Origin of the sequence: Acetobacter sicerae (genome assembly GCF_011516765.1) — a bacterium.
In the GTDB taxonomy this organism is placed as follows: Bacteria; Pseudomonadota; Alphaproteobacteria; order Acetobacterales; family Acetobacteraceae; genus Acetobacter; species Acetobacter sicerae.
Window position 1 is genome coordinate 1 of sequence record NZ_JAAABN010000014.1, and the last position, 57,671, is coordinate 57,671.

The 57,671-nt window shown below is 57.3% G+C and carries 53 protein-coding genes and 4 pseudogenes (1 of these 57 running past the window's edge); 17 read left to right on the plus strand and 40 right to left on the minus strand.

The annotated features are described in order from the left end of the window. Positions 1-558: 558 nt before the first annotated feature. The 3 genes and pseudogenes from GVI59_RS13790 to GVI59_RS13800 form a co-directional block, all read right to left on the minus strand. A complete protein-coding gene (locus GVI59_RS13790; protein ID WP_173574789.1) occupies positions 559-1,062 on the minus strand; it encodes a YciE/YciF ferroxidase family protein in 504 nt (167 codons plus the stop codon). Positions 1,063-1,187: 125 nt separating this feature from the next. Then, positions 1,188-1,361 carry a hypothetical protein gene (locus GVI59_RS13795; RefSeq protein WP_173574790.1) on the minus strand — a complete coding sequence of 58 codons (174 nt, stop codon included), beginning with the start codon at positions 1,359-1,361 and terminating at the stop codon, positions 1,188-1,190. Between the two features lie 393 nt (positions 1,362-1,754). Continuing rightward, positions 1,755-2,498, minus strand: a pseudogene (locus tag GVI59_RS13800) (IS5 family transposase). Between the two features lie 115 nt (positions 2,499-2,613). On the opposite strand from GVI59_RS13800, the pseudogene GVI59_RS13805 reads away from it, so the two are divergent. After that, positions 2,614-3,036, plus strand: a pseudogene (locus tag GVI59_RS13805) (IS5/IS1182 family transposase); the annotation flags it as partial. Between the two features lie 32 nt (positions 3,037-3,068). On the opposite strand, the gene GVI59_RS13810 reads toward GVI59_RS13805, so the two are convergent. The 14 genes from GVI59_RS13810 to GVI59_RS13875 all read right to left on the minus strand — a co-directional run bounded on the left by GVI59_RS13810 (position 3,069) and on the right by GVI59_RS13875 (position 18,533). Beyond that, on the minus strand, positions 3,069-4,658 hold the full coding sequence (locus GVI59_RS13810) for an acyl CoA:acetate/3-ketoacid CoA transferase (protein WP_173574792.1): 1,590 nt from the start codon (positions 4,656-4,658) through the stop codon (positions 3,069-3,071). A 286-nt stretch (positions 4,659-4,944) separates the two neighbouring features. After that, positions 4,945-5,640, minus strand: a complete 696-nt coding sequence (locus tag GVI59_RS13815; RefSeq protein WP_198912159.1) for a TetR/AcrR family transcriptional regulator — start codon at positions 5,638-5,640, stop codon at positions 4,945-4,947. A gap of 183 nt (positions 5,641-5,823) precedes the next feature. Beyond that, positions 5,824-6,858 (minus strand): zinc-dependent alcohol dehydrogenase, encoded by a 1,035-nt coding sequence (locus tag GVI59_RS13820; protein ID WP_173574793.1) that lies wholly within the window; start codon positions 6,856-6,858, stop codon positions 5,824-5,826. A gap of 18 nt (positions 6,859-6,876) precedes the next feature. After that, positions 6,877-7,893 (minus strand): ABC transporter permease, encoded by a 1,017-nt coding sequence (locus GVI59_RS13825; RefSeq protein ID WP_173574794.1) that lies wholly within the window; start codon positions 7,891-7,893, stop codon positions 6,877-6,879. Further along, positions 7,830-9,335 (minus strand): sugar ABC transporter ATP-binding protein, encoded by a 1,506-nt coding sequence (locus GVI59_RS13830; protein ID WP_173574795.1) that lies wholly within the window; start codon positions 9,333-9,335, stop codon positions 7,830-7,832. Before GVI59_RS13830 ends, GVI59_RS13825 begins: the two co-directional genes overlap by 64 nt. Before the next feature lie 6 nt (positions 9,336-9,341). Beyond that, complete coding sequence (locus tag GVI59_RS13835; RefSeq protein WP_173574796.1) at positions 9,342-10,307, minus strand: ABC transporter permease; 966 nt, start codon at positions 10,305-10,307, stop codon at positions 9,342-9,344. A gap of 86 nt (positions 10,308-10,393) precedes the next feature. Next, positions 10,394-11,503: a sugar ABC transporter substrate-binding protein gene (locus GVI59_RS13840; RefSeq protein ID WP_173574797.1), complete on the minus strand. Its 1,110-nt coding sequence runs from the start codon at positions 11,501-11,503 to the stop codon at positions 10,394-10,396. Between the two features lie 170 nt (positions 11,504-11,673). Continuing rightward, a complete protein-coding gene (locus GVI59_RS13845) occupies positions 11,674-12,726 on the minus strand; it encodes an aldo/keto reductase (protein ID WP_173574798.1) in 1,053 nt (350 codons plus the stop codon). A gap of 178 nt (positions 12,727-12,904) precedes the next feature. After that, positions 12,905-13,834 carry an electron transfer flavoprotein subunit alpha/FixB family protein gene (locus GVI59_RS13850; RefSeq protein WP_173574799.1) on the minus strand — a complete coding sequence of 310 codons (930 nt, stop codon included), beginning with the start codon at positions 13,832-13,834 and terminating at the stop codon, positions 12,905-12,907. Further along, positions 13,834-14,595, minus strand: coding sequence for an electron transfer flavoprotein subunit beta/FixA family protein (locus tag GVI59_RS13855; RefSeq protein WP_173574800.1), 762 nt, complete (start codon positions 14,593-14,595; stop codon positions 13,834-13,836). The genes GVI59_RS13850 and GVI59_RS13855 overlap by 1 nt, the downstream gene beginning before the upstream one ends. Before the next feature lie 15 nt (positions 14,596-14,610). Next, the gene (locus GVI59_RS13860) at positions 14,611-15,468 is read right to left on the minus strand and encodes a sugar phosphate isomerase/epimerase family protein (RefSeq protein WP_173574801.1); all 858 of its coding nucleotides are present in this window, start codon (positions 15,466-15,468) and stop codon (positions 14,611-14,613) included. A 1-nt stretch (position 15,469) separates the two neighbouring features. Then, complete coding sequence (locus tag GVI59_RS13865) at positions 15,470-16,618, minus strand: dihydrodipicolinate synthase family protein (protein WP_173574802.1); 1,149 nt, start codon at positions 16,616-16,618, stop codon at positions 15,470-15,472. A gap of 8 nt (positions 16,619-16,626) precedes the next feature. Further along, entirely contained in the window at positions 16,627-17,394 is a 768-nt protein-coding gene (locus GVI59_RS13870) for a 3-ketoacyl-ACP reductase (RefSeq protein ID WP_173574803.1), read from the minus strand. After that, complete coding sequence (locus GVI59_RS13875; protein ID WP_173574804.1) at positions 17,391-18,533, minus strand: acyl-CoA dehydrogenase family protein; 1,143 nt, start codon at positions 18,531-18,533, stop codon at positions 17,391-17,393. The genes GVI59_RS13870 and GVI59_RS13875 overlap by 4 nt, the downstream gene beginning before the upstream one ends. A 666-nt stretch (positions 18,534-19,199) precedes the next feature. On the opposite strand from GVI59_RS13875, the gene GVI59_RS13880 reads away from it, so the two are divergent. From GVI59_RS13880 to GVI59_RS13890, 3 genes are all read left to right on the plus strand, one after another. After that, a complete protein-coding gene (locus GVI59_RS13880; protein WP_173574805.1) occupies positions 19,200-20,699 on the plus strand; it encodes an aldehyde dehydrogenase family protein in 1,500 nt (499 codons plus the stop codon). Continuing rightward, positions 20,696-22,291, plus strand: coding sequence for a GMC family oxidoreductase (locus tag GVI59_RS13885; RefSeq protein WP_173574806.1), 1,596 nt, complete (start codon positions 20,696-20,698; stop codon positions 22,289-22,291). Before GVI59_RS13880 ends, GVI59_RS13885 begins: the two co-directional genes overlap by 4 nt. Before the next feature lie 269 nt (positions 22,292-22,560). Then, positions 22,561-24,327 (plus strand): carbohydrate porin, encoded by a 1,767-nt coding sequence (locus tag GVI59_RS13890; RefSeq protein WP_242013117.1) that lies wholly within the window; start codon positions 22,561-22,563, stop codon positions 24,325-24,327. Positions 24,328-24,478: 151 nt separating this feature from the next. On the opposite strand, the gene GVI59_RS13895 is transcribed toward GVI59_RS13890, so the two are convergent. Further along, a protein-coding gene (locus GVI59_RS13895; protein ID WP_173574807.1) for an IS5 family transposase occupies positions 24,479-25,236 on the minus strand; the annotation gives its coding sequence in 2 pieces (ribosomal slippage) (positions 24,479-24,915 and positions 24,915-25,236; 759 coding nt in all). Positions 25,237-25,291: 55 nt separating this feature from the next. Here GVI59_RS13895 and GVI59_RS19310 point away from each other — a divergent pair. Continuing rightward, a pseudogene (locus GVI59_RS19310) lies at positions 25,292-25,414 on the plus strand (hypothetical protein); the annotation flags it as partial. A 36-nt stretch (positions 25,415-25,450) separates the two neighbouring features. On the opposite strand, the pseudogene GVI59_RS13905 reads toward GVI59_RS19310, so the two are convergent. The 4 genes and pseudogenes from GVI59_RS13905 to GVI59_RS13920 all read right to left on the minus strand — a co-directional run. Next, positions 25,451-25,749 (minus strand): annotated as a pseudogene (locus tag GVI59_RS13905) (DUF3363 domain-containing protein); the annotation flags it as partial. 43 nt (positions 25,750-25,792) lie between these two features. Beyond that, positions 25,793-26,656: an SDR family oxidoreductase gene (locus GVI59_RS13910; RefSeq protein ID WP_173574808.1), complete on the minus strand. Its 864-nt coding sequence runs from the start codon at positions 26,654-26,656 to the stop codon at positions 25,793-25,795. A gap of 32 nt (positions 26,657-26,688) precedes the next feature. Beyond that, entirely contained in the window at positions 26,689-27,372 is a 684-nt protein-coding gene (locus tag GVI59_RS13915) for an O-methyltransferase (RefSeq protein ID WP_173574809.1), read from the minus strand. Positions 27,373-27,566: 194 nt separating this feature from the next. Further along, on the minus strand, positions 27,567-28,241 hold the full coding sequence (locus GVI59_RS13920) for a TetR family transcriptional regulator (RefSeq protein WP_173574810.1): 675 nt from the start codon (positions 28,239-28,241) through the stop codon (positions 27,567-27,569). Between the two features lie 692 nt (positions 28,242-28,933). Here GVI59_RS13920 and GVI59_RS13925 point away from each other — a divergent pair. Then, the gene (locus GVI59_RS13925; RefSeq protein WP_173574811.1) at positions 28,934-29,308 is read left to right on the plus strand and encodes a VOC family protein; all 375 of its coding nucleotides are present in this window, start codon (positions 28,934-28,936) and stop codon (positions 29,306-29,308) included. Between the two features lie 64 nt (positions 29,309-29,372). On the opposite strand, the gene GVI59_RS13930 is transcribed toward GVI59_RS13925, so the two are convergent. From GVI59_RS13930 to GVI59_RS13950, 5 genes are all read right to left on the minus strand, one after another. Then, positions 29,373-31,175 (minus strand): tannase/feruloyl esterase family alpha/beta hydrolase, encoded by a 1,803-nt coding sequence (locus GVI59_RS13930; RefSeq protein WP_242013118.1) that lies wholly within the window; start codon positions 31,173-31,175, stop codon positions 29,373-29,375. 127 nt (positions 31,176-31,302) lie between these two features. Then, entirely contained in the window at positions 31,303-31,731 is a 429-nt protein-coding gene (locus GVI59_RS13935) for a PNPOx family protein (RefSeq protein ID WP_173574812.1), read from the minus strand. Continuing rightward, positions 31,728-32,447: a DUF554 domain-containing protein gene (locus GVI59_RS13940; protein WP_173574813.1), complete on the minus strand. Its 720-nt coding sequence runs from the start codon at positions 32,445-32,447 to the stop codon at positions 31,728-31,730. Before GVI59_RS13940 ends, GVI59_RS13935 begins: the two co-directional genes overlap by 4 nt. Before the next feature lie 10 nt (positions 32,448-32,457). Then, on the minus strand, positions 32,458-33,048 hold the full coding sequence (locus GVI59_RS13945) for a UbiX family flavin prenyltransferase (protein ID WP_173574814.1): 591 nt from the start codon (positions 33,046-33,048) through the stop codon (positions 32,458-32,460). Between the two features lie 99 nt (positions 33,049-33,147). Continuing rightward, a complete protein-coding gene (locus GVI59_RS13950; RefSeq protein WP_173574815.1) occupies positions 33,148-34,656 on the minus strand; it encodes a UbiD family decarboxylase in 1,509 nt (502 codons plus the stop codon). A gap of 92 nt (positions 34,657-34,748) precedes the next feature. Between GVI59_RS13950 and GVI59_RS13955 the strand changes: the two genes are divergently transcribed. After that, the gene (locus GVI59_RS13955; protein ID WP_173574816.1) at positions 34,749-35,642 is read left to right on the plus strand and encodes a LysR substrate-binding domain-containing protein; all 894 of its coding nucleotides are present in this window, start codon (positions 34,749-34,751) and stop codon (positions 35,640-35,642) included. A 97-nt stretch (positions 35,643-35,739) separates the two neighbouring features. Here GVI59_RS13955 and GVI59_RS13960 read toward each other — a convergent pair whose 3' ends face one another. Then, entirely contained in the window at positions 35,740-36,525 is a 786-nt protein-coding gene (locus GVI59_RS13960) for a siderophore-interacting protein (RefSeq protein WP_173574817.1), read from the minus strand. A gap of 195 nt (positions 36,526-36,720) precedes the next feature. Continuing rightward, positions 36,721-39,129, minus strand: coding sequence for a recombinase (locus tag GVI59_RS13965; RefSeq protein ID WP_173574818.1), 2,409 nt, complete (start codon positions 39,127-39,129; stop codon positions 36,721-36,723). A gap of 661 nt (positions 39,130-39,790) precedes the next feature. Between GVI59_RS13965 and GVI59_RS13970 the strand changes: the two genes are divergently transcribed. Together GVI59_RS13970 and GVI59_RS13975 are read left to right on the plus strand one after the other, a co-directional pair. Then, positions 39,791-40,156 (plus strand): antitoxin Xre/MbcA/ParS toxin-binding domain-containing protein, encoded by a 366-nt coding sequence (locus tag GVI59_RS13970; protein WP_029329702.1) that lies wholly within the window; start codon positions 39,791-39,793, stop codon positions 40,154-40,156. Beyond that, the gene (locus tag GVI59_RS13975) at positions 40,153-40,671 is read left to right on the plus strand and encodes an RES family NAD+ phosphorylase (protein WP_010516056.1); all 519 of its coding nucleotides are present in this window, start codon (positions 40,153-40,155) and stop codon (positions 40,669-40,671) included. The genes GVI59_RS13970 and GVI59_RS13975 overlap by 4 nt, the downstream gene beginning before the upstream one ends. Before the next feature lie 134 nt (positions 40,672-40,805). Here GVI59_RS13975 and GVI59_RS13980 read toward each other — a convergent pair whose 3' ends face one another. Next, the gene (locus GVI59_RS13980) at positions 40,806-41,699 is read right to left on the minus strand and encodes a LysR family transcriptional regulator (protein ID WP_053323614.1); all 894 of its coding nucleotides are present in this window, start codon (positions 41,697-41,699) and stop codon (positions 40,806-40,808) included. A 102-nt stretch (positions 41,700-41,801) separates the two neighbouring features. Between GVI59_RS13980 and GVI59_RS13985 the strand changes: the two genes are divergently transcribed. Then, complete coding sequence (locus GVI59_RS13985; protein ID WP_129551468.1) at positions 41,802-42,617, plus strand: SDR family NAD(P)-dependent oxidoreductase; 816 nt, start codon at positions 41,802-41,804, stop codon at positions 42,615-42,617. A 374-nt stretch (positions 42,618-42,991) separates the two neighbouring features. Here GVI59_RS13985 and GVI59_RS13990 read toward each other — a convergent pair whose 3' ends face one another. Beyond that, the gene (locus GVI59_RS13990; RefSeq protein WP_173574819.1) at positions 42,992-43,888 is read right to left on the minus strand and encodes an AraC family transcriptional regulator; all 897 of its coding nucleotides are present in this window, start codon (positions 43,886-43,888) and stop codon (positions 42,992-42,994) included. A gap of 217 nt (positions 43,889-44,105) precedes the next feature. Here GVI59_RS13990 and GVI59_RS13995 point away from each other — a divergent pair, with 217 nt between their 5' ends. Continuing rightward, entirely contained in the window at positions 44,106-45,026 is a 921-nt protein-coding gene (locus tag GVI59_RS13995; protein ID WP_053323611.1) for an SDR family oxidoreductase, read from the plus strand. A gap of 308 nt (positions 45,027-45,334) precedes the next feature. On the opposite strand, the gene GVI59_RS14000 is transcribed toward GVI59_RS13995, so the two are convergent. Then, positions 45,335-46,303, minus strand: coding sequence for a GlxA family transcriptional regulator (locus tag GVI59_RS14000; RefSeq protein ID WP_242010533.1), 969 nt, complete (start codon positions 46,301-46,303; stop codon positions 45,335-45,337). 165 nt (positions 46,304-46,468) lie between these two features. Between GVI59_RS14000 and GVI59_RS14005 the strand changes: the two genes are divergently transcribed. From GVI59_RS14005 to GVI59_RS14030, 6 genes are all read left to right on the plus strand, one after another. Next, positions 46,469-47,128 (plus strand): HD domain-containing protein, encoded by a 660-nt coding sequence (locus tag GVI59_RS14005; RefSeq protein WP_053323610.1) that lies wholly within the window; start codon positions 46,469-46,471, stop codon positions 47,126-47,128. 203 nt (positions 47,129-47,331) lie between these two features. Beyond that, a complete protein-coding gene (locus tag GVI59_RS14010; RefSeq protein ID WP_198912161.1) occupies positions 47,332-47,868 on the plus strand; it encodes a TetR/AcrR family transcriptional regulator in 537 nt (178 codons plus the stop codon). A gap of 95 nt (positions 47,869-47,963) precedes the next feature. Beyond that, positions 47,964-48,704: an SDR family NAD(P)-dependent oxidoreductase gene (locus GVI59_RS14015; protein ID WP_053323608.1), complete on the plus strand. Its 741-nt coding sequence runs from the start codon at positions 47,964-47,966 to the stop codon at positions 48,702-48,704. A 41-nt stretch (positions 48,705-48,745) separates the two neighbouring features. Then, complete coding sequence (locus GVI59_RS14020) at positions 48,746-49,147, plus strand: nuclear transport factor 2 family protein (RefSeq protein ID WP_053323607.1); 402 nt, start codon at positions 48,746-48,748, stop codon at positions 49,145-49,147. Between the two features lie 45 nt (positions 49,148-49,192). Next, positions 49,193-50,158 (plus strand): quinone oxidoreductase family protein, encoded by a 966-nt coding sequence (locus GVI59_RS14025; RefSeq protein WP_053323606.1) that lies wholly within the window; start codon positions 49,193-49,195, stop codon positions 50,156-50,158. Between the two features lie 125 nt (positions 50,159-50,283). Then, positions 50,284-51,207 (plus strand): LysR family transcriptional regulator, encoded by a 924-nt coding sequence (locus GVI59_RS14030; RefSeq protein WP_053323605.1) that lies wholly within the window; start codon positions 50,284-50,286, stop codon positions 51,205-51,207. Here the strand turns inward: GVI59_RS14030 and GVI59_RS14035 are convergent. The 8 genes in view from GVI59_RS14035 to trbE are tightly spaced (at most 4 nt apart) and all read right to left on the minus strand, a layout consistent with a single transcriptional unit that may run on beyond the window. Next, entirely contained in the window at positions 51,113-51,379 is a 267-nt protein-coding gene (locus GVI59_RS14035; RefSeq protein WP_082267023.1) for a DUF2274 domain-containing protein, read from the minus strand. The two genes, GVI59_RS14030 and GVI59_RS14035, sit on opposite strands and share 95 nt — an antisense overlap. Continuing rightward, positions 51,376-52,536: a TrbI/VirB10 family protein gene (locus GVI59_RS14040; RefSeq protein ID WP_129551470.1), complete on the minus strand. Its 1,161-nt coding sequence runs from the start codon at positions 52,534-52,536 to the stop codon at positions 51,376-51,378. The genes GVI59_RS14035 and GVI59_RS14040 overlap by 4 nt, the downstream gene beginning before the upstream one ends. Further along, positions 52,533-53,519: a P-type conjugative transfer protein TrbG gene (gene trbG / locus GVI59_RS14045; RefSeq protein WP_053323603.1), complete on the minus strand. Its 987-nt coding sequence runs from the start codon at positions 53,517-53,519 to the stop codon at positions 52,533-52,535. The genes GVI59_RS14040 and trbG overlap by 4 nt, the downstream gene beginning before the upstream one ends. After that, positions 53,519-54,199 (minus strand): conjugal transfer protein TrbF, encoded by a 681-nt coding sequence (gene trbF / locus GVI59_RS14050; protein WP_129551471.1) that lies wholly within the window; start codon positions 54,197-54,199, stop codon positions 53,519-53,521. The genes trbG and trbF overlap by 1 nt, the downstream gene beginning before the upstream one ends. 2 nt (positions 54,200-54,201) lie before the next feature. After that, positions 54,202-55,455, minus strand: a complete 1,254-nt coding sequence (gene trbL / locus GVI59_RS14055) for a P-type conjugative transfer protein TrbL (protein ID WP_129551472.1) — start codon at positions 55,453-55,455, stop codon at positions 54,202-54,204. 4 nt (positions 55,456-55,459) lie between these two features. Next, positions 55,460-55,732, minus strand: coding sequence for a putative entry exclusion protein TrbK-alt (gene trbK-alt / locus GVI59_RS14060; RefSeq protein WP_129551473.1), 273 nt, complete (start codon positions 55,730-55,732; stop codon positions 55,460-55,462). After that, on the minus strand, positions 55,732-56,478 hold the full coding sequence (gene trbJ, locus GVI59_RS14065) for a P-type conjugative transfer protein TrbJ (protein WP_146892230.1): 747 nt from the start codon (positions 56,476-56,478) through the stop codon (positions 55,732-55,734). Before trbJ ends, trbK-alt begins: the two co-directional genes overlap by 1 nt. After that, positions 56,475-57,671, minus strand: the final stretch of a protein-coding gene (trbE, locus tag GVI59_RS14070; RefSeq protein WP_173574820.1) for a conjugal transfer protein TrbE. 1,230 nt of this gene lie beyond the right edge of the window; only the last 1,197 of its 2,427 coding nucleotides appear in the window; its start codon lies off the right edge, out of view; the stop codon is at positions 56,475-56,477. The genes trbJ and trbE overlap by 4 nt, the downstream gene beginning before the upstream one ends.

Sequence of the window (57,671 nt, forward strand, 5' to 3'; positions counted from 1 at the left end):
GGGCATCGTGGAAATCGGTCCGAATGATACCCTTGGTGCGCCCCGCAACCTCGACGTCATAAAGCCAGCCCGCTTCGCCAGAAATTACCCGGTTTTTGCGGGTCTCCAGCTTGTTTGAGTCCCCATTCCTGGAGACGTTTCCATAGGAATTCGCTGACGTTCATCTCGGTCTCCTCATGGAGGCATCTAGGAAACGACGTGAAATTGATTGGATTATAAGTATTTTCGACGAAAACTTATCGAACTGCCCAACAAGAAGAGCATCTTTGTGTCTTCTTTCTTCGCATAAGAAAATCACTGCCGAGGACCGAAAGACGTTCGCCTATTTCCATTGACTGTGTAATCGTCAGTCGTCGATGACCACGTCGATACTACAGCCCAGAAACCTGTCTCATTTTAAGCTATATTCCGTAAAACCATGCTCGATATATTTTCAATCAAAAACAACTCAATTTTTACTTAATTCCGTATGCACACGAAGAGTTACAGAGTCTCTTCTCTGCACTCTCCGTGACAAAGGGGGCGAATGACTCCACCCACCAGAAAATATTTCCAACATCAGACAGCATGCTGGTTTACGTTCTGTTCGGCGATACGTGTCAGCTTCTGGTCAGCAGATTTCTCTTCCTCAAGCGTCTGCTTCAGGATAGCGGCGCAGTCGGGACGACCAAGCTGTATGGCATAAGCGATGAGGCTGCCATAACGGGTTATTTCATAATGCTCTACTGCCTGAGCTGCTGAAAGCATGGCAGCATCACAAACCTCAGGGTCATCACAATCGCTGATAACGTCTTTTGCCTCAGCAAGGATTCCATCCATCGCTTGGCATGTCACGCCTTTAACGGGCTGATCGTGCATATGGAACACCCGCTCCAATCTGCGGACCTGCTCTTCCGTTTCCGTCAGATGACGCTGAAATGCCGCCTTCAGTTCCGGATCAGAAGCGTTTTCCACCATTGTGGGCAGGTTTTTTACGATCTGATTTTCAGCGTAATAGATATCCTGCAGGGTATGTACGAACAGATCGTCCAGAGTCCTTATCGGTTTTGAAAAAAAGCCCATGGATTTTCTCCATTAAAAAAACTCCCTTCACCTGACTGGCATAGGGCAGTTCGTAGGTTGATAAGAGCATTCAACTTCCGGGAACACCGGAGATATCACCGATATTTCCCATCACTGATACAGAGTCAGCTCTTCTTGTGGCTCTGCTCACCTGCTTTGACATGCTGTTCATGCGTGCCGCCCCGCGTACCGGAGCCATGCTCACCTTTCTCTTTCTCGCCGTGAGATGCACCTGCGTTCTTGTGGCTCTGTTCGCCAGCCTTAACGTGCTGTTCGTGGCTACCACCTTTATTTGCCATTTTCCTATTCCTCTTTTGTGATACAGGGACGGTCGCACATTCGGCCACCCCTATGTCAAACCTCCCGGTTTGAATGGGGTTCCAAAGATTCAAGGGAAATTACAAATTTTTGAGAAAGACAATACAGAAGACAATACAGGAAAATTTATTGATATTTCTCAATCAATAAATTTTAATCACAATACTGATTACGCTATTGGACATGCAGATTTACGACATAGGAATGCAGGCGAGCATACCTCATGTCTCATTGGAAACCATCGCGAGGACACAGGGAACGAGCCAACCCGGTCTTTACTTACGCAATAAAAAACGAAAATATTACTCTAGAATCTATAAATATATTCCAAGAATTATTCATAAAAATAAATAAATATTCCCCACGACGTGTCGTCAGTTACCTCCGATGACAGCGGAGACGAGCTGCACTGCTGCGATGAAGGTTGATTTCAGCTTGCCGTAGCGTGTCGCTATGCCTCTGAACTGCTTCAGTGTAGCGAAGAACCGTTCAATGATGTTTCGTTTTTTATAAATTGAAAAACGGGTTTTTCGTGGAAAGATACGGTTTTTCTTTGACGGAATAACCAGTGCGATGCCCCGCTCTTCAAGCTTTTCGATGAGGGGACCGGCGTCATAAGCCTTGTGGGCGATGAAGACCTCGGGATCGATTTCATCGAGCAATGGCTCTACTTCTGTGATGTCGGCCTTTTGTCCGGGCGTCAGGAAAGAGCCACAGCCTTTCCCGCGGCATCGACAGTGGCGTGGATTTTCGTGGTCAGTCCGCCAAGGGACCGTCCGATGGCCTGATCCCTCCTCCTTTTTTTACGGACGCCCGCACTATGCTGGTAAGCGCGGATAATCGTGCTGTCGATCATCATGTATTCGTTGTCATGGTCAGCAGCCAGATGCCGGAAAATCCGTTCAGTCACACAGCTTTCACACCAGCGACGCAGCGTTCTTCCAGTCCCCGAACCGGACAGGCAGATCACGCCAGGGAATGTCTGCACGATGACGATACAGCACGGCTTCGATAAACAGACGGTTATCAGCAGCCTTTCCACCGCCATGACCTTCGCGACCCGGGAGAAGGTCTTTTATCAGCTCCCACTGACCGTCGCTCAGACCATTCCGTCGCATTTACACTCTTCCTGTCCCAGAAACGGGAAGAAAACATCACAGATCAAAAGGGAGTAAAAGCGGCATAATCCTCCCGCTTAACTGGCGATACGACCTAGAAGGCCATTCCCCGCATCCTGAGAGCTGGAAAGACAAACCGGTAAAGTATCCCAATAAAAGCCGTCACGCCCGCTGCACGCTCAAACTTACAAAGGCAGAGCCGCACAATGACAGGACGCCCTCATCAATGGATCTCGCCATCCTGTTCTTTGACTACAAATCCCATCTCTACATTGATCGGAAGTTCGAGTTGATCCGAAGATGGCAGACTACCGCTGTCGCGGCCAGTGATGAGCCCAGACTGCGAGATCGAAGCAATACGACGTCCGTTGTCTGGGCCCACACAGCGTATCGGTCAAAAACCAACGCAGCCTTCATGGAAAAGCAGGGCCTTATTTCAAAGGGCCAGCGCAAGAAACCTCATCGCCAGCCCATTCCCCAGCATGTCCAGAGATCCAACGCAGGAAAGTCCATTATCCGTTCACGTGCTGAGCATGTCCGTTGCTGATTTATGGCCGAAACGGGCTGTTTTCAGGCTGCGACACGGGCATTTTCGGACGGGACTTTCCCATCGGGGTGGAAAAGAGCGGCATCCATGATACGGAGCGAGGGAGAGACGAGCAGGGCTGTGTGGGCCTGATCGAGCACCTGCGTTTGCAGATCAATGCCGGGCGCAATTTCGGTGACCATGAGTCCGTCCGGGGTAAGGCGCATGACACAGCGTTCGGTGACATACAGCACTTCCTGTCCCTGTTCGACCGCGCGGGACCCCGAAAAAGAGACCTGCTCGAGCTGATCGACGATTTTCGCGATTTTTCCTTCCTTTTCGACGACCAGCCTACCGTCAGTGATGTTCAGTTTCGCGCCTGCATTGAAATAGCCGGAGAAAACGATCCGACGTGCGCGGGAGGTAATATCGACGAAACCACCTGCACCGGCCGTGACATGAGGTCTGGCGGACAATCTGGAGACGTTGACCGACCCGTTTCTGTCGATCTGGAGAAAGGAAAGCAGCGAAATATCGAAACCACCAGCTTGAAAATAGGTAAACTGGTGCGGAGACGCGACGAAAGCTTCGGCATTGGCCGAACAGCCGAACTTGAAGTCCAGAAGAGGGATGCCGCCGACCGCGCCCTGTTCGATAACCCATGTGACTTCGCCGTGGCGTCCTTCCTCCAGAAGTATCCGGGGCACGTTGGCGGAAATGCCGAAACCGATATTGACAGCCCAACCGGGTTTCAGTTCCTGCGCGACACGGCGTGCGATAACTTTTCCCGCATCGAAGGACGGCATAGTGAAGCTGTCGAGCGGCCGGAAGACCTCGCCGGAGATGGCCGGGTCGTAAGGTGTGGCAGTGGTCTGCAACTGATTGGGCGCTTCAACGATATAATCCACCAGAATACCAGGGACGCGTACATCGTGAGGGCGTAGCGTACCAGCCTGCGCGATACTCCTGACCTGCGCGATGACGATGCCACCGCTGTTATGCGCGGCGAGCGCCAGCTCCATGGCGCCGAGATATGCACCTTCGTTTTCGAAAGTCAGATTGCCACGTTCGTCAGCTGTGCTGGCGCGGATGATGGCGACATCCGGACGGATGGAGGGGAAATACAGCCATTCCTCGCCCTGAAACTCTATTTTTCTGACCAGCGGTTTTTCGCGGGCGGCGTCGTTCATTGCGCAGCCTTCCTGTGCGGGATCGACAAAGGTATCCAGCCCAACTTTTGTAATCACACCGGGACGCATTGCGGCCCCTTCACGCAGAATGTCGAATATGATGCCGCTGGGCACATTGTAGGCAGCGATCTCGTTGCGACCCAGCATCTGACGAATGAGCGGCGGTTCGGCTGAAGACGGTCCGGAGGGATAGGAACCGCCGATGATGCGGGAAATGAGGCCAGGTTGCGCAAGATGGTCTACGCCTCGGGTTCCAAACATGTCGCCAGCGGCAATGGGATGGATTGTGGTGATGTTGCGTGGCGCACCTTCGTTGCTGAACCGTTCGCCGATGGCTGCCAGAACGGCATCCGGGCAACAGAGGCCGCTGGAAGAATTCACGGCGACGATAGCGTCATCTCTGATCATCGCTGCGACGTCCGCGGCGCTTTTTGTTTTTGTCATACCGGAACCTCTTACTGCATATAACTATCTAGTTATTTATATACATGAAGCCATCTGAACTCAAGCATAATCCCATACTGCGGTGATCTGCCCACGCGCATGTGAAGCTCTCGGAAACAGGAAAACCGCTTATACGACAGTATTCTTCTATCTAACCGGTTTATGGGAAGAGAGCGGATTCAGGATAGCAATGAGCATGTCACCGCTCCGCGAACTGCGTTACAACTTTGTGCCGTGTTTCGTGTTCTGAGCAGATAGAGCAAATGTGCGTTTCTGTTCAGCACACTTATTTGCAGACCAGTCTCGTAATGGTTTGCAGATTAAACTTTATCCGTTTTTTCAGCATGTCCGGCGCCATGAAATCACAGTCGAAGATGATGGAGCCCGTGAACCGGTTTGTAATATAATAATAGCCGATAGCAGCGATGGTGATGTTGAGCTGCATGGCATCAACTCCTGAACGGAACACGCCAGCTTTTTCTCCGCGCGCCAGAAGGGATTCGACCATATTCAGACGGTTCCGGCTGATGACCGGCAGCACTTCGGAACTCTGCAGATGCACGCCGCGCTGCAGGTTTTCGTTATTGACCAGCGTCAGAAAATCCGGGTTATCCAGATAGTATTGCCACGTGAATCGAACGAGGGTTTCGAGTGCGGTTTTCGGGTCCAGATGATCCAGTTTCAGGGACTGTTCCGCCATGCAGATATCGGCATAGGCATCTTCCAGAACCCTTTCGAACAGTGCTTCCTTGTTGCCGAAATAATGATAGATCATGCGTTTGTTGGCTTCGGCTCTGGCGGCGATGATATCGACACGAGCGCCGGCGAAGCCGTTCATTGCAAACTCTTTTTTAGCTGCATCGAGAATACGTTTCTGGGTCGCCTCCGCGTCTCTTGCATGCGGCATTGACGTTACTCTGGTAGACGAGACCTTCCTTGCCCGCACCCCGGCCTGACTGGCGACATTCGACACTTTTGTCATGGTATCTCCTTAAACTGGCAGAGTGTACGGCAGGTCATGTCCCTGTACCCCTTCCCAGCTTAAGTAACAAGACATTTACCGAACGTGGAAATATTCGCAGACCAGTATTTTTCCGTGATCGACAGTCATGAAAACAAACCTTTACAACAATGTCATTTCCGCGCCGGATCGGATCCGTTCTTGTTACGACGCCGGGGCGATCTGAACTTTCAGAATATCAGGTCTGTCTTTCAGCGTATCGAACGCCGCCTGTATCTGATCAAGTGGAACGACGCTTTGAGTGAAAGGTTCAGTCCTGAAGCGGTTATGCGTCAGAAGCGTAAGGGCATCGTGCATATCTTCACCCATGCCGGCAACTGAACCTTTTATCGAATTTTCCTTCAGGATCATGTCCAGAATCCGGAGCGGAACAGTGTCATCAGAGCCTGTGATGCCGAAAGCTGCAATGTGACCACCGGGGCGGATAAGATCGAAGGCGCGCGCGTAAAGCGCGGGCGAGCCGATGCTTTCGATAACGATGTCAGCTCCCCTGTTATCAGTATGCGCTTTGACGATTTCCGTCATATCCTCCGGATTGGTGATGACGACATCTGCTCCGGCTTCCGCTGCGAGTTTCGCACGTTCCGGAGACAGTTCTACTGCAATGATCGGGGCCGCTCCGACAAGACGCATCATCTGGATGTGGAGATTTCCGACCGGACCTGCACCAAGCACGACAACAGACTGCCCAAAGCCAGCCTGCGCCTTGCGGGCAGCGCGAACGACACAGGCTACAGGTTCAGTCAGAGCCAGTATTTCCGGCGAGGTTGTCTCCGGTGCCGGGATAATCTGGCGGGCGGGCACGGAAACATACTGCGCAAAACCACCATCACGATGGATGCCTATCTGGCGCATTTCCTTGCAGTTCAGGATTTCGTTCCGGCGGCAGAAATAGCAGTGACCGCAACCGATATTGATATCGGCGACAACGCGCGGCCCGGTTTGCAGGCCGGTAACATGATCACCGAGACGGGCTATGGTTCCGGTAAATTCATGACCCGGAATGAAAGGCAGCCTGTCGGCAACGTAATGTCCATGGAATATATGGACATCGGTGCCGCAAATGCCACAGCGGTCGACCCGGACGAGCACATCATCCGGACCGATGACGGGGATCGGCACTTCCCTGATCTCGAAACGGCCGGGGGCAACAAGAACAGCTGCCTGCATGGTTTCCATTGGTCTTCTCCGCGTTGCTTATTTGACGACTTTCATTTTTGAACGGTCTATTGTTGTCGCTATGGCGACGATCAGGACCAGACCGAAGAAAATCTGCTGTCCTGTTGCAGGAATACTGAAATAAAGCATGCTAGCCCGCACGACGGCGACAATCATGGTTCCGATCAGCGTGTTAAGGACGCCGCCGACGCCGCCCGTCAGAGGCGTTCCGCCGACCAGAACCGCAACGATCGCGGGCAGCAGGAAACCTTCTGCTAAAGTGGGCGAACCACCGGAAAGACGGATAGAGAACATAAGGCCAGCAATGGCCGCGAACATGCCGGAAAGAGCGAAAGCCAGTATCTTGTAACGATCAGCGCGGATACCGGATGCAACGACGACCGGCTCGCCTGCGCCAATGGCCTTTAATGTGCGTCCGGGCAGCATGCGTATCTGAAGGAACCAGGCGATGGCGACGATTACCAGAGCGAGGACCAGAATGTGCGGGATACCTGCGGTCTGGCCGGTCACCCAGCCAAAAGCGTGCCGTCGCTGTTCCGTATCCATATGTAGCGCCTGCTGGCCTGACGCATATTGTCCGACGGAAAGCGCGATGCCGCCGACAGCCAGCGTTGAGATAAAAGACGGAACCTTCAAACGCGTTGTGACCACACCTGAGACCGCTCCAAAGAGCAAACCGGCAGCGATGACCAGCAGTGCGGAGCCCACACCCAGCGCAGGCAGCGAGATGGTCGCCAGTACGGTCGCCATGTTGGCGATGGACTGCGAAGACAGGTCGATGCCACCGATATAGATCACGAATGTCATGCCTGTGGCCATGATCAGCAGCGGAACGACATCGGCTACCAGTGTGACCAGGTTTTGCGGGCTGAGGAAGTTGATATCCCGTAGGCCGACGAGCAGCAGCACACTGACGAGTGTGATCCACGGAAGGTGACGCCGTAACTTTTCGGTCAGGGTCAGATCACCGCTTACACCATGTGCTGGATGAGGTTGTAGAGTGACGGTTTTGCACCCGGCTGACAGTTGAACCATTTTTTGATGTCCCCGTCTTTAATGACAGCGATGGTGTGACTGAGGCCGATTGCCTCTTCCAGTGTGTCCGCGATGAGAATGATGCCGACACCGTCTGCCGACATGTCCCGGATCATGGCGTAAACATCTTCTTTCGCGCCGATATCGAGGCCGCGTGTCGGGTGATCGAGCAGAATGATGTCCGATCCGCCGCTACGCCATTTCGCCAGAACGACTTTCTGCTGGTTGCCGCCAGAAAGATTGCCACAGTCGGCATATTCAGACGGCACTTTGATGGACAGTTTCCCGATCCATTCGCGCGCCAGTTTCCGTTCGGCCGAAATGTTGAGCACGCTGCCCTTTGTATAGTTTTTCATCTGCGAGAGCGTCATGTTCTCGAACACGTTCATCCCGCTGGCGATGCCTTCGATTTTTCGTTCCCGTGGGATGTAGCCGATGCCATGTGCGACACTATGCGACGGGCTGAAGCTGCGGACCGGCTTGCCACGAATGCGAAGTGTGCCTCTATCGGGCCTGAGCATGCCGAATATGGTGCGAAGGATGGGTTCCCGTCCCGATCCCTCCACGCCGACAAGGGCGAGAACTTCTCCGGCATGAAGTCTCAGAGAAACATCGTTACCGCGTCCCGCGACTCCAACATGGTCCAGTTCGAGAAGAACCTTGTTCTCATCATAAGGAATCTGGCGGTCTTCCCGATAGTATTCATTACTGATGTCGCGGCCCACCATTTCTTTCTGAATGGTGGCGATGCTGGCATCTTTCGCAGTCATGACATCCACGACAGCACCGTCTTTCAGAACGTAGATCCTATCTGAAAGAGCAAGGATTTCATCCAGACGATGAGAGACAAAAATGAAAGATGCCCGTCTACGCAAGGCACGAACGACGCTGAACAGAAGTTCGATTTCGTCGCGTGAGAGAACGGAGGTCGGCTCATCCAGCAGTATGACGAGCTTACCTTCCACACGTTCCTCCAGAGCAAGAACCTTGGCCAGTTCGACAAGCTGACGCTGGGCAAAGGTCAGACGCGATGTGATGGTGGCTGGATCGATATCCAGACCGACTTTCGCGAGTTGCACCCGGGCGGCTTCGGCCATTTTCTTCCAGCGGATCGCACCAAATCGGACAAAGGGTTTTTCAAAACCAAGGAAGATGTTTTCCATGACGGTCAGGTTCGGGATCAGGGACTGCTCCTGATAAACCATGCCCACGCCCATTTTCATCGCATCACGCGGGGTCCGGAAAGTGACGGTCTCGCCATCCACCTGAATGGTGCCGCCATCCTGCTGGACCGCGCCATATATGATTTTCATCAGTGTGGATTTGCCGGCACCGTTTTCACCGACAAGGCCGATAATCTCCCCATCGTCGATCCTGAAATCCACGCCTTTGAGCACATGCACACCAGTATAGCGTTTTTCGATATTCTGTAGCTCGAACATGGCTTCTTACTTTACAAATGAGAGCGAACGCCGGTCGGTGGAAAGCCACACCGCGGTGATCACCAGCAGGCCGAGAACACCATCCTGAAAGTAATCGGCCAGACCTATGACGACCATTCCGTTGCCTATGACATTCACGATCAGCACGCCGATAAGCGTATTCCACACGCCTCCTTCACCGCCACGCAGTGCTGTACCGCCGACTACGACGGAGGTGATGGACATGAACATGAAATTGCGGCCGGTTTCAGTTTCAGCGATGCCCAACCGTGCAACGGCGAAGATAGCGCCGAGAGCATAAAATATCCCGGCGAGCACGAAGCCGATGATACGTAGCCTCCCGACATTCAGACCGGATGCCCGTGCCAGCTCTTCTCCGCCACCCACGGCATAGAAGTTACGCCCGGTGGTCGTGTGATCCTGAATGAACCAGGCCACCAGCAGGCAGGCCAGAGCCGCGTACATCATCAGGGGAAAGCCGCCGACACGCACGGTCAGCAGGGAACGAAAGAGCGGATCATCGATCAGAATCCGGTCACCGCCTGTTATGAGAAGGGATAATCCGATACCGATGAAACCCAGAGACAGGCTGGCCATAAAAGAGGGGATACGCAGCCTGACATGCACCAGACCGTTCACCGCACCCATTACCGCTCCGGCAAATAACGCCACGGGGATCGCCACCCAGCCTCGACCGGCGATCGAACCACCGAGAGCGTTGAGGGTGAGCGCGAACAGCACGGCGCAGACCGCAACGGTACCTTCCATCGAAAGATCTATTGATCCCATGAGGATAACGAACATGACCCCAATTGCGACCATCAGGGCAGGTGACGAAGAAATGGCGATACGGGCAAAGTTACGCAGTGTCAGGAAATGGGGATTCATGGCTGTGAAGAACAGGCATAAACCTGCGAGCACGAGCAGCGGCACCCATTTCCTGAGAGTTTCCATGGCCAGGAACCTGTTCATCGATCCAGCCTCATTTTTCCGGTCAGAGTTACGATGCGGTCACAGACAGGATATTTTTGATTTTATTCTGTCATGACAGTCTATTTTTATTTGTACTGGATCTGACCTCCAGATAGCGCCCAGAATTTTTTCCAGTCGTAGTTAGGATTGGTATCTATGTATTTCACCTTGAAATCTCGGGCATCTTTTGTGGTGACCAATGTTGTAGGACCATAAAATTCGCGATGTTCCTTTGGCTCTGAAGATGGTTTAAATACACCTGTCGCCGCGTAATATGCGAGAGAGGCCGTAATGCCACCAGCCCAGTAGGGATTGGTGAAAACAGTTGCCAGAATCTTGCCTTTGGTGACGAGATCGACTGCCTGTGGATTACCGTCATACGAGACGATCGGCATGTTTTCGATCCCTTCGGCGCGAAGAGCCTCAATGACGCCATAGGCCATGGTGTCACTGGCGCAGTGTACACCTTTGATGGCATCGCCATAACGGGTGAGAAAGCCGGACATGACCTGATTGGCTTTCTGCGTATCCCAGTCGGCGGCCTGCACGGCGAGCAGTTCGATATTCGGGTAAGCTTTCAGAGCATTGCGAAAGCCGGCGAGGCGTTCGATGGCCGGGTTATTAGAGGTAATCCCTCCGAGATGGACGACACCCCCCTTCCCGCCCATGGCGTCGAACAGCACGCGAGCAGTCTGTTCGGACGGGCCTACATCCGACCATGTCATGTGTGAGACATAGTGATCGCCGAAATCCCAGGGATGCAGGTCGTCGGTTTTGTTCCAGATTGTGGAAGCGTAGGCCTGGGCTTTGCTGACAGCCTCGACGACCGGGCGGCAGTTCGGCATATCATTGGGATCGACTGCCAGCGCGACATTACTGCCGTAGCGAGACAGGAGAGACTGGATATCCGACAGCGATTTTTCACTAGAGCCTTCATTGATCAGATTGATGAGAGCTCTTTCGGGCTTTCCCAGACTCTGCACGAAAGCATTACCTCCTGAAACGATTGCGTTCCAGTACGGGTTGGTTCTGTCACGATAGCTCCATGCGATTTGCGGATCGGATGAGGCCGCTTTCGCCGCATAGGGTTTCATGGCGGACGTGACGGCCGCGCCGCACAGTCCGTATGCTGACATCAGGAGCAGGTTTCGGCGGTTGATCGTCTGCTGCTCTATATACTTTCTGATGAATGACATCTTTGTCTCCTGGAGACATGAAACGGATACGTTTTCCGCACTGGCGCAGATTTTTGGCATATGATGGTATCGGACCAGATAGTTACCATTTTACCCGGACAGGCTGAGCGCGATGCACGTATTGCGTGAAGTGATCAGGGCTTGATGATTTTGCTGAAGGGACTTCTGCGTCAGCGTGTCATGACGGAGACGGAGCGCTCATGGTCACAGCGAGGAACCGGCGCATCTTCACGCAGCAGTCTGCGACTTTTCAGATCGGCCCAGAAATCGTCCGGAATGGGATAGCGGAACCATTCGAGATTCTGTTCTAACTGGCCGACATTTCTTGTGCCAGCACAGAATGTCGGGATGGCAGGATGCGCCACGACAAACTGAAGAGCCGCAGCGGGAAGCGGAACATTGTGTTCCCGGCAGACAGCTTCTATGCGGGCGACGCGCTCCATGACATGCCGGGGAGCGGGGGCGTAATTGTATCTAGCTTCCGACGTGGCGCCGGTCGCGAGGATTCCGGAATTGAAACCACCACCGACAACGACGGCAACACCCTGTTTTTCGCAAAGCGGAAGGAACTGATTCAGAGCCTCCTGCTCCAGCAGAGTGTAGCGTCCGGCAAGCAGGCAGCAGTCGAAATCCCGCTGGCGGATGGCGTCGTAACAGACCTCCCACTCGTTCACGCCGACGCCGATCGCGCTGACGACTCCTTCGTTGCGGAGCCGCTCCAGAGCGCGCCAGCAGCCGTCCATCGCCTGCCTGAAAACCTCCGGCTGATTTTCTCCCTGCGTGAATCGGTCAATGTCATGAATGAAGAGGATATCAATGCGTTCCAGAGCGAGACGTTGCAGAGAGTCTTCGAATGAACGCATGGTTCCGTCATAACTGTAGTCAAACGTCATGGTATTGGGTGCTGCGTTGTTCCAGGGCGTGAAATCGATCTCCGATCGTTTCCCCGCACGCAGCACACGACCTACTTTCGACGAGACCACGAAGTCATCACGCTTTTTCCAGCGCAGCGCCTGACCCAGACGCAATTCCGCAAGGCCGTGACCATACATGGGCGAGGTGTCATAGAAACGGATACCGGCATCCCATGCATGACGGATCATGTCTTCAGCGACATTTTCCTCCACTTCACGCATGAAGTTGCCGAGTGGCGCCGTGCCGAACGCGATGGCGGTTACATCCAGACTCGTACGACCGAATTTACGCTTCTCATCAGGGTTCATAGCCTGTCATCCTGTTCTTATGCCGCGTCATGTTTCCGCGTGGTTTATTCTTACAGACGGCTTTATTCCCAGTATAAACTCCGCAAACCATGCTGATGTTCCCTCAGCATAGAAAAATGGATCATTAATTATTTCGTGAGTTACATCCCTGTTCAATCCATTCCGGGAACGAGCTGCGTTACAACTTTTCCGTCAGTTCGGGGACAATTGAAAAAAGATCGCCAACCAGAGCATAATCTGCAATCCTGAGAATAGGCGCATCTTCATCCTTGTTGATGGCGACGATAACTCTGGAATCTTTCATGCCGGCAAGGTGCTGGATGGCGCCTGAAATACCGACGGCAAAATAGAGATCCGGCGCAACGACCTTGCCGGTCTGGCCAACCTGCCAGTCGTTGGGAGCGTATCCGAGATCAACAGCGGCACGACTTGCTCCGACAGCCGCCCCCATCTTGTCCGCCAATTTCACGATCGTTTCGAAATACTCTTTCGATCCGATACCCCGTCCGCCTGAAACGACCACCCGCGCGGAGGTAAGATCCGGGCGTTCCGAAGCGATTGTGGTTTCTTCCACCCAGGACGAAAGTCCCGGATCGACGATAGGGCGCAGTATTTCCACCGGAGCTACTGCGCCTTGACCAGCCGCCTTGAATACGGGGGTTCTTATGCTGAACACTTTGATGCGGTCCGTGGAGGTAACCGTCTGGACGGCATTACCCGCATAAATCGGGCGTTCAAATGTGTCGGCGCTTTCTATAGCCGTGACATCCGCTATCATCATCACATCGAGCAGCGCGGCAACACGCGGAAGGATATTTCGGGAATATGCCGTGGCTGGTGCGGCAATATGCGTATAACCGGGAGCGAGAGAAAGAACGAGCGCCGCCGAGGGTTCAGCTAGGCCATGCGCCAGTGTTTCGTCCTGAGCAACCAGCACCCGTGAAACACCATCAAGCTGTGAGGCTTCTTTTGCTGCTCCGACATCTTCTCCTGTCATGATCAGAATATCGACGCTGTCGTTCAGCGGAGCCAGCGCGGACAAGGCTTTTGCGACGGCATCGGTAGCCAGTTGCCCATTATGGACTTCAGCAAGCAGCAGAACAGACATCAGATTACTCCCGCTTCGTTTTTCAGTTTTTCCACCAGTTCATCGACTGAGGCGACGCGCACGCCTGCGGAACGTCCGGCCGGTTCGACTGTCCGGACCACTTTCAGTCGCGGGGCAATATCGACGCCCAGAGCCGCGACCGGGCGTTCTTCCAGCGGTTTTTTCTTTGCTTTCATGATGTTGGGAAGCGCGACGTAGCGCGGTTCGTTGAGGCGCAGATCCGCTGTCACAACTGCTGGCAGCTTTACACGGATGGTTTGCAGTCCGCCGTCAATTTCCCGCGTGACGAGAGCGCTACCATCCGTGATTTCGATGGCCGATGCAAAAGTAGCCTGTCCCCACCCGAGCAGGCCCGCAAGCATCTGACCAGTAGCGTTGACATCATTATCAATGGCCTGCTTACCGGCGATAATCAGGTCAGGTTTTTCTTCCTCGACGATTTTCTCAAGTATTTTTGCGACAGAGAGGGGTTCGATATCCTGATTGACGTCCGTCGTTGCCTCTATGAGAATCGCGCGATCAGCACCCATGGCGAGAGCCGTGCGCAGGGTGTCTTTTGCCTGCGGCATCCCTATGGAGATGACGACGATCTCAGAGACGACACCTTTCTCCTTCAGACGGACAGCTTCCTCAACTGCGATTTCATCAAAAGGATTCATGGACATTTTCACGCTGGTCAGGTCCGCGCCTGAGCCATCAGCTTTCACCCGGACCTTGACGTTGTAATCAATCACACGCTTTACGGGGACAAGAATTTTCATGTTTCCCTCCGATATTCAGCAGACGGTCCGGAAGCGGTCAGCCATGACATCCAGCACATCGGACGGATCGCGCTTCCACCAGTTATTTACGGAAAAGATTTCAACCTCACAGGCACCTCGATATCCGGCTTTCTCCACGGCTGCGCGGATTGCCGGAATATCGGCCACACCATCGCCCATCATGCCACGGTCAAGGAGGACATCCCGGGTTTCAGCAAGCCAGTCGCACAGGTGGAAGCCGAATATGCGGCTGCCCGCACGTTTGAGCTGCTGGGGCAGATCCGTATCCCACCAGACGTGATAAACATCGATCGCAATACCCAGATTGTCAGCACTGATCCGGTCGCAGATATCCAGTGCATCACGGGCAGTGGTGAGACAGGAACGGTCACCACCATAGACAGGATGTAATGGCTCCAGCGCCAATCGGACATTCATTGTCGCAGCATAAGACGCAGCTTGCGCAACATAGTCCGTGACCAGTCCTAGGCTTTCGGTCACCCCTTTTGTACCGGACTGCACACCACCGACCACGACTGTCAGAATGTCCCCACCGAGTTCGGCCGTCTGATCAATGGCAAGGCGGAAGTCATCCATGACATCCTTCCGATGGCTCGGAGCGAAGATGCCTGTCAGAAACGGCGCACGACAGAGGCCGATGACACTGACCCCGGCTGTGCGGGCGTATGCGCCGATGGCCGCAGGCCGATCCGCGATTTCCCGACGCCAGAAGACAATGCCTTTGATACCGCGTTCCGCACAGGCATCTATGGTCTGTTCGGGCGACCATCCCGCCCCTGCGCCGGGAACATTATGCCCCAGTGTCGCGGTATTCAGAGCAAGGGCAGACTGATCATTGCTGAAATCGCGCATTTCATGCCCCGTACAGAGCCAGAAGTGTGTTCATGCGCTGTACGGCGAGATCCGGTTCGCGCAGGAGGCCACAACCATCAGCCAGTCTGAATATTTCGGTGAAATAGGGCAGCGGACGCAGAGCCTGCGCACCATTGAGCATAATGAAATGGTTCTGGAACCCGTTCAGCCAGGCGAGAAAGACCACTCCGGTTTTGTAATACTGAGTCGGCGCACGGAAAATGACGCGCGCCAGAGGCACGGTCGGGTCGAGAATGGAGCGGAACGCAGCGGTGTCCCCTTCCCCCAGTTTACGAACAGCCTGAGCAGCTGCAACGGCCAAAGGATCGAAAATCCCGAGCAGAGCATGACTGAAACCCTGCGCATCACCCTGAATAAGTTCAGGATAATTGAAGTCATCTCCAGTGTACATCCGCACGCCTTCAGGTAGGCGGCGACGCAGGGTAATTTCCTTACCCTTATCGAGCAGAGATATCTTGATGCCATCAATGCGGGATCTGTTGTCTTCGATAATGCTCAGGACCGTTTCCAGAGCCTCATCGAAATCTTCCGTTCCCCAGTATCCTTTCAGGGCCGGGTCAAACATGTCTCCAAGCCAGTGCAGGATAACCGGCTCGTCGCAACTTTCCAGAACCCTGCGATAGACTTTTTTGTAGTCTTCAGACGTTTTCGCGACCTGAACCAGAGCGCGGCTGGCCATCAGGATGAGTCGCCCGCCTACCGCTTGAATTGCATCAGCCTGTTCAAGATAGGCCTGAATGACCTGATCGACCGATGTGGCATCGCGCGGATCGAGTTGATCGGTTCCGCAGCCATTTCCGACCAGCGCTTCCGGCAGTTCGGCTTTTGTGCGGCGGATCAGTTCGAGCGAACGGGACCAGTTGAGCCCCATGCCACGCTGCGCCGTATCCATGGCTTCTGCGATGCCTAACCCGAGCCCGGCAAGATAACGACGGAATTCCAGAGTTTTTTCCCAGTCGATAGCAGCCTGTCCCGATGGATCTGTTGCGGCGAACGGATCGGCCACGACATGGGCAGCGGAGTAGACAATCCGCACAGGATTGGACGGTAGAGGCATGCGAGGAAGCGGCGTCCCGGTCAGAAGGTAATCCACCTTCCGCCCAGTTTTATCAGGCAGAGCGATTTTCATGACGGTTCTCAGAAACGGGGCACAAGCATTCCGGCATCCGCCGCAATGACCTGTCCAGTCGTGTAAGGAAGCTGACCGCTGGCCAGAGCGGCGATGATGGAGCCCATGTCTTCCGGCGTGCCGACGCGCGGAAAAAGGGTGAGGCCGTCGGCGGCGCGCTGGCGATACATTTCGATGACGGGCGCGGTCATATCCGTAGCGATCAGGCCCGGCTGCACGTCATAAACAGCTATATTTTCAGAGCCAAGCCGGACTGCGAGGGCTTTTGACACCATCGCGGCGGCGGCTTTCGATGCGCAGTATTCGGATCTCTGCACCGCTACAGCTGTTGCGTTGGATGAAGTAACGTTGACGATGGAATAGAACAGACCCACATCCCGTTTCCCGGCCAGAAGTCGGCGCGCAAAGGCTTGGGACAGGAAGAACAACGCACGGGCGTTGACAGTCTGGCAGCGGTCCCAGCTGGCTTCCGTGACATCGAGAAGATCACCACGCTGAATTACGCCGACACCGGCATTATTGACGAGTGTTGTCAGCGGGCCGATCCGGTCTTCGATAAAAGCAAGTGTATCAGCGTGACGTTGGGTATCGCTGACATCGAACGGTGCGGCGATAACGGGAACATCATGGGCCTGTATCCGCCTGACGGCAGAGCGCAGTTCCTCGTCTTCCTCCGGACCGTTGATCGCAATGGCGAAACCGGCCTTTGCGAGCGCTTCCACGGCGGCAAAACCTATGCCGCGCGAAGAGCCGGTTACGAGCGCCGCCTGTCTCATGTGCGGGCGCCTTTTTTGAGCAGTTCTCGCGCTATGATCATGCGCTGAATCTGATTTGTTCCTTCGTAAATCTGCGTAATTTTTGCATCACGGTAAAGGCGCTCGACCTCGAAACCACGGATGTAGCCTGATCCGCCGAACACCTGCACGGCATCGGCAGTACGGGCCACGGCCATGTCACCTGCAAAACACTTGGCCATGGAACAGGAACGTGTTGCATCGTGTCCCCTGTCGATTTTGTCCGCTGCGGAATGCACAAGGAGACGCGCTGCCTCAATGTCTTTCGCCATGTCGGCCAGAAGCCACTGCACCCCCTGAAATTCGGAGATATGTTTACCAAACTGCTTGCGGGTGCCAGCGTAGTCGACAGCGGCTTCCAGTCCGGCCTGCGCGATGCCGACGGCAAGTGCGGCGATACCGACACGGCCTTTGTCAAGCACGCTCATCATCATATGGAATCCGCGTCCAGACTCGCCAAGAAGCGCGTCAGGGCCCAGACGGACATCGGTGAAGTTGAGACCACCCACCTGGCTGGCCCGCTGCCCCATCTTATGTTCCTTGGGACCGCGCTCAATACCATTCGCATGCAGATCAACGATGAAAATCGACATGCCACGGTTTCCCGCCTCCTTGTCCGTTCGGGCAAGGACGAAGCCGGTATCGGCGACTGGAGCATTGTGAATCCACAACTTTCCGCCGTTCAGAATCCACCCATCCCCATCCTTTTCGGCTGTGGTGCGTATTCCTGAAACGTCCGTGCCGGCCTCTGCCTCGGTGATACAGTATGCGACCTTGCGCTGCATGCTGATAACTTCCGGCAGCATTTTCTGCTGAACCGGTGTGCCGTGGCGCACGAGAAGCGTGGAAATCAGTTCAACCAGACCGCACTGATCCGCCACACTTGCGTAGCCGCGTGACAGTTCCTCCATGACCACCGCGTAGGTCAGGGTGTCGAATCCGGGGCCACCCAGTTCTTCCGGAACGCCGATTCCGAAGAGGCCGACTTTTGCCATTTCCTCATATATTTCAGACGGAAAACGTTCATCGCGGTCCAGCGCCTCGGCGACCGGGCGGATGACTTCATCCGCGAAAGACCGGGCAGTGTCGCGCACCTGTTCCTGTGTCTCGTTCAGATACATTCCGGCAATTCCTGCTCTTTTATGCACTATCTGGTTACATACATATTCTGACTGTCGGGGGCAAGAGAAAAATCGATACTGTTTTTGAATCCTCTGTTTATTTTCGGGACATTATGATCACATGAGAGTGTACAGACTATGTTCTTTTCGCAAAATGCGCCGTGAAATGGCCGTTTCTGATCACCGAATCACTCCAGATTTCCTGCTGAGTAAAACGTCGCCTTTTCTGACAGCATAAATCACGAAAATATGAATTAACCCTTTTGAGGCGACGTTCTATCTGTGACGTAACCAGATGGTGCATCTGGGTGATGTCGTTCTAAAAACAAGTGCCGTCGGAAAACGAAGAGCACAAACAAAAAACAGGACGTCGACCAATGGTCAGTATCGGGCAGTCGCGCCGTATGCAACACGCACATCGGCGCCTCAATGTATTTCGCAAAGAAACCGGAGTCTTCCGAGGTCGCGCCTGCGCTTAATCCTACGCATCCTGAAATGAGCAGGATTATTACCAGCGTTACATACATAATTCCATGAAACGACTTGAACTCTGTTCCGTTTATGAAGTTCAGGCACGCATCATCCATCTCAGGAAGCGTCGTTACTTACATCAGATCACAGATCCGTCCGAAAAATGCCCGGATCAGAAATACAGAGAGGCCATCCATGCAGGAGATGACATACGGAATTACATTACCAGAAAAACCGCGCGAATTCGGTTTTTTTATCAACGGTGAATGGCGTGGCGGTCGGGAAATGTATGAACGTGACTCCCCCAGCCATGATGTGCCGGTGACACGCACGTCCCGCTGTACGCCAGAAGATGTTAATGATGCTGTGGCCGCTGCCCGTCTGGCTTTTGACGATCGTCGCTGGGCGGGACTGCCTGGCAGCGCTCGCGCAGGAATCCTGTTGAAAACAGCGGAAGGTATTCGTCAACAACGTGAAGAAATCGCCCGATGGGAGGTTCTGGAAAACCGCAAACCGATTTCACAGGCGCGTGGCGAGATCGATCACTGCATTGCCTGTTTTGAAACCGCGGCCGGCGCGGCGCGGCTTCTTCATGGCGATAGCTTCAACAATCTGGGCGACAACCTGTTCGGAATGGTGCTGCGCGAGCCAATCGGTGTGGTCGGGCTGATTACACCCTGGAATTTCCCTTTCCTTATTTTGTGTGAGCGGGTGCCGTTTATTCTGGCTTCCGGCTGCACGCTGGTCGTCAAACCTGCGGAAGTTACAAGCGCCACAACACTGATCCTCGCCGATATTCTTGCAGAAGCGGGCCTGCCGGCCGGTGCTTATAATGTTGTGACCGGTACAGGACGCACGGTTGGTCAGGCGCTCACGGAGCACCCCGATATCGACATGTTGTCATTTACGGGTTCAACCGCTGTTGGCCGCTCCTGCGTTCATGCGTCCGGCGACAGCAATCTCAAGAAACTCGGGCTGGAACTGGGTGGAAAAAACCCGATTATCGTCTTTGCGGATGCCGACCTTGAGGATGCCGCCGATGCCGCCGCTTTTGGAATCAGTTTCAATACCGGGCAGTGCTGTGTGTCTTCCAGCCGTCTTATTGTGGAACGATCGGTCGCAGAAAAATTCGAGAAAATTCTTGTTGATAAAATGAAGAAGATCCGCGTCGGCGATCCATTCGATCCTGAAACACAAGTCGGGGCGATCACCACGACCGGTCAGAACGAAACGATCCTGAATTATATTGCAAAGGGCAAGGCAGAAGGGGCAAAAGTCCTGACCGGCGGTGAGGTGCTGGACTGCGGAAGCGGGCGGTATATCGCACCCACGCTGTTTTCGGGCGTGACGCCGTCCATGTCGATTGCGCGTGAGGAAATCTTCGGTCCAGTTCTATCATCTTTTCACTTTGATAGCCTGAACGAAGCAATTTCGATTGCCAATGACACGGTTTACGGCCTGGCGGCATCTGTCTGGTCAAAAAACATCGATAAAGCGCTGACTGTGACACGGCGTGTGCGTGCCGGCCGATTCTGGGTCAACACCATTATGGCGGGTGGACCCGAGACGCCAACGGGCGGATTCAAACAGTCCGGCTGGGGCCGTGAGACGGGCATTCTGGGTGTGGAAGAGTATACCCAAGCAAAATCCGTCCACATTGAAACCGGCGGCCGTTCACACTGGATTGCATCATGAAACAGGGTTTCGATTACATCATCGTGGGAGGTGGTTCGGCCGGATGTGTTCTGGCTGCTCATCTTTCCGAAAATCCCGAAGCAAGGGTCTGCCTGATTGAAGCGGGAAAAAAAGATACCAACCCGCTCATTCATATGCCGATCGGTTTTGCGAAGATGACAACCGGTCCTTTGACATGGGGGCTAACGACCGCACCTCAGAAATATGCCAACAACCGGGAAATTCCTTACGTTCAGGCAAAAGTTCTGGGGGGTGGGTCCTCAATCAATGCCGAAGTTTTTACGAGAGGTCATCCTTCGGATTATGACCGATGGGCTGATGAAGGTGCTGACGGTTGGGCATTCAAGGATATTAAGAAATATCTTTTGCGTTCCGAGGGAAATACATTCCTTGCCGGTTCATGGCATGGCACGGATGGTCCGCAGGGTGTTTCCAACCTATCCACACCGAGTTCGGTCAGCCGCGCCTTTGTGCAGAGCTGTCAGGAATTGGGAATGCCTTATAATCCTGACTTTAACGGACCTGTTCAGGAAGGTACCGGTATTTATCAGATGACCATAAAGGATAACCGTCGGTGTTCGACCGCGAAAGGTTATCTGAAACCGGCACTGAAACGCGGCAATCTACGTGTTATTACTAATGCTCAGGTTCTACGCATCCTCTTTACAGGTTCACGCGCAACCGGTGTTAAGTTTGCTGCCGAAGGCAGAACATATACCGTGCAGGCTGATCAGGAAATTGTCGTGACATCCGGGGCAATCGGCACGCCAAAACTGCTTATGTTGTCGGGTGTCGGTCCTGCCGCGCATTTGCAGCAACACGGTATTGACGTGGTTCGCGACCTGCCGGGAGTTGGCGAGAATTTACAGGATCACTTCGGGATCGATATTGTTGCTGAACTGAAAAATCACGACAGCTTCAATAAATACAACAAACTTCCGTGGATGTTCTGGGCCGGACTACAATATGCCATGTTCAATTCCGGCCCTGTGGCATCGAATGTGGTTGAAGCCGGTGCCTTCTGGTATTCAGATAAGAAATCCCCCTGCCCCGACCTACAGTTTCATTTTCTGGCCGGTGCGGGTGCTGAAGCCGGAGTTTGCTCTGTTCCAAAAGGTATTTCAGGCATTACGCTGAACAGTTACACGTTACGTCCGAAATCACGAGGGACGGTCAAACTGAAATCTGCAGATCCGGCCGACAAACCGATTGTCGATCCGAATTTTCTCGCACATCCGGATGACCTCCATGTTTCGTGCGAAGGCATCAAGCTAAGTCTTGATATTTTCAGGCAGCACTCTCTTAGAAAATATATCGATAAAATCAGCTTTTTCGGCGAAAACAAACCGGACGCAGAAATGTTTCAGAATTATGCACGCCAGCATGGCCGGACATCGTATCATCCGACCTGCACGTGCAAAATGGGACGAGACAATATGTCCGTAGTTGATCCGGAACTACGTATTCATGGTCTGGATGGCATCCGTATCTGCGACAGTTCAGTTATGCCATCCATTATAGGCTCTAACACAAATGCACCGACAATTATGATCGCTGAACGAGCGGCCGATCTTATTCGCGGCAATGCATGAAATATTCATTATGTTCTGACTGAAAGCGGAATGGGCTATCTCTAAACAATATATGACACATTCCGCGACTAATACCTGAAACAACTTATCGTATCCTGCAGAGATATGATCGTTTTCATTTTCTACAAAAATACTACCTGTTTTTACAAACCATACGAAACATGCAGAAATAAAACCACTTACGTTTGTGCTACTGCGCTGTTTCAGACCACCCGAATACTACGAACAACAAAACAACAATAATATTAGAGGTCAAAATGACACATCAGATGCGGCAGATATACCAGAGCGATTTCAATAAGAAATTTTTAATTTCTGGAATGCGTGCAAAAGATTTTTTTACGACTTTTTTTTCTGTCTACAAAACAGATACCAAATACAGAAAAAAACAAGAAAAAATTATTGCTAACAAAAAACGATCTCCATGTTGCGAAATCCTCTTTTCTTCAGAAAAAAAACACTTAAACACTTCGCCTCTTGTCGGGCGAAATTCAAAGAAGAGTGCACGAGTTCTTTTTTTCATTGTTTCGGTCTTGATATGGCATCCGCGTAGCGCACAGGCGCAGGCTGCTCTGGTCAACATTGCCCAAAATGAGTCAGGGACGCCTGATTGGATCAATGCTTTTCGTAAAGATTACGCACCCAACCCGACAAAAACGATTCAACCTGCGCCGGTATCGTCTCCTCTCCCCGCACCAGTGCGACGAGGCAGAATGCCTACTCCCACATTTATTTCTGATACAACCGAAAACAGTCTGTTTCCGGCTAGCTTTCATGACTGGACGACGCAGGAGACGATGACCGGAAACTGGGCCGGGTGGCGACCTTGGTTTGCTGATAAAGGAGTAACAATTACCGGACATTATTTCCAGGACAGTGCGGGAAACCCTATGGGCGGTAAATCCAAGAATGTTCGTTATGCTCACGAATTTGGTCTTAACTTCGATTTCAATCTTGAAAAACTGACCGGGTATAAAATCGGTCTGTTCCATTTCACAGTAACATCCCGTGATGGCAAAGGCTTGGGCGCGACATTACCAGCTCTGGACAGTCCTCAGGAAATCTATGGTTCTCCGACCGTACGCCTGTCACTTCTGGCGTGGGAGATGCCATGGAACCGCTATGTAGTGACGAATGTGGGCGAAGTAAACGCCGAAACCGATTTTGAAACCTGGTCCATGTACTGGAACATGAACAATTACTGCCAGTTTCAGAGCAATGCGATTTGCGGCATGCCGCAATCAATCGCCTTTAACTCCGGCTACAGTTATTATCCGACGGCCCATCCAGGTGCGTGGGTCAAATTCTATCCGGCAGGAAATAATCATTACTCCATTCAGTTTGGCGCCTATTCGGTCGATCCGACAATTGCGAATACGCATAATGGCTGGAAGATGAACCTTCATGGCGCGACGGGCACGTTCCTGCCCTTCCAGCTTGTCTGGCATCAGGGCGGTAAGGATGATTATTCTGGGCCACTTCAGACCAATGTTAAAATCGGTGGTTACTGGGACACGTCCCAAGTTAAAAACGTCTATGCTCAATTAGGAAGTTTCGGTATTGCGTCACAGTATCTTGCCTCCGCACCAGTCTCCAATGTACGGGGACGTTTTGGCGGGTGGTTTCAGTTCGACCGTCTGCTTCAGCGTGACCAGAATGATTCCAAGCGGGGAACATCATTCTTTGCATCATTTACGTGGGGTGACCCGCGCACGGCCCTGGCGCCCTATTTTGTGGATGCTGGCATTACGCGCAAAGGCACATTCTGGGACAGACCTGAAGATACAGTCAGTTTCGGGATGAAGATGATCTGGATAAACCCAAAACTGACGAACTGGGTGCATGAGTTGCAGGGCACGGGTGTGACTGGAGTATATAAACCATCGGGCGAGCCTGCAATTGAACTGAACTATGGTTGGCGTCCGACTCCCTGGCTGCTGATCCGGCCCGGCGCACAATATATCTGGAGCACAGGTGGCAATAATCGTTATAAAAATCCGCTAGTTCTCGATTTCGAAACAGGCATTACGCTGTAACTACCCCTTTCCGACGCATTTCATTCCAAAATGACAGAAAAAACCATTAGGAATAGATGACTGCTTTATGTTGGCCAGTCATCACTTTGCTACGATATCACCGTGGGATAGCATTGGAATTGCACTGCCAGATTACCCTTAGGCTCAGGACTCATAACCAGAACATGACGGTTGCAGCGAGGCAGATGGCCGAGAAGAAGACGTTGGGGCATCTGTCATAGCGTGTTGCGACCCGCCTCCAGTCCTTAAGCCTCCCGAACATAATCTCAATATGGTTGCGTCTTTTGTATTTCCGTTTGTCGTATTTTACCGATTTCCCGCGGGATTTCCGTCCCGGAACGCAGGGTTTGATCCCTTTCTCCTCCAGAGCATCCCTGAACCAGTCAGCGTCATAGCCCAGGTCTGCCAGCATCCATTCGGCTGATGGGAGGTTGTCCAGAAGGGCTGCGGCACCAGTGTAATCACTGATCTGGTCTGCTGTCATGAAGAAGTCGAGCGGACGTCCGTTTCGGTCGGTGACGGCATGCAACTTCGTACTCATCCCGCCTTTGGTGCGCCCGATCAGACGACCTGGATCCCCTTTTTTAACCGCAGGCTCGAAGCCGTGCGATGTGCCTTGAGATAGGTCGCATCAATCATGATCGTCTGAGGCTCTGCCTTTCCAGCAGCCAGTCCATCCATCATGCGGATGAATATCCCCATGGCACCCCAGCGCTTCCAGCGGTTGTAGAGCGTCTTGTGTGGACCGTATTCCCGGGGCGCATCACGCCAGCGCAGGCTGTTGCGGTTCACGAAAATGATGCCGCTCAGCACGCGGCGGTCATCAACGCGAGGTTTACCATGGCTCTTGGGAAAGAACGGCCGCAGACCCGCCATCTGTTCATCCGTCAGCCAAAACAGGTCGCTCATCTTCAGTCTCTTCAGGGAAGCCTGAATCACATCATGCCGCTCATATCAATGAGTCCTGAGCCTAACGCGCTGGCATAATCTTGAACGGAACACGCCGCCTCCGCAGGTGGCTCTTGATGCGGCAGCAGAGAAGATCGCCGCCATTCGCGCTGCCCAAAAATCCGGTGTGATTACCCGCCGTTACAGAGCAAGGTTGAACAGCTTTGCACAAGATTTCTATCCCTCTCTGCCTCCCCAACTGCCACGATACCGATCCACCCAGCACAACGCCCGTCGCCTCCTGACCGAGATGACGCTCAATCACCGGCGGCCACGGGACCAGCGTGAACTCATAGGACTTCCCGACGATGGCGAATTTCCCGCTATGTAGCTGGACGGTGCCGATGAACGTGCCACTAACGGTCTCGCCATCGACGGCGGCTCAAAACGGCATGGGCTTCGCATTTGCCAGTTTGTCCCGACACGGGAGACGTCGTCCTGCTCCTGAAGCATGGCGAGCAGGCTACGCCGATAGCTGAGGTACCGCACAGGTCATGAGCAACCCGCTTGATGGACGTCAGGCGTAGTAAGCCGGCTGTTCGAGATCAGCGAGCAGTGAAGGGCCTGTGGGGTTCCAGCCGAGAAGCGCACGCGTTCGCGCACTGGAAGCCGCCATGTTCCCGCCCGCCATGGTGGCGAACCAGCCAAAATGCTCCCGTTCTCTCGGTTCGGCCGGCAAGCCGAGCCGACGACCAATGATGCTGGCAATGTCCCTGAACGGTACGGCTTCATCGGTGACCGCATGATAGACGGCCTCAGTCACGCCCTGCTCGAGCGCAAGCCGATAGACTTTTGCCGCGTCCAGTCGATAGACGCCGGACCATTTGTTCTGGACGTCACCGATATAGGCTGACACCCCCTTTTCGCGCGCCAGGCGAATGACGATCGGAATGAACCCGTGATCGCCGATGCCGTGTACTGACGGCGCGAGCCGCACCGTGGCAACACGGACACCGCGTTCCTTCAGCGCCCGCGCGGCCACCTCAGACCTGCGCGGAGAGGCCGGATCAAGCAGATCCGCCTCCGTTGCGCCGGCAGGCAGGCCGGACAGACCGGACGTGACAAGAAGCGGGCGCTCCGATCCTTCCAGCGCACTGCCCAACGCCTCGATCACACGTTGATCCTGCGCCGCACTTTCGGGGAATTTCGAGAAATCATGGTTGAACGCCGTGTGAATGACCGCATCTGCTGTTGAGGCGGCGTTTTTCAGCGCGTCCAGATCATCGAGCGTGGCGCGTAAGACCGTCGCACCGGATGCGGCCAGCCGAGCCGCCTTTTCATCATTCCGGGCCAGACCGGTCACCTGATGCCCGGCACCGATCAGATCCTGAACCACGGCGGAACCGATCCAGCCGGTGGCCCCTGTTACGAAGACATGCATGGTTCCGTCCTCTTCAGATATTGGAATTATGTTCAGCCAAGCCTTACGGACAGCTCGACGTCCCCGGCGAACGGCACGGAGAGATACCCGGCGGCAGGAGAGCGGACGCGCGCCAGATACTCAGGGCTGTGATCGGCATTATCCGCGACGATCAGCGCGCCGGTCTGCAGCCTGTCCTCCAGAAGATCGAGAATATCGGGGTAGAGCGGCTTGGCGCCGTCAAGCAGTACGAGATCGATGCTCTCTGGGAGACCGGTCGCCAGCGTCTGCAGGGCATCGCCCTCGCGGAACTCCACAAGATCGGCCAGACCCGCTTCTTCAAGATGATGCCGGGCGCGGGCAATCTTGGAGGATTCAAACTCGGTGGTAATCAGCCTGCCACCGCCATTGTCGCGCAGCGCGGCAGCGAGATGGATGGTGGAGAGACCGAAGGACGTTCCAAATTCAACAATGCCTTTCGCCCAGTTGGCGCGTGCCAGCATGTAAAGCAGCGTACCCGTCTCACGCGAAACAGGGAGCCACAGGTCTTTTGCGAGACCATAGAATTTCCGATAGTCGGTCCGGCTTCCGGCAAGGCGTTGCAATTCCTCACGGGGCAATTCCGAGACGGCAGGGCTTGTTGCGGCGTCTGCCTCAGCAAACAGGCGATCCAGCAAAGGCGCAACAGGCACGCTGGTCAGCGTCGAGGTCTTTTCGAGGGTCACGGGGGCGGTCATGGGGCGATCTCCGCACTAGGTTTCGCACTTTCCGTGCGCCCCACAAAAATACGACGAACCCGTCATTTTCACTATTCGCATTGCGCCGCCTACAAAACGGCTTTGAAATACTCAGTGTTTTTCATCAGAAATATTGGGAACGCGCCGCCAGCTCATCGAGCGGGTTCGCATTTCCCACACGGGAGACAGAGCGGTTACCGTTCTCGGTCAGCCTGTGCCGTGACTGTCGGAACCACATGGCCGGCCGAGATCTTCACAAGCCAGGCGCAGAACATGTCGGCCATGGCGTCCGCATAGGCATCGATTTCCGCGATTGTCCGGGCAGTCCCGGAAAATTCCTTGCCGACCGCGCTAAAGGTCATCGTGATCAGATCGGCCGCCAGTTCACGCGTTCGGTCTGGCGCGTCCGGGAGAAGCTCCTGCATGAAACGCAGCATGATCCGGTCGCCGGCTTCCCGTGCTTCAGAGGCCTCGGGCGCATCCCGGTAAAGAGGAGCCGCATCGCCCAGCGCCACGCGAACAGCCGCCTCTTCGCATTCGGAGCGTATGAAGGCATGAGTGACCGCGCGCAAACGCTCCAGGGGCTGATGACGCTCATCCTCAAGGATATCGCGCAGCATTTCTGCCGTTCGCCGCCATTCGTCGGCCTGGAGCCGAAACAGAATCGCTGCCTTGTTTGGAAAATACTGATACAGTGAACCAACACTTACGCCAGCCTTCTCGGCGACGCGCGCTGTCGTAAAGCGGGTGGCACCTTCCTCCGCCAGCACCAGTGTCGCTGCTTCCAGAATTGTTGCCACAAGCCCGGCCGAGCGGGTTTGCCTGGGTTGCTTTCGGGCCGAAATTCGAGGCGTGGGATGATCGGTCATGCCACTCCGTAAACCACGAACAAGCAATATGACGAATTAATCGTGTTTCCAGTCCCGCGCAAGCGGAGCCAGTCAGCCAACTCCCTGCATCAGGCCGACGGAAAGCCTGGTTCCGGCCAGTGGCGTCTCTACTCGTCCCGGCTAGACGCTCGCGTTACCGACATACTCCCACACAACTGGTCGATCCGGGCGGCAGGTCCAATCTGTGCAAGACCCGTCCCTGATCGGACGTGTGTCAAATGCTGGCGAGAGCGTAATGGCCGCGACAGGCAGGGAAACAGGAAAACCGCCGAGCCTTGCTCTCATGTCATCAGGTGCGTGCTTTCCATAGGCGGTCCAGCGTCACCTGTGATCTCCAACTTTCCAAAAGACAATGTGTATTATGCCGTTTTCCAGCCGAGGCACATATACAGACCTGAAAATGGTCCACGCCTTTGCTCCAGCCTCCGGCTTTACGGCCAGAACGCAGTCTGGCAGAAAGAGAGTGCCGAAAAAGACGTATGTCGGTTTGGTAAGCCCGACGCCCTGAACATGGTTCTGATCACGTTCTCCTGACAGAGCAGATCCCGCGGCCGGATCACATGGCTCAGACGCCGTGATGTGACGGCTGTCGCGCGTCCTGTCCTCAAGGGGAACAGGATGGATCACCCGTTCACAGGTCCGCCTGCAACGCATGATACAGGGCTTTTCGGATGAAGCTGAACCATATCAACCTCTGCACCAGCAATGTGCTGGCACTGTCTTCCCTGCTTGAAAAGCACTTCGGGTTTGTCCTTGAAGAAACACGCGGGCAGCACGCTTTTGCCCAGCTTACCGGCACCGATGGCATGACGCTGATCCTGATGGACATGAGCAAAACGCCCCAGCCCTATCCGCGCAATTTCCATATCGGGTTCATTCTCGATGATCCGCAGGAGGTGCACGCCAGACATGCAAGCCTGTGCGCCGACGGCTATCTGCCAGGACCGGTGGAGGTCATGACGCGTGGGCGTGATCGCTGGACCCTGTTCTATCACCCCGCAGGTGATGACCTGCTGATCGAGGTCAGTGCGCAGGAACGGGTGTAACTATCGCGCCTGTCGCCTGCCTCACGCCGCCCGGCATCTGACGCCGGGCGGCAGGCTGTTCCGGTTACTTCGTGTTTTCCACGACAAGCTTTTTGTCCCGGACGCCGTACTGCTTCTGATTATCCGGTCCGATCAGCAACGTGGCATGGCCTGCAAATGTCATAGGCAGGGAGACAGGTGACTTTACGGGGCGGTAATTCCCTGCATCATTCACATCCCCTGCCCCGACATACTGCGCAAGGTAGGGATAGGGATAAACCGGGCGGCTGGCGATCGCTACCGCATCCGGCCGGGCGTAAGGCTGGCTGGGCATGGGGGCCATGTGGATCTGGCCACCAGCCGGCGGCTTGCCGTGCCCTCCGGGCGGCGGTCCCATCGGCCCATCACCTTGGGCTGTCTTTTCCGTACGAATAGCGTTGGGCGCAATGCCAGATTCCGTCCAGGCCATGAGCGGGGACAGAAAATCGACCTGCGGGAAGCCCTCACCGTTTCCACAATGTCCCACACCGGGCAGCAGATAGAATTTCAGGAAACTGTCAGTCTGTTCCACGCCCATTTCCCGCTGTACGCCCTGATAATACGCGATGGTGTTCAGGGGCGAGATCGACTGGTCCGCCAGCCCGTGCCACAGGATCAAGCGGCCACCGTGCTTGTGGAACGGACGGAGGTTTGTGTTCTCGGCATTATACAGTGGTGCCAGCTTGGTCATGGTGGCGAAGGACGCGTCATCAAAATGAAAGCGGATCAAGTCAGCCGCTTTTTCATCCACCTGCAGCGGAATGACATAGGCAATGGCGGAAGCGGCAATACCCTGGCTCATGGACTCTCCGCGTGCTGTGGCAGGCAGTGCCCATTGCAGTTCTGAACCCGGCAGTGGACCACCGATGATGTATGGGCGCCCCGCCGCATCTGTGGCCCCCTTGTAAAGCCGTAGCGCCGCCTGCGTTTCCTCCGCTGTCAGGCAGTGCGATGTGTCACTCTGGCCTGCCGCGCACTGTACCCACACGGGATCGAAATGGCAGGCGCGAGGTTCTTCCAGAATGCCGTCCTTTACACCCGAAAGCGTATCGCAGTGACGGATAACGGCGTCATGCAGCACCCCCACACGGTTTTGCAGCAGGATATTGGTGCCATCGGCACGCTGGTTCCCGCGCACGTTCCACGCATGGTAAAAGGAGTTCTGCACGGTAAACAGTGCGGCCGGAGCTCCTGCGGAAATCCCGTCAAAATCCTCGGGGTAGCGCTGCGCCTCCATCAGGGCTTCACGCCCGCCATCGGAACATCCTACAAAGTAGGAATATTTCGGGGCCTGGCCGTAGAAGGCCGCCGTCAGGGCCTTGGCCGCCAGAGCGGTGACATGGTTGGCACGATAAGCGAAGTCGATGCGTTTTTGCGGGTCTTTACCGAATTCGCCCTGCGCCAGCCCCATCATGGAGCCGGTATGGCCCATATCATCGCCCGCCATGACGAATTCGCCATTTAGCGCCGGAACACATGCTCCCGCGTTGCTGACGCCCACTTGCGTCATTCCGCACAGGCCACCGCAACCGCCGAGCAGGAAGCGCTGGGTCCAGTGCTCCATGGGCAGATCGACTTCAAAGGAAATCGCAGGCGCGATCTGGCCCGTAATCTTGCAGAATTTACCCTTTGGAGTGTCCAGCACAGCCGCTTTCTGGCCGTGAACGGCAGCGCCCACGGCGGGCGCAAGATCGACATTGCCTAGCGCCTCACAGGAGGTAACGGGCTTTACCTCCGACAGGCTGGCGATATCCGAGGCCCGCGCCGGGTTCGAGAACACAGAGAGGAGGCAGATACCCGGTCCCACAATCCACAAAAAGGCGGTCAGTTTTAGAAGTATTCTTTTCATCGCAGGTAAAATGCCCCGTTCAGTCAATCGTTCGATGCGGTTCATTAGCCGAATTCACGCGATGGCGCGCCAAGCAGAATGTATGGATTTGTAATAAAGGCAACTATTCAGAGCTCCCGGCAACCCGTTACTCCGCCCCCCATTCTTCCTTGTAGCCAAACCCGTTCCTGTTATCGGTCGCCTTGATGTAAAGCGGCGTAAACGCCCAGTAGACAGGCCGAAGAGGGGCCGGAATGGAAAACCGGGCCATATAAAGACTTGCCGCCAGTTCCCGGTCCTCAATGTCCAGCCTCCGCACAGGTCCCTCCATCTGCAATCCCCGCAGGAGAGGAATGGACCAGTCCTGACCACTGACTGTTGCTACCCCTCGCCCCGTCTGCTCCAGCAGAATGCCATGGCGGGTCGAAGGGTCTGTCACAAACAGCAGGCGGGCGCGTAGTGGGTCAAAAACATAGAATATAGGTGCTGCCCAGTGCTGATGCCCGGCGCAAGCCGCCAGGGACATGACATGATATTCTTCCAGCAGGGCATCAATCCGGGAGGTGAATATGGTCATGGTCCGACAAACCTTAGCCATATGGTGGTCATGGGCATGGCCAGCACCAGTGCGGGCAGCATGTTACCAACCGGGAATTTGACAATGCCGCATATCCGGAAGCCGGTTGCCAGCATCAGCACACCCCCTACGGCTGCAAAATTGTCGTTCATCAATGGGGTTGTCAGCGGGGCAAGGTAAGTCGCACCTGTCGCAAGGGCCAGCAGAACTGCCAGTTGAGGAATGCATATGGCCGCAACGGCAAAGCCCAGCGTTGTTGCAAAAATGGTGGCGGTCAGGAAGTCCAGAACAGATTTGGCCAGCAGGATGGAGGGATCTCCCGTCATACCTTCATGAATGGCACCGAATATGCCAGTTCCGCTTGCGCAGAAGAGAACGGTAAGGGCAACGAAGCGTTCGAGAAATACCTCTGGCATCAGATCTGCAGGCATAGGCACAAAGCGTCCCAGTAACCGGTTTCCCCATGTGGAAACCGCGCCCAGATGAGTCTCCAAAGCGCAACTTTCCCCTATGATGACACCAAGCAGCAGGGATAAGACCATCACGGCAACGGCATGGCCGTGGACAATCAGCGAAACACCCATTCCCATGGATGCCAGACCGAACATCATAGGCAGACCATCTTTCAGGCGTTGTGGAATATGCCCGCTCAGGGCCGCACCGAGAATTCCGCCTGCCAGCACTACGCCGGCATCTGTATATGAGCCGATCAACATGGCTGTTTTCCTATTTTTCCGCTGAGACGGCAGACAGTGTTTCGCCCCAGCGGGGCATGTCAGGCACCTCCACACCCAGCAGGGACAGGACGCGCGCGGCACTATGGCGGATGATATCGGCACTTGTGCGCGGTGCCGCGTAAATGGCGGGAACCGGCGGGAAAATGATACCGCCATATTCGGTCACGGCCAGCATGTTACGCAGATGACCCAGATGAAGTGGCGCCTCACGCGTCATCATCACCAGACGCCGCCTTTCCTTGAGCGCGACATCGGCCGCGCGCGTGACAAGATTATCCGTCACTCCCGATGCAATTGCACCAAGCGTATGCATGGAGCACGGGGCGATAATCATGCCTTCGGTACGAAAAGACCCACTTGAAATGGGTGCGCCTAGCGCACCTGGTGAGTGGATATGGGTGGCAAGGGCGTACACGTCCTCAGCAGACAGATCTGTTTCATGCTCCCGCGTCAGTTGCGCACCACGGGACATGACGAGATGCGTCTCGATCTCCGCTTCCCGTAATAGACGCAAGACATCAACTCCATACTGGAAGCCCGATGCTCCCGTAATACCGACGACAATCCGTTTTCGGGTCATTGAAAGCTCCCGTTCTGAAGGTGTTTCCCGATGACGGCAGAAGTACAGAACCTGTCTGCCTGCGCGGGATGACGGACCGGCAAACAGGTTCCTGCAACATTACATGCCCGCTTTGGGAAAGATCGAAGGTGCGAACGGATGCGGATCGACTTCGCGGAACTGCGCACGCACAAAATGCTCTTTCAGTTTCCACGGATAGGTGCAGTCAAAGATCGTCTTACACGACACGCCTTTTCCAGGGATTGAGGGATCGTACTCCGGCACCTGCGAGGGATCGAGCACATGACCCGTCACCCCGGGCAGAAACATGGTATCCACATTGCCCTGATACCGGGTCTGCATGGCCCAGAGCACATCGTTACTGTCGAACAGATCGACATCATCATCCACGATGATGACGTTCTTGAGTTCGCGATAAACTGCTAGCGCAATCAGCGCGGCCTGACGCGCCTTACCCACATCGCCCGCACTACGCTGGCAGACCTGAAGGATCGCCAGCAGTTTTCCTCCACCCGCGCTATGCGCATAAACATTTTTCACAAACCCCGGCAGCGCCTTGTCACAAGCGTTGAAAATACTGGCTTCCGTTGGAATGCCTGCCAGATTCACATGCTCTTCACCCGGCCCGACCAATGTCTGCAAAATAGCGTTCTTCCGCATGGTCACGGCCTTGACCTTGATCACCGGCAGGGCTGGATTGGCAGGACCGTTATAATCGGGGAATTCGGGCATCGCATGGCCCGTATTGGTGTTGACATCCTCCCGTATCCGCCGTCCCGGCAGGATCTCGCCTTCAATCACGATTTCGGCCCTGGCGATGGAGCGCTCTTTCACCGTCACAGCATCTACGAGTTCAACCGCTCTACCACGCAGCCCGCCAGCTACGGTCAGTTCATCAAAGCCCAGAGGTGTGGTGGGGGCCTCGAAACACGCCCCGATCGGGATGGCAGGATCCAGACCCATATTGATAGTAATGGGCAATGCCTCGCCCCGCTCTTCCGCCTTGGCACGGAAGGCATCGATATGGCGGCCAGGCGCGAAAAAGACCGAGAGTTCATCGCGCCCCTGCACGCACAGACGATGGATGGTCACGTCTGTATGGCCGTTATCCGGATCGCTACCCAGTAGCAGGCCGAGGCAGAAATACGGGCCAGCATCCTCTTCCGTATTGGTTGGGGCCGGGAGAAGATTACGCAGGTCAAAGTGCGGGTCCTCAGCCCGAAAGATCTGTTCCTGACACGGAGCGGACTGCCCCTTGAGGACGACCGGAGCAATCCCGTTAAGGACCGCCTCGCCCATCCGCCGCCCAAGCTCTTCGGGTCTGCTGTCAAGCAGTAAAGCCACGCGCTCACGTTTTGCCATAAGGCCAACCAGTACGCGTGCACCGGGGTAGCCTTTCACATTCTCGAACATCATCGCCGGACCGGTTCTGGTCGGACGCATGACGGTACCCCCAGCCCCGACACGTTTATAAACACCCGCCAGTTCGGAGCGGGGGTCGATCTCATGGTCTGTTGAAATCAGTTCATCTGGAGACTGCTCAAGCCTAACCAGAGCGGAGCGTAGATCGATGACCGGTGAGTTGGCTGTGTGATCTGTCCTGTTCATGACATTGTCCTTCCTGTCGCAAAAGGAAGGCTATCCGGCCACCATAATATGTTCCATATTCACTATATGGCATTATTGATAAGTTAAATATTATGGATGAACATCTAACGTCTGTTTCTCTACGCCGGCTGGCTGTCTTTCTCACTGTGTGCGAAACCCTCCATGTCGCTCGTGCGGCTGAAAAGCTCGACATCGCACAGCCCGCGCTCAGCCAGCAGATCAAGGCTCTGGAAGAGGCTCTTGGTGCCCAGCTGTTCCATCGTCGCAAGCGGGGCATTGATCTGACCAGTGCTGGTCATGCCTGCCGAGAGGCGGCACAGCACCTCCTAAAGAGCCATCACAACCTGATCGACGGGGTGCGAAGCATTGCCCGTGGTGAGATGGGCCAGCTTGTTCTGGGGCATGTCGGATCGGCCTTGGCGGGGCGGATTTTCCCCAACCATCTACAGAGAATGAAACAGCACTTCCCTGAAGTGCAGATCACGTTGGCTGAAAAATCCATCTCGGATCTTGTCACTGCTGTCACAAAAAAGGACATCGATGTTGCTCTGGTAAGAGATCTTGAAACTGTTCCTTCCATCTGCAGCACACGACGATACATAACGGAAAAGCTATTTGTTCTACTTCCGGAAAACCATCCCCTTGCATCCCGAACCGACCTTTCCATACGGGCAATCCATGCCACTCCCCTGATTGGTTTTCAGGATCCGGACGAAGTCGGCATCGCACGTATTGTGCAACAAATAGCCGAAAAAAACGGCCTCTCCTTTGAGCCATCATGGAAAGTTACCAATATCGGCAGCATTTTCGGAATGGTTCACGCAGGTTTTGGCCTGTCAATCGTTGCCGAGAGTGTGACAGCACTTCTGCCTGCCGGTCTGAGCGCCCTCCCCCTGAGTGAACCTGACGCAGAATCAACCCTGTTTCTATTGTGGAACAGAGAGCAGGTCTCGCCAGCATTACAGAAGTTCATTGAGCTTTCCTGAAATGCCTCCATAATCTGTGAACCGGACATCGCTAAATTAGGTCACTCGAATCACCTCATTACTGAAAAGCATAAATAACCAGTCATCTTCATCTCGTTCAGCGCACATCTCCGACATCCCTGACGGAAGCATCGGCCTGTCCCTTCACCCAGTAGCCGGATGCCTTGACCCATTGGGCCGGAACCTTACGCTCATCCAGAAGATACTGACGCACGGCCTTCGCCACGCGGGCCTCAGCACCGACCCAGACGAAAGTACGGTCAGGGATCTCCAGATTTTTCAGAACAGCAAGAATGCCCGTGGCTTCATCCGCCTGATCCATGGAGCGATGAACCCAGCGGGCTGCATGGCGCGCGACCGTGGCGAAGACCTGCTCATCTTCTGATCCCGGCACAGCCACGAGCGTTGTGACAGGCGTGTCGGCTGGCAGTTCCTCCACGCGACGCCCGATCGCGGGTAACGCCGTTTCATCGCCAATCAGAAGCCACTGGTCAATCGGTCCGGCAATGATCTGCGATCCACGTGGACCGCCGATTTCCAGCCGATCTCCCGGTCTGGCGGCCCTCGCCCACGCAGCCGCTGGTCCACCATGATGATTGACGAAATCCAGAAGCAGCGTACCGTTCTGCGGGTCGTAACGGCGCGGCGTGTAATCACGGCGGGTTGGTGAACCATCCAGACCTGGAATGAAGATCTTGATGTGGTCATCCGGCGCTGGACTGGTGAAACCGGCCAGTTCGGGTCCGCCCAGCGTGATGCGGATCATGTGCGGAGTCAGGCGCTCAACGGCGCGGACCTCAAGACTGCGTCTGACAAGTTCGTGCCTTACGCGTCGGATCCCGGGGCCATCACCCCGATTTAAAAAGGAATGGAAGAGTTTCATGACTATGTACCCTTGTCGTGCCGACAGACCGGTGACTGTGGATACACAGACGCACAGGCTGCCAGCATTTTGCTGTCAGCCTGTGCGTTGTTTCACGTTAACGCATACGAAAGTACGATCAGCGAAGACCGCACTAGCTGTCATGATCAAAGCCTTCGGAGGCAGAGTCTGTCAACGGGTTTCTCAGTATCCTCCTCAGATCGGACAGACGCCACTGGCACATTGAAGATGCGCCCAGTCCACCACTTCGCGCACCTCGTCATCCTGAATCATGGCGGTGATGGCAGCAAATTTTCCTGCCGAGACTTCCTCTTCCGGCAGATATTCATAACCAAGGCCGGAATCCGGACGGCTGGGCAGCACGGCGCAGCAGCGCACATGCGGCTGGTTGGCCGCCACCATGGCGCGGAAACTGTCCAGACTATGCCGGTCGGTATAGACCTTGAGCGTGTAGGACACCTGATTGCCCTGCTCCGCCCCGATCCAGTATTTCTCCAGCAGTTCCAGCCAGCGATACTGCTCCTCCGGAGAGGCTTCGGGTGCTGTCACCACACGCTCGCCCATGCCGAGACGTTGGATAAGCGGCACGGTCGGAAAGCCCACAATGCTCATGCCGGGAAAACTGCGCAGCGAACGCACGGGATAGCCCTTGCGCTCGTAAGCAGGCAACAACGGGTCGGTTCCTGCCTCCCATGTGCCGTCCTCGCGTCGCACTCCCTTGAACTGCACCCAGCGAAGATACTGCCGTCGTGCGGGCAGATGCGCACCTTCAGTCAGACCGAACAGCTTGGATGTGGTGCCCGCGGGCTTGACGGTTGTGACCGTAACCGGTCGGGCGGTGCCGGTCTCGTGCGCATAGGCATCCGCCTCGCTTTTGGCGATGGTGGAGAGTTCCCGCACCGCGTTCCAGAAGGGAGCAGCACGTTCCTCATCCAGCAGGTCACGGAAGTCGAGACCAAAGCGCACCCATGCCCACTCATGCAGGCCGGTCGGGCCGATGCCGATACGGTTGGTCCGCCGCACCTCCTCGCCATACAACGCGTCCATGCGGTTGGCACGCAGCAGGAAGCGCACGCCCAGCCGTACGGAGTCCCGCACGCGGGCATCCCATACTGCCGCCGTCTCAGTCAGCACCTGACCGGGCGTCACATCCTCCGGCGCCACGGGGCAGGCCAGCAACGGAGCGAAATCACCAATCACACAATAACCACCAGTGACGTGCAGCGTGATCTCGCCACACGGGTTGGTCGTGACCGGGAAATGTGCCGAGGTGGCCCGCTGCGCCAGATCCGCCAGCAGGGCCGCCCCCTCGGTGGCCTGATAACGATGCGAGCGGAAATCCCGCCCATCCGCATGCACCTGTTTGAGCCGTGCGCTGCCGGTGCGATTATCTTCCAACCGGTCACCGTTGATGAAGCCGGGCTCGCCATTGATCCATGCGCACCGCGTGGCCTCGGCAAACACCGTGCGGGCATGGTCGGCCAACGTGTCGGTCTTTGCCGGATCGTTCACGTGATCCCAGAATTCGGCGTCCACCATGACGGAGTGATTAGCGGTCCATAGTCCGCCTTCTTCCTTGGCGCGGATGAAGCGCAGCACATCCGCATCCCGCCATGATTTGGTCGCCATGCGTGCGGCCCGACGGGCACCCCCAACCTGCACCTCGACGGACAGATAATGATCCACCCGTAGCGCCTGTTCCCATAGTGGCATGTCGCCTGCGCGCGCGGCCTCAATCACATGCTCTCGCACATTGAGCAGCCCGCGCAGCAACGAGACCGGTCCCGAAGCTGGCCGCCCCTGCATGCCTGCAATTGGACTGCCCGCGCAGCGGATGGCGCTGAAATCCAGCACCAGCGTGCGGCTGCGTTCACCACGGAAGGCCATCGCCTCAATGGTCTCGACCGCCTTGCCCCAGCCTTCACGGCTGTCCTCGATGACATGGAGAAGTTCATCACCTTCGGGAGCACGGGCGAGCACGGTTCTTTCCAGAAAGGCACGGACCTGTGCCTCCATCTCCGCATCGAAGGCTTCCTGCGCCGTGCCCCAGGGCAGGATCTGCATCTCAAGGCCGAACCGCAACAGGCTGGCGCGATCCTGCGGGTAGTCCGGATGATCAGGCGACAGGACGAACTTCAGATCCGGGGCCTGCCCCCAGTCCACCACGCAGAGTTCGTCATCATAGGCTCGCCCGACGCCGGAGCCATTGAGCAGCAGGTAGAATTTCGCAAAAGAGCAGATGACCGTGGCGCAGTTGGTGAACATTTCCATGTTGCGATCCGGCTGCGTGCTGTCGCCATGCTGCAGATGGCGGCCCGATGTGAGCAGCGCCCCCGTGGCGATTGCGTTACGCAGTTGCATGATCTCCGCATCACCGACCGTAGCCAGCAGCCCGGCATTGCCTTCGGCTACACGATCAGCCACGCGCCCAAAATCTTCGCGGTCGGAAGGCCGGAACACGGTCCGGCGACCGACCGCCTCTCCCATACCGCGATCCAGCGGACGTGCGGAGATTGGCCGGGTTCCGAATGCTTCTTCAAACGGATTGCGAACAGCTTCGCGTCCGCCCTGCCCGCCCGTAAACAGCGAAAAATCTCCGTCCATGCACCGGCTCCATCGTTCGGGCGAGCGTGGTCCCATCTTCGGCGCCATTTCGCTCATGTTGTGGTTATGATGGGACAATGACACCAGATGTTGTGCCTTGCACGAACAAAATAGCGGGCCGCACTTTTCTGATCGCTGTCACCCGCAGTTTTCCTTGATATGCGATCTGATTTTTTTGGTTCCTGCTGGACGGCCTGCCAGGAGAATCATGTCGGTCGCTTCGAACGCCAGTAGCCGCGACATCATCGCCGCCGGGAAGGTCTGTGAAAATACTCACGCACACGTGAAATCAGCCGTATCTACGCTGCGTTTTTGCTCCCGATTGCATCCTATGTGCATCCTGCGGCGCATTCCGGACATAAAAAAACCCGCCTCAATCAGGCGGGCTTCTTCTGTCTTTTCAGACGGACACGTTTGGTTGCGGGGAACCGCACACTACGATCACGGCGAAATGTGGCGAATGGTCATTCGCAAGCGTCGTTGGTTGCGGGGGAAGACAACCAACGATACTTGCGATTGGTAGACTGCGAGATACCCCGCCTCGCCGCATGACAGTGCGAACATGCCAGCGTGCATGAACATATCCAACTAGAATCCTTGTCATAGGCAATCCGCCTCATATACAATCCCATATCATGGTCAATATATGGGGCACTCCATCATGTCTGAGACCACATTCCTCGCCGACGCCTTCGATCCGTCAGGGCTGATCGCGGCAGAACGGCTGAGCAATATGTTACACATCACAAGGAGTGAACTGGCCACCACTCTGGGCCTGTCACGTGACGCCGTCTCCAAAAGCGCCCGCCTCGGCCGTCCCGCCACCCAGGCGAGGCTGCGCGACATGGTCGAGATCCTCAATCGCGTCCGGCCTTGGGCGGGCTCAGCCCAACAGGCTTTCGCATGGTACCGGTCACAGCCCCTGCCCTCCTTCGGTGATCAGACTGCCGAGGCGCTCGTCCGTGAGGGACGCGCCAATGCCGTCCGACGCTACCTGGATCGGATTGCCACCGGCGGCTACGCGTGAGGTTCACCGGACGGGTATTCCGGGCTCATAATCCACGCTGGTCTTTCACCCCATTATCAGGCGACGGTGCGACGCTTCATGGAGGCCGGTTCAACCCGGTCGGCACACCTGCCCTTTACACATCACTTCGGATGGAGACGGCCTGGCTCGAAGCCCAGCAGGGTTTTCCATTCAAGCCGCAACCTTTGACCGTCTGTGCCTATGATGTCGATAGCGAACCCGTCCTCGATCTGACCGATCTATCCAGTCTTAATGATCTGGGCTTCTCCCCCGCCACCTTGGCCTGTTCCTGGGAAGACCTTGCTGACCAAGGCAAGACGCCGCCTTCATGGAAACTGGCAAGGGCACTCAGAGCCGACGGAGCGGCGGGCATCATCGTGCCGAGCTTTGCCCCTGGAGCAACAGAAAACGACAGAAACCTCGTCTTCTGGGCATGGTCAGACAGTCCGCCCTCCCGCGTAACCGTCATTGATGATGAGAGGCGACTGCCCACAACTGCAGCGTCATGGGCGTAAGCTGACTGGAGAGTGAAATGACAAAATGGCGGCTTTCGGGCGAACCGATGCCGAAAGGTGCCACAACCAAATGCTCCGCTTTCCGGAAAAAAAGATCGAGTTTCGAGAATCGACGCCGACGCCTGGCCAACCCTTTATGCGGCCCTGCTTGCTCGAAGCGTCTTCTTGAACAGTTCGAAGGCCGTCGTCCCCTGCCGATCGGGGTAATAGAGGTGGTAGCCTGCGAAAGGCTCGCACCACGGCTCCAGCAGGCGGATGAGGTGGCCATCGGCTATCGGCGCCGCCACCAGATCCTCCAGAATGTAAAGGATGCCAAACCCCTCAAGGGCGGCGGCCACCAGCAGATCGGCGTCGTTGAACACCGGCCCGCGGCCCGGCGTGACCGTTACCGCACGACCGTCGCGCTCGAACGACCAGGGAGACAGCTCGCCATGCGCGTTGCGGTAGGCGACACAACGATGCGCCGTGAGGTCGGCGGGCTCCATCGGCCTCGGATGGTTGCTTAAATAGCCGGGAGCGGCCACCACCGCGACGCGAAGCGGAGGCCCGACCGCCAGCGCGATCATGTCCTTCTCCAGTCGCTCGCCGAGCCGGATGCCCGCATCGTAGCGGCCCGCCACGACGTCGGTCAGCCCGTCCTCCACGCACACCTCCACCTCGATGCCGGGGTGCAGGCGCATGAAGGTTGGGAGCATCGGCCACAGCACGGTGTCCGCGGCGTGTTTGCCCGTCGTGATCCGGACGGTGCCGATCGCTGCCCCGCGTGTCTGCGACAGCGTCTCGATCTCGTCGTCCAACTCGGCCAGTGCTGGCGAGAGGGTAGCGAGCAGGCGCTCGCCGGCCGCGGTCGGGGCGACGCTGCGTGTCGTGCGGGAGAGCAGGCGAAAACCGAGCTGGCCCTCGAGCCGCTTCATGGTCTGACTCAACGACGACTGCGTAACGCCGAGCCGCCTCGCGGCACGCGTGAAGCTGCGGTCGGAGGCGATCGCAACGAAGACGGCGAGGTCGCCAAGCTGATCCGGGCGCATTGATAATCTCTGCTACTAGGGCCCATTATTGATTAGGCGCTTATCTCGATCCATTAACATGACTACTTAGACAGCAACAGTGGAAGAAACGAGGAGCAGGCGATGGGCAAGATCTGGCTGGTGACGGGCGCAAGCCGGGGACTTGGACTCGAGATCACGCGCGCGGCGCTCGATGCGGGCGAAACGGTCGTGGCAACTGCGCGGTCCGCCGACGCCGTGCGCGATGCCTTCGAGGGCGAACACGATCGCCTGCACGTCCTTGCGCTCGATATCACCGACGCTGAAGCCGCGAACTCCGTCGCTGCCGAGACCATCGAACGCTTGGGTGCGATCGACGTGCTGGTCAACAACGCCGGCTATGCCGAACTGGGTTTCTTCGAGACCTTCACCGATGCCGCGGTGCGGCGTCAGTTCGAGGTCAACCTGTTCGGCACGATGAACGTGGCACGCGCGGTCGCTCCCCACATGCGTGAGCGTCGCTCAGGCCTCATCGTCACCATCTCCTCGGTCAGCGGGCTGGTCTCCAACGGCGGGGGATCGGTCTATTCCGCGTCGAAGTTCGCGGTCGAGGGATGGATGGAGGGCTTTGCGCAGGAGCTGGCACCGTTGGGCGTCCGCTCGCTCCTGGTCGAGCCGGGGATGCTGCGCACAGATTTCATGGATGGCAGGTCGGCGAGCTTCGGCAGCATCGACATTCCAGATTATGCCGAGGCGATCGCGCAGTATCGCGCGTTCGTGGACGAGGCCAGCGGTAACCAGCCAGGCGATCCGAAGCTCCTCGCCGCGCGGATCGTGGAGCTTGCTTCCCAAGACGAGGTGCCATCGCGGTTCGTGTTCGGCACCGACGCCCGGGAGTGGGTCGGTGCTAAGGTCGACCAGTTGCGACAGGAGATCGCCCAGTCCGCCGATTACGGCTGACACGAGAAAACAAAGGCATGGGCCAAGGGAGGTTATTACTCGGCGCCAGCAGTGACCCTCGGGCGCTTCCAAGAACGAATGCAAAGCCCGAAACGCGCGGGCAAGGCCTGCCAGGCACAGTCCGGGCTAAGCTTTCCAGGCAGACGGGGAAAATGAGAAAAGTGCTTTGTGTCCAGACGGCCGGTTTCGGGACGTCCGGTGAGACGGCGGAACGGCCGAGATGAAGGCGTCTTCTGCCTGTCTGCGCATCCTATTCGATGGACAGACCGCGTTGGCCGGGGGATCGCAATTTCCAAAAACAGGAAATGTGACACAGACAGATTAGAAATGTGACACAGACAGATTAACAGAGCCCCGGACACGGTTCCGCATGGTCAAATGACAAAAGACCGAAGTTCCATCACATCGCGTTTGGGCGCTATCCCGAACCTGCGAACATAGTCCCGACTGAACTGCGACGGGCTTTCATAACCGACCTCAAACGCCGCGTGCGAGACGTTGACGTCCTCTGATACCATCAGGCGACGCGCCTCAAGCAGGCGCAACTGCTTCTGATACTGGAGCGGCGTCATGGAGGTCAGCATTTTGAAATGCTGATGGAAAGACGAGAGGCTCATGCGTGCGACAGCGGCAAGATGCTCGATCCTCACCGGTTTCGCAAAGTTGGCACGCAGCAGATGAATGGCCTCCGCGACCCGTCGCATGTGACTGTCGGGCAGAACAAGTTTACAGACTTCGCCCGCATGCGGCCCTGTTAACAGCCAGAAACAGATTTCCCGCATGATCGCCGGCCAGAGGATCTGGGGTGCCGCCGGATTATCGAGCAGTCGTATGAGCCGCCTGATGCAGTCGGCCAGATCCTCGGATAGATCGGCGACGAATACCCCGATACCCTGACCATTCGACGGTAAAGGGGGCTGAGCAAGTTCCGCCATGACCTCACGCAGGATGCCTGCGTCCAGATCCAGGGTAATGCCGATATAGGGACATTCAGGGCTCGCCTCCGTCACACGACCAAGAGCAGGTATTTCGATGCTGACCAGCAGAAACGCCATGGCCCCATACTCGAAAATGGTATCCCCAAACTCCACCGCCTTAGCGCCCTGCAAGGTGATGCAGAGTGACGGTTTGTAGACCATGCCATTTGGCGGCGTCTTTTCACTCAGCCTGATGATATTCAGACCGTCGAACGACGTCGTGAAAAGCCCGCTCGTGCCACAACCCTGCGCGTCCAGATAGCGGGTTACAGCTCTGGCGAGAGATGACGACATTCCTTGCTCCAGCCAAAATTCTAACTATTCCCGTCTACACGTGGCGCACCGCCTAAGCCAGACCATTGCAGGATCGGGCAAGAAGTTTGGCAGTTCGGGCATTCGGTCCATCGGCGTACGCAGCTAGATACCAGATATCAGCAGGGATCAATGGCGCGTGCCGTCGAACTGTCAGCCATCCCCCCAAAGGAATTTCTTGCGTGGACAGGAACCAAATATGAGAAAATGGACGACATCGAACATTCCAGACATTCGTGGCCGCTCATTCGTCGTGACCGGAACAGGCGGCCTCGGGTTTGAGGACGCACTAGCGCTCGCGCGCGCCGGAGCAACGGTCATTCTCGCCGGACGAAACCCAAGCAAAGGCGCGGAAGCCGTTGCCCGGATCAAAAGAGACACTCCCGAGGCAGACATCAGCTTCGAAGTTCTTGATCTGGCTGACCTTGCGTCAATTGCCGCGTTTGGTGAGCGCCTGCGCAGCCAGCGCGACCATCTCGACGTGCTGATCAACAATGCCGGGGTGATGACGCCCCCCACACGCAAAGTGACCTCGGATGGTTTCGAACTGCAGTTCGGAACCAACTATCTCGGGCATTTCGCACTGACTGCGCATTTGCTGCCCCTGCTTCGCAAGGGTCATGATCCGCGCGTTGTCACACTCTCCAGCATCGCAGCGCGTGACGGTCGGATCGCATTCGATGATCTTCAGGCGACACATAATTACAAGCCGATGCCAGTCTACAGTCAGTCTAAGCTGGCCTGCCTGATGTTCGCGCTGGAACTTCAGCGTCGCAGCGAAGCGGAAAACTGGGGAATAACCAGCATCGCCGCCCATCCCGGTATTTCGCGTACCGATCTGCTTCCGAACGGAGCTGGCGCTTTGAGCGTATTTGGCCTCGCACGGCGGATATTGTGGTTTCTTTTCCAGCCAGCCGCACAGGGCGCACTGCCGACCCTTTTCGCCGCGACATCATCGGAGGCAAAGGGCGGTGGCTATTATGGCCCTGACAGACTGAGTGAGACGCGCGGGTATCCGACTGTCGCCAAAATACCCCCCGCAGCGCTCGACCGGCAGGCCGCCGCGCGCTTGTGGGATATCTCCGAACAACTTGCCCATGTGCAGTTCAGCAATAACTAATTAGAGATCACCGCAAGGAGGAACAAAGCAAAAGCAATAAGACGCAAAATAGTTCGCGTCCTGACGATGCCGCGTGGCCCCATGGCAGTAAGATTTCTGTTTGCGGGTCAGGATCGCCTGTTTCGAGGTTGCCGGAAAACATCTCTCATGTGCCGCAGTCTCACGAGAAATGCTCTCCAACCATATTCTCGTTTTTTGCCCCAGGCGCCTCAGCATGCGCGCGGTCAAGAGCTTACTCATACAGGCTAATTTCAAAAAGTCGCGGAACATCACTAGGGTCAACACACGAAGCGAATTAGTCGACGCAACTATGCTCTGTTACGATTCCGCCGACGTAGAGCCTGTGGCGGCTGTCCGTATACGCGCAGGCACGCGCGACGCATGCGTTCGAGATCGCGAAAGCCAACATGCAAGGCGATCTGGCCGAGCGATTCGCTCGTATTTTCGATACGTGGGAGAGCGGCGTCACACCGCAGGCGCTCGACTGCGCGAGCCGGTGTCTCCCCCGTCTCCACGACGAACTGCCGGGCGAACTGGCGTGGACTGATCCTCGCGACATCTGCCAGCCGCTCAACCGACAATGGCTCCCGCAAGTGCGTATGAATATAAGCAATAGCATCACGAATGCGCCCTGGGCGCGGCTCCAGGTCGAGAAGAGTCGAAAACTGAGACTGGCCACCACTGCGGCGATGATAAACCACAAGTTCCCTCGCGACAGCCTTGGAATTTTCGATCCCGAAATCCTCCTCGATCATCGCCAGCGCAAGATCGATGCCGGCGGTAATGCCCGCCGAGGTCCAGATCGCACCGTCGTGAATGAAAATCCGGTCGGCCTCGACCTTGAGCGAGGGATAGCGGCGCTGGATATCAGCCGTATGTCGCCAATGGGTCGTCACGCGATGTCCGTCTAGCAGCCCTGCTGCCGCCAGAACGAACGTTCCGGTGCAGACGCTGGCGCTACGCCGCGCATGAGGCGCCAGCATGCGCACAAGTGCAATCAGATCATTCTGCTGGGAGAGCATCTCTGTATCGGGAGCCCCCACGACCACAAGCGTATCGAGGCGCCTGGGCACAGGTGGCTGGATGGTGTCGATTGTCACTCCCGACGAACTGGCCACGAGCCCACCCGATACCGAGACGGTCCGGATGTCATAGGCCGTCCGATGAAAGTCGCGCGCCAGATTAAACGCGCATAGCGGACCACTTACGTCGAGGAGTTCGAACCCGGGAAACACGACGAACCAGATGGCAAGGGCATCGGAGGGAGCCGGCATCATCTGTCACCCTATGGCAGAATACGAGGTCTATATGTCATTTCTGCCACCCGTGACAGAGAATAAAATCCGCATGAAACGACAGGCCTCATGAGGCAGGAGGTCGCCGGATGGTCGCGACATCGTTGTCAGGATTGTCGGAGCCGGAAACAAAAAGGAGCTTACGTCATGATAGATACGCTTCGTTCTGGGACGAGCATCAATGGCATCGTTGTGCCGGACTCCTCTCTTGGCCGCGCGATCACGGAGTTTATTCGTGATACCGAAAGCGAGTTGCTCTTTAATCATTCGAGCCGCGTCTATTTCTTCGGCGCGCTTGCCGGGCAGCAGCGCGAACTGATCTTCAATCCCGAACTTCTCTACGCTGCCGCGATGTTCCACGATATCGGATTGATGCCATCGCACAGCAGCGAGACTCTTCGTTTCGAAGTTGACGGCGCCAATGCCGCACGGGATTTCCTCAAGAGTCACGATGTCGACCCATCTGACATCGAAAAGGTCTGGACGGGCATCGCCCTCCACACGACCCCTGGCGTGCCAGAATTCATGCATCCCGTGATCGCGCTCACCACGGCCGGCGTCGAAATGGACGTTCTCGGCCTTACGTACGACCAGTATCCCGACACGGTCCGCGAGGCAGTTGTTGCCGCCTTTCCAAGGACACCGCATTTTAAGGAAGACATCATCCAGGCATTCTACGACGGTATCCGCCATAAGCCGGACACGACCTTCGGTAACGTAAAGGCGGATGTGATCGCTGATAAAGAGCCTCATTTTCATAAAGGAAACTTCTGCTCAATCATCCGCACATCGCGCTGGAGTACCTGACCGCTGCGTCATGCGTATCTTCACATGATAGTGAAGGCGTTTGCATGTCAGTCCGAGAACTGCATCCACAGGATGCGTGTGATAACCGGCATGATACAGCCACATGAAAAATATGAAGACTTACACAGTTCTTGACAATTCGTTCCATAATTGCGATGTGTCATTCGATGGCAAGACCGAAAGCATTTGACCGGGGAGCGGCCTTGGCTGCAGCGACGAAGACCTTCGCGACCTACGGTTACGAAGGGACTTCGACCGAGGCCCTCGTGAAAAGCATGGGGATCGGTCGCCAGAGCATGTACGACACTTTCGGGGACAAGCGCGCACTATATCTTGAGGCTTTACAACATTACTGCTTCGAAAGTGTGGGACAAATCGCGGTAACGCTTCAGGCGACCGGCTCTCCTCTGACCGCAATCGAAGCCGCCTTGTTGGGATTCGCGGCCCGCATTCAGGATGACAGCATGTGTCTTGGCGTGGGCTCAATATGCGAATTTGGCCGACGCGATCGGGAAGTAACCGCAATCGGTAAATCATCTGCCGCAAGCATGCAGAACATTTTTGCCGCAACGATCCAGCGCGGCAAGGATCTCGGCGAAATCCCGCCGGAGATCGACCCGAAGGATGCCGCACGGTTCATCAATGCAACGTTCATCGGGCTGAAAGTCATGGCACGCGGGGGCGCAACACACGACGACCTGCGCGCCACCGCACAGATGGCCCTGCGCTGTCTTGGCTAGGGGGAAAGCTCTCCCCCCTTTTTTTGTTCTTTATTTGACTGTTCGTTCCAGAAAACTGAACGAACAGTCAGCAGATCGACCAGGAGTTTTCAACAATGAGCCTTTCACTGACCGGAAAAGTTGCTTTTGTTACCGGCGGATCGCGCGGTATCGGCGCTGCCATTGTCCGTCGCCTCGCGGCAGACGGCGCGGCCGTGGCCTTCACCTATGCGGCCTCGGCCGATGAAGCCAACAAGGTTGCATCCGAAGTCACCGCTGCCGGGGGCAAGGCCCTCGCCATCAAGGCGGACAACACCAGTGCCGATGAAATCAAGGCTGCCGTGTCGCGCACGGTCGCGGAGCTGGGCGGCCTCGACATTCTGGTGAACAATGCCGGCATCGTGCTCGGTGGACCGGTGGACGAGTTCGCGCTCGACACCTTTGACAAGATGTTCGCCCTCAATGTGCGCGGCACCTTCGTCGCGATTCAGGCAGCCGTCCCGCACATGAAGGAAGGCGGACGGATCATCAACAACAGCAGCGTGGTCGCGCATTACACCGCGTTCCCCGGCTCCTTCGCCTACGCGATGACCAAGGGGGCCGTCAGTTCCATGACGCGCGCCATTGCCCGCGATCTCGGGCCGCGCGGAATCACGATCAACGCGATCGAGCCCGGCCCGACCGAAACCGACAACATCAGGAACGACGCGATGCGCGACATGCTGCGTCCCCGCATGGCGCTCGGCCGCCTGGGGTCGGATACGGAAGTCGCGAGCTTCGTGGCCTATCTCGCCAGCCCTGAATCCAGCTTCATCACGGGCTCCCTGCTGACGATCGACGGCGGTTACTCCGCCTGATCCCGGCCTACCGGAACCATTCCCAGCAAAGGACAGTCCAGATGTCAGATGCAGGAGAAACAGTCCGGCAGTTCGTCGCATCCTTCGAAAAGAGGGATGCGGAGCTGCTCAAGACATTCCTTGACGACGCCATTGTGTTTTCCAACCACGGCGATCCCGAAGTGCGCGGGAAAGAAAACGTCGTGCAGATCTGGAAGCGGGTCTTCACGGCATTCGCGCAGGTGCGCTTCGAGACGATCCGTCAGGCCGTCGACGGCGCGATCGTGCTGGCCGAACAGATCCATCACCTGGCCCTGCCCGGTCGTGAATCCGCCGCCATCCCTAACATGGCGACCTATGAAGTCCGCAATGGCCGCATCGTGCTTTGGCATGATTACAGCGACGGCCAGTCCGCCCGCGAGACCCTGAACGCCACGAAGCCGCTTGCGGCGCCGCAGTCGTGACCTGACGCATACCCCCTTTGACTAACCATTCCAAGGAAGACTGGCATGCACGCTATCGTAATGCGCGAACCGGGCGGCCCCGAGGTTCTTGAACTGGTCGAGAGACCCGACCCGGTGCCGGGTCCCGGCGAAGTTCTGGTCGATGTGGCCGCGGCCGGCGTCAACTTCATGGATACCGGCGTCCGGCGCGGTATGTTCTGGATGGAAGCCGATCCGAAGATCCTCGGCGTCGAGGGCGCGGGCCGCGTCCTGTCCGTCGGCCAAGATGTCGAGGATTTCCGACCGGGCGAGCGCGTGGCCTGGGTTTACTCCCCCGGCAGCTATGCCAGTCGCGCCGTCATTCCGGCAGGGGCACTCGTGCCCGTTCCCGACGCGATTGACGACCAGACAGCTGCGTCCGTCATGATGCAGGGCCTGACGGCCAGCCATTTCGCGACGGATTTCTACCCGGTCCAGCAGGGAGAATTTGCCCTAGTCCACGCGGCGGCCGGTGGGCTCGGCCTGCTACTGACGCAGATCATCAAGATCCGGGGCGGCAAGGTCATCGGCCGGGTGTCGTCGCAGGAGAAGGTCGAGATCGCGCGTGGGGCCGGTGCCGATCATGTCATCGTGGATGCCGGCGGCGATTTTGCCGAAGAAGTCGTCCGCGTGGCTGACGGCGAAGGCGTGCATGTCGCCTATGACGGCACGGGTCCTGTGACGTGGCGGGCATCGCTCAATGCTCTGCGCCGCTCCGGCACGCTGTGCTGGTTCGGCCCGGTGCTTGGTGGCCCCGGCCCAATCGAGATCACCAGCATCCCAAAAAGCATCAAGATCGGTTATGCGGTCTTCGTGGACCATATTCATACGCCGGACCTGCTACGCGCCCATTCGGCGCAGATCTTCAATTGGATCATCGAAGGCAAGATGAAGGTCCATATCGGCGGCACCTACCCGCTGGCCGACGCTGCCCGCGCTCATGCCGACATGGAGAGCCGCAAGACGACCGGCAAGCTCCTGCTGATTCCGTGAAGAGGCCGGAAAGCAGGCTTAAGCGGAGACGCGGCATTCTGCATTATCTCGGGCCACATGAGGAAGCTGCTGGAAACCTCATGTGAGCGAGATTTTGGCGATAGTGACACAGGTTCGCTCGTACCATGCGCAGTACAAATCTCGAATACTTCAGGTTTGCCGTTGAGGCCGGTAGCCTGACACGGGCGGCCTGGCTTCATGGTGTCAGAGTTTCGACAATGACCAGAGCAATCGATAAGCTTGAAGATGAGCTTGGCGTTACCCTGCTGGAAAGAACCCACAGCGGCATTCGACTGACTGCGGCTGGCGATGTCCTCTTCCATCGAATCAGCTCATTGCTTGATGATTGGGACGAAATAAGAGCCTTGTCGCAAATTCTAGGAACGGGCCGCCGAGGGGTCATTCGGATTGGCAGTCTACTACCCCTCGTCGGCCAACGCATCAGGCTGGCGTTATCAGCATGGCGAAAAAAACATCCCGATATCAGAGTTTCTTTTCACGAAATGGGAGATTTTGACCTCCAATCCGCTCTATTTCGGCATCGTGTGGATGTGATTTTCTTCACTCCATTCATTCAGTCCGACTACCTTGAGTCACTTCCGTTTTGCGTTGAAAATCTGATGTTAGCCATGCCGAGCGAGCATCCACTACGTCAATATGAAAGCGTGACACGCAAGGAATTGCAGAACGAAACATTTCTACTACAGGATTGGGGAGGTGATTATAGTGTGCGACGTCGTTACCTAGAAATTTTGGGCAGCGACATCACCCTTGAAAGTCATCCGGCGGGAAAGCAGTCCGTATTTGCGCTTGTTGGATCTGGATATGGCATGACCCTTGCCGTCCAGAGTCAGGCGGAACAGGGTTTTCCGGGTGTCATTTTCCGGCCACTACGGGAGAGGAATACGCAATTGCAAATTCGCCTCGGTTGGGATGCCAATAATCAGGACACCGTTACGGGTCGGTTCGTGGCTTTTGTCCGTGATCTAGTTCCGGACGACCGGCGAGAAGACGTCTTGCCAAGGAAAAGGCTCGATCGCCAGCCATAAAGCGCGCGAGCATCGGCCCAATCAGCTTTGCTGGCGTGATCTCGGCCTGACCGCTCTCACGCGCCAGCAGCCGCCCGTATTCAACCAGATCGCGATGCACGGCGGCGGGAAGCTCGACGGTCACGCGTATCGGCCTGTCATCCGCAATTGGCCCAAGCCTGAGCTTCATCATCGGGAAACCTCCTGTCCGTAGGGGGCGAGAACCAGGTCACGATGCACCATGACCCGCACCGGAAAGCCCGGCCGGATGATATTGGTCGACTGGATATTCAGCGAGCGTCCGACGATCTGCTCGCCGATCTGGTTGAAGCCCTGCGAGCCGCCGGTCCGCAAGGCCTGGGCGATGCCATTGCCGCCGCTGATGTCGGCCTCGGAGCCCACGCTCAGCATCGTCGAGACCAGGGCGGCCTTGAACACCTCGCCCCAATGGTTGTCGGTCTGGTCCTGCAACCCGGCGAAGCCCGCCGGATCAGCGGCCGGCTCGTTCTCCAGCACGATCGAACCCCCGGCACCGCGCATCAGCCGGGTCCAGACCAGCAGCACACGGGTCTGGCCATAGGAGATCTGAGAGTCATAGCGGCCGATCAGCGTCGCGCCCTGCGGGATCAGTAGGATATGCCCGGTCGGACTGTCATAGACATTCTCCGTCACCTGCGCCGTGACCTCGCCGGGCAGGTCGGAGCGGATGCCAGTAATCAGCGCGCCGGAAATGATCGATCCCGCCTGGATTATATACGGGCTGGGAGCGGGAGTCAGACGCGCGGCACTGACGGTACGCTGGTCGACCGGGCCATCGAGAAACGCCTGGTTGCGATCAGTGGCAGCACCGGCAGCCGGAACCGGGGTGGCACCAGCTGTCACCGGGGCAGCACTGTTTCGCCCGACCTGCGTCTGGGTAAAGAGATGGCTGACCCGTGCTGCTTCCTGCTCCTGAGCCATACGCTGCTTTTCGGGATCGGCGGGTGCCGCCGATGTCGCCATGCCGGGGACACCCACACCTGCTTTGAGGAACGGCCTGCCGAGATCGCCGGGCAAAGGAGGCCCGAGGCGCGGCGGGTGGGTATAGTCTCCCGGCAGATTCGCCAGCCCGTCCGGCGTGGTGCGATTGCCGGTATTATAGAGTTCGGCCTTGCCCGTTCGGGGTGCGGACTTCAGCGCCACATAGAGCGCGCCCCCGACGCCGAGCACCGCCACCAGCGTCAGCCCCATGATCACCCTGCGCGACAGCCGCGTGACCGGCGGTCGCGTCACGCGCAACCGCATCTCGCCCGGCGGCCTGACGGGAGGCACTGGTTTGTCCGCCTCCCCCGCTCCGGTGCTCCCGCTCACGACCGACGCGCTCCATCGGTGCGCACGATGCGCACCACCTGCTGGTGCTTCGCGCCCAGTCGCAGTTCGGCAGCCGCGAACAGGCGATCGACGATCATCCGATTGCCGCGCACCCGATAATTCACGAGTTGGCCGTCGCCCTGCGGGCCGACCACCCACAATGGCGGCATCTCCCCCTGGGCGATGCCGGTCGGGAATTCGATAAAGACCTGCCGCCCGTCATCGAAGGCCCGCAACGGCCGCCACGGCGCCTCGTCGCCCTCGACCCGGTAGCGAAAATTCAGCGCGTCGAGATCGACGCCGGTCACGACCGAAGCCGCGAGATCCGCGTCACGATCCTGGCCGCGCAGGGCGACGATCTGGTCCTGCGGATAATCCCAGGACACCGACGCCATATAGGTCCGCTCATCGGAGCGCAGTTCCAGATGATAGGTGCGCCGGTCGGTATTGACGACCAGGTTGGTGGTCAGGTCCGGGCGGGTCGGCTTGAGCAGGATATGAATCCGTTTCGACGCCCCTGCCCCGCTCTCGGTGTCGCCGATAATCCAGCGTACGGTATCGCCGGCAGCGACCGGACCGGCACCGACTAGCTTCTCGCCCGGCTGCAGCGCGATGTCGGTGATCTCGCCGGGTGCGGCATAGAGCTGATAGAGCGCACCCTCGGAGAAGGGATAGACCTGGATCGCATTGAGATAGCCGGCCCGCGTCGGCTGGATCCGCGCCACACTGTTGGCGCGCTCGACCCGCTCATGCGGATCGGCGGGCTCGGGTGATGCATGCCGATAGGGGATCGGCTTGAGCTGCCCCGGCAACGGCAAGGGCTCCGGCAGCTCCACCACCTGCACCGGCTTGGGCGGTTCCGGGGTGAGGACCGCCTGCCGGGGCGTATCGTCGTATCTGATGGCAGGCGGCTTCCATGAGGAGCAGGCCGCCAGCGGCGCCAGCAGGATCATGAACGGCGCGATTGTGTTGAGGGTGCGCATCAGCCGAGTTCCCTAGACCAGTTGAGGGCGTGGATGTAGATGCCGAGCGGGTTCTTGCGCAGCCGCTCGGCATCGGTCGGGGTGGTGACGACGATGGTGAGGATCGCGCTCCAGCGCTCGGTGGACGCCAGCGCGCTGTCGACATAGCGGCGCTCGATCCATTCCACCCGGAAGCTGTCGTCGGAAGCGCGGATGACGCTGGCAATCTCGATCGCAACCTGCATCCTGCCGATCCGGCTGAAGGGATCGTTGGTGCGGGCATAATCATTCAGGGCCAGCGCGCCGCGGTCGGTGACGTAGTTATAGGCGTCGAGCCAGTTCTGCCGCAGCACCACCGGATCGGCCGGGATGCCGCGTACCTCGGAGACGAAGCGCGCCAGATACCAGGCGATCTGCGGATCGGTCGGCCGATAGGCGGCGGTCGCCGGACCGACGGCCTGCGCCTGACCGAGATGGTCGATCTGCACCACCCACGGCGTGACGGTGCCGCGCAGCGACTGCCAGACCAGCCCGGCGCCCAGCCCGCCGCTCAAAGCGAGACAGCCGAAGAAGGCCAGCCGCCAGTTGTGGGCCTGGACACGGGCCGAGCCGATGCGATCGTCCCAGACCTGTCCGGCCTTGTGATAGGGCGTCTCGGGTTCCGGCGTCCGGCCGAAACGCACATTGGGGCGGCGGAACATGGTTATTCTCCCTCCGAGAGATCGACGTCGTGGCCGCCACTGGGCCGGTCGCCGCCCTTAATCGCCTGTGCGGCCGCATCCGCCCCGCCCCTGATCCGGTTGTTGCGCTGCATCCGGCTGGCCCAGGCGGGCGGCTTGCCGGCAGAAGCTCCGCCAGCGCCAGAAGCGGTCGCACCTCCCGCACCGCCAGTCGCGGCGGCTCCGCCGGCCTGATAACTGGTGCGGACACTGGCCATGGCGCGGCGCAACGGGCTGGCGGCGGCGGACAGTCCGGCCTTCGCGACGCCTGCAGCACCTCCGGCCTGATAGGCGGCGGTCGTGCCGCCCGCGACAAAGGCCCCGCCACGCACCGCGGCTGCCGCGGCTCCCACAGCCAGGCCGGCGCCAGACGCGGCAGCCACGCCGGCACCGACGACCCCGGCTGCGGTGGCGACAGCGGACCCGGCGCCCAACTGCGGACCACCGGCGATCAGCCCATTGGCCAATGCCGGGCCGAACACGGTCAGGCCCAGCAGAGTCAGGGAAGCCAGGATCAGCGTCAGCGCGTCATTGATGGTGGGTGGATTATTGAAGCCGCTGGTGAACTGGCCGAACACCGTCGAGCCAATGCCGACGATGACCGCCAGCATCAGCACCTTGATCCCGGACGACACCACGTTGCCCAGCACCTTCTCAGCGAGGAAGGCAGTGCGGCCGAACAGGCCGAACGGTACCAGCACGAACCCGGCGAGCGTGGTCAGCTTGAACTCGATCAGCGCCACGAAGAGCTGAATCGCCATCACGAAGAAACTGATGACCACGATCAGCCAGGCAATCAGCAGCACCGCGATCTGGATCGCGTTGTTGAAGAGGGCGACGAAGCCGACCAGTGAGGAGATCGAGGTCAGGATCGGCTTGCCGGCATCGATGCCGACCTGCGCCAGCCGCCCCGGCTGGAGCAATTGCGCCTGGGTAAGATGCCCACCGCCCGCCTCGATGCCCAGCCCGGCGAAGGACTCATAGATGATCTTTGCCAGCCCGTTGAAGTCGCCGATAATGAAGGCGAACATGCCGATGAACAGGGTCTTGCGGATCAGCCGCGCCAGCACGTCCTCATCCGGCGCCAACGCCCAGAACAGCCCGGCCAGGGTAATGTCGATGGTAATCAGCACACCGGCAAGCCAATGGACGTCGCCCTGCACCAGACCGAAACCGGAATCGATATACTGGGTGAAGATGGCGAGGAAATTGTCGATGACGCCGGTGCCCTGCTGCATGGCGTCACCGTGCCGCGTCGGGCGCGAAGAAGCGCTTGCGGTTCTCGGCCCAGACCGCTTCGCAGGCCGGATCGCCGTCGGCCTTCATGCCGAGCGCCTGACAATGCGCCAGACCGGCGGCCAGCCGGTCACGCGATCCCGGCGGCCCGAGATCCGGCACCCCCACGTCATGGGGCATGTGCCGGAGATGAAGGCTGGCGACAACCAGAATCAAAACGACCAGCCCGAGGGCAACGAGCCGGAAGACGATCGGCGGGGAGAGACGTAACCCGCGCATCAGTGAAACATCTGCGCGGTGCCGGGCGTGTAACCGGCCCCGTAATTCAGGAAATTCGCGAGTTGTGCCCTGCCCTGCTCCTCGCTCTCGACCTGACGCGCGCCTTCCAGCGCCTGGGCGCGGCCCATCGCCGTGATGACGGCGGTGAGGTCGGCAAGCTGGCGCGTCTGCAGCGCGGTCAGCTGGTTGCCCGATTGCGCGGCCTGTAAGGCGCCGGTGGCCGCCTGGCTCGAGGTGACCAGACTGTCGATCTGGCTGCGCGTGGCGTCGAGATTCTGCACCGCACCGGTCTGCACGCGCAGCCCGTCCTGATAGGCGCCCCGCGCGTTCTGCCATCGCGTCTGCGCGTCGGCGGTCATCTGCGCCGCCGAACTCGGGCTCGCCAGCGCCTGCGGATAGGTCTGGCTGAAGGCCTGATCGATGCTGGTCAGGTTATAGGATAGCCCCTGCGCCTGGCCGACGATCTGTTCGGTCGCTTCGATTGATTGCTCCAAGGGTGCCAGCACCGAGAGCGGCAGATTGGCGAGGTTGCGGGCCTGGTTCTCCAGCATGGTCGCCTCGTTGAGCAGGCTCTGCGCCTCCTGGTTGACCTGCTGCAATTCCCGCGCCGCGATCAGCACCGTCTGGACATGGGCGGCGCCATCATAGACCGCCCATTGCGCATGGGCCGGGACGCTCACGACGATGGATGACAGGGCGCCAAACCCAGCCACGAACGCTGCTTTGCAGATCGACGAATTTCTCATGATGGTTCTCCCGGCCTGAGCATTTCAATCGCCCAGTCCACGCCCCGGTGCGCCAGCCACGCGGCCGCGAACCCGTCGCGGCCGTGCCGGGCAAAGATCCGGTCGATCGCGGCCTGGTCGTCGGGCGACGACGCGGCGGTGAAGGCCAGCGCCACTTCGGACAGGCCGAGATCGAACAAACGGTTGCCGCGCCGGGACTGGCAGTAATAGTCGCGCTTGGGCGTCGCCCGGCTGAGGATCTCGATCTGGCGGTCGTTCAACCCAAACCGGCGATAGATCGCGGTGATCTGCGGCTCCAGTGCCCGGTCGTTGGGCAGGAAGATCCGGGTCGGGCAGCTTTCGATCAGCGCGGGGGCGATCGGGCTGGCGTCGATATCGGCCAGAGATTGGGTGGCGAAAATGACGGAGGCGTTCTTCTTGCGCAGCGTCTTCAGCCATTCCCGGAGCTGCCCGGCGAAGGCGCGATCATCCAGCGCCAGCCAGCCCTCGTCGATGATCAGCAACGTCGGGCTGCCGTCAAAACGGTCCTCGATGCGATGGAACAGATAGGACAGCACGCCGGACGCGGCGCCCGAGCCGATCAGCCCCTCGATCTCGAAGGCCTGGATATCGGCGACACCAAGACGCTCATGTTCGGCGTCAAGCAATTTCCCCCACGGGCCACCAACGCAGTAAGGCTGCAACGCCTGCTTCAGCGCCAGCGACTGGAGCAGCGCGGACAGGCCGGCAAGGGTGCGTTCTCCTGCGGGTGCCGAAGCCAGCGAGGTCAACGCCGACCACAGATGCTCCTTGAGGTCGGGGGCAACGGTGACGCCCTCGCGTTCCAGCAGGATCGCGACCCATTCTGCCGCCCAGGCCCGTTCGCCCGGCTCGTCGATCCGCGCCAGCGGCTGCAGCGCGACGGGATCGTTTCCGTCCTGCGCCAGCGCGCCGCCGAGATCATGCCAGTCGCCCCCCATCGCCAGGATAGCCGCGCGGATCGAGCCACCGAAATCGAAGGCGAAGATCCGGGCACCGGCGTAGCGGCGGAACTGCATCGCCATGAAGGCCAGCAGCACGGACTTGCCCGCACCCGTCGGCCCGGCGATCAGCGTGTGACCGACATCGCCGACGTGAAGTGCGAAGCGGAACGGGGTCGAACCTTCGGTGCGGGCATAGAACAGCGGCGGAGCGTCAAAATGCCCGTCCCGCTC

Coding starts and splice junctions, on each gene's coding strand:
- GVI59_RS13980 (WP_053323614.1), bottom strand. CDS start 41,699: ATGCGCCCGGATCAGCTTGGCGACCTCGCCGTCTTCGTTGCGATCGCC.
- GVI59_RS13960 (WP_173574817.1), bottom strand. CDS start 36,525: ATGAAACTCTTCCATTCCTTTTTAAATCGGGGTGATGGCCCCGGGATC.
- GVI59_RS13860 (WP_173574801.1), bottom strand. CDS start 15,468: ATGCGCGATTTCAGCAATGATCAGTCTGCCCTTGCTCTGAATACCGCG.
- GVI59_RS13870 (WP_173574803.1), bottom strand. CDS start 17,394: ATGAGACAGGCGGCGCTCGTAACCGGCTCTTCGCGCGGCATAGGTTTT.
- GVI59_RS13995 (WP_053323611.1), top strand. CDS start 44,106: ATGAGAAAATGGACGACATCGAACATTCCAGACATTCGTGGCCGCTCA.
- trbJ (WP_146892230.1), bottom strand. CDS start 56,478: ATGAGAAATTCGTCGATCTGCAAAGCAGCGTTCGTGGCTGGGTTTGGC.
- GVI59_RS13940 (WP_173574813.1), bottom strand. CDS start 32,447: ATGTTGATCGGCTCATATACAGATGCCGGCGTAGTGCTGGCAGGCGGA.
- GVI59_RS13830 (WP_173574795.1), bottom strand. CDS start 9,335: ATGTTCGAGCTACAGAATATCGAAAAACGCTATACTGGTGTGCATGTG.
- GVI59_RS13880 (WP_173574805.1), top strand. CDS start 19,200: ATGCAGGAGATGACATACGGAATTACATTACCAGAAAAACCGCGCGAA.
- GVI59_RS13985 (WP_129551468.1), top strand. CDS start 41,802: ATGGGCAAGATCTGGCTGGTGACGGGCGCAAGCCGGGGACTTGGACTC.
- GVI59_RS13890 (WP_242013117.1), top strand. CDS start 22,561: ATGCGGCAGATATACCAGAGCGATTTCAATAAGAAATTTTTAATTTCT.
- GVI59_RS13990 (WP_173574819.1), bottom strand. CDS start 43,888: ATGTCGTCATCTCTCGCCAGAGCTGTAACCCGCTATCTGGACGCGCAG.
- GVI59_RS13865 (WP_173574802.1), bottom strand. CDS start 16,618: ATGAAAATCGCTCTGCCTGATAAAACTGGGCGGAAGGTGGATTACCTT.
- GVI59_RS13835 (WP_173574796.1), bottom strand. CDS start 10,307: ATGAACAGGTTCCTGGCCATGGAAACTCTCAGGAAATGGGTGCCGCTG.
- GVI59_RS13945 (WP_173574814.1), bottom strand. CDS start 33,048: ATGACCCGAAAACGGATTGTCGTCGGTATTACGGGAGCATCGGGCTTC.
- trbG (WP_053323603.1), bottom strand. CDS start 53,519: ATGCGCACCCTCAACACAATCGCGCCGTTCATGATCCTGCTGGCGCCG.
- trbL (WP_129551472.1), bottom strand. CDS start 55,455: ATGCAGCAGGGCACCGGCGTCATCGACAATTTCCTCGCCATCTTCACC.
- trbK-alt (WP_129551473.1), bottom strand. CDS start 55,732: ATGCGCGGGTTACGTCTCTCCCCGCCGATCGTCTTCCGGCTCGTTGCC.
- GVI59_RS13850 (WP_173574799.1), bottom strand. CDS start 13,834: ATGTCTGTTCTGCTGCTTGCTGAAGTCCATAATGGGCAACTGGCTACC.
- GVI59_RS13950 (WP_173574815.1), bottom strand. CDS start 34,656: ATGAACAGGACAGATCACACAGCCAACTCACCGGTCATCGATCTACGC.
- GVI59_RS14015 (WP_053323608.1), top strand. CDS start 47,964: ATGAGCCTTTCACTGACCGGAAAAGTTGCTTTTGTTACCGGCGGATCG.
- GVI59_RS14000 (WP_242010533.1), bottom strand. CDS start 46,303: ATGATGCCGGCTCCCTCCGATGCCCTTGCCATCTGGTTCGTCGTGTTT.
- GVI59_RS14035 (WP_082267023.1), bottom strand. CDS start 51,379: ATGATGAAGCTCAGGCTTGGGCCAATTGCGGATGACAGGCCGATACGC.
- GVI59_RS13885 (WP_173574806.1), top strand. CDS start 20,696: ATGAAACAGGGTTTCGATTACATCATCGTGGGAGGTGGTTCGGCCGGA.
- GVI59_RS13790 (WP_173574789.1), bottom strand. CDS start 1,062: ATGGGCTTTTTTTCAAAACCGATAAGGACTCTGGACGATCTGTTCGTA.
- GVI59_RS13925 (WP_173574811.1), top strand. CDS start 28,934: ATGAAGCTGAACCATATCAACCTCTGCACCAGCAATGTGCTGGCACTG.
- GVI59_RS13845 (WP_173574798.1), bottom strand. CDS start 12,726: ATGAACCCTGATGAGAAGCGTAAATTCGGTCGTACGAGTCTGGATGTA.
- GVI59_RS13840 (WP_173574797.1), bottom strand. CDS start 11,503: ATGTCATTCATCAGAAAGTATATAGAGCAGCAGACGATCAACCGCCGA.
- GVI59_RS14030 (WP_053323605.1), top strand. CDS start 50,284: ATGCGCAGTACAAATCTCGAATACTTCAGGTTTGCCGTTGAGGCCGGT.
- GVI59_RS13965 (WP_173574818.1), bottom strand. CDS start 39,129: ATGGACGGAGATTTTTCGCTGTTTACGGGCGGGCAGGGCGGACGCGAA.
- GVI59_RS13970 (WP_029329702.1), top strand. CDS start 39,791: ATGTCTGAGACCACATTCCTCGCCGACGCCTTCGATCCGTCAGGGCTG.
- GVI59_RS13795 (WP_173574790.1), bottom strand. CDS start 1,361: ATGGCAAATAAAGGTGGTAGCCACGAACAGCACGTTAAGGCTGGCGAA.
- GVI59_RS13910 (WP_173574808.1), bottom strand. CDS start 26,656: ATGCATGTCTTCGTAACAGGGGCCACCGGCTGGATCGGTTCCGCCGTG.
- GVI59_RS13915 (WP_173574809.1), bottom strand. CDS start 27,372: ATGACCGCCCCCGTGACCCTCGAAAAGACCTCGACGCTGACCAGCGTG.
- GVI59_RS13920 (WP_173574810.1), bottom strand. CDS start 28,241: ATGACCGATCATCCCACGCCTCGAATTTCGGCCCGAAAGCAACCCAGG.
- GVI59_RS13815 (WP_198912159.1), bottom strand. CDS start 5,640: ATGACAAAAGTGTCGAATGTCGCCAGTCAGGCCGGGGTGCGGGCAAGG.
- GVI59_RS13810 (WP_173574792.1), bottom strand. CDS start 4,658: ATGACAAAAACAAAAAGCGCCGCGGACGTCGCAGCGATGATCAGAGAT.
- trbF (WP_129551471.1), bottom strand. CDS start 54,199: ATGTTCCGCCGCCCCAATGTGCGTTTCGGCCGGACGCCGGAACCCGAG.
- GVI59_RS13825 (WP_173574794.1), bottom strand. CDS start 7,893: ATGGTTCAACTGTCAGCCGGGTGCAAAACCGTCACTCTACAACCTCAT.
- GVI59_RS13955 (WP_173574816.1), top strand. CDS start 34,749: ATGGATGAACATCTAACGTCTGTTTCTCTACGCCGGCTGGCTGTCTTT.
- GVI59_RS13820 (WP_173574793.1), bottom strand. CDS start 6,858: ATGGAAACCATGCAGGCAGCTGTTCTTGTTGCCCCCGGCCGTTTCGAG.
- GVI59_RS13855 (WP_173574800.1), bottom strand. CDS start 14,595: ATGAAAATTCTTGTCCCCGTAAAGCGTGTGATTGATTACAACGTCAAG.
- GVI59_RS14005 (WP_053323610.1), top strand. CDS start 46,469: ATGATAGATACGCTTCGTTCTGGGACGAGCATCAATGGCATCGTTGTG.
- GVI59_RS13935 (WP_173574812.1), bottom strand. CDS start 31,731: ATGACCATATTCACCTCCCGGATTGATGCCCTGCTGGAAGAATATCAT.
- GVI59_RS13875 (WP_173574804.1), bottom strand. CDS start 18,533: ATGTATCTGAACGAGACACAGGAACAGGTGCGCGACACTGCCCGGTCT.
- GVI59_RS13930 (WP_242013118.1), bottom strand. CDS start 31,175: ATGAAAAGAATACTTCTAAAACTGACCGCCTTTTTGTGGATTGTGGGA.
- GVI59_RS14025 (WP_053323606.1), top strand. CDS start 49,193: ATGCACGCTATCGTAATGCGCGAACCGGGCGGCCCCGAGGTTCTTGAA.
- GVI59_RS14020 (WP_053323607.1), top strand. CDS start 48,746: ATGTCAGATGCAGGAGAAACAGTCCGGCAGTTCGTCGCATCCTTCGAA.